This window comes from Leifsonia stereocauli (assembly GCF_038432415.1).
Classification (GTDB): Bacteria; Actinomycetota; Actinomycetes; order Actinomycetales; family Microbacteriaceae; genus Orlajensenia; species Orlajensenia stereocauli.
Genome location: NZ_JBCAUN010000001.1, coordinates 1,591,105 through 1,647,429, shown reverse-complemented (window position 1 = coordinate 1,647,429; position 56,325 = coordinate 1,591,105). Strand labels below are relative to the sequence as shown.

The following is a 56,325-nucleotide window of genomic DNA, read 5'->3' as shown; positions in this document are numbered from 1 at the left end:
GGTTGGGGGCGACGACGAACCAGCGGTCGGTGTCGATGGGCTTGCCGGGGCCGACGACCCCGTTCCACCAGCCGCTGGTGACGTGGCCGGCCGACGCCGATCCGAAGACGTGGCTGTCGCCGGTCAGTGCATGCAGTACCAGCACGGCGTTGTCGCGCGCGGGCGAGAGCGTGCCCCAGGTCTCGTAGGCGAGCCTGGCGAAGGGCAGTGAGCCGCCGCGCTCGAGCTCGAGGCTTCCGACGGGGACGAATCGGCGGTTCCCGAGATGGTCGCTCTCATGCCAGGCCCCGGTCACCGGGGGTTTCCCGGCGAGCGCGCGAGCCTGAGCCTCGGTGATGAGGCTCGCGGTCTCGAAGTCCGCCGGGGTCTGCCAGTCCATGCTCTCCAGTCTGCCCCGTGTGCGTAGGGTCGCCGGGTTTGTTACGGGCACTGAAAAGCGAGGAGCTTCTCGCCTGAACGGGCCGTCCTGAGCGTTCAGGGGCGGGTTCGGCGAGAAACTCCTCGCTTCCAGTAGTGGCGGCGTGCGGATGCGGCCTAGCGGTCGGCCGCGATCGACGCGACTGTCACGTTACGAGCCGCGGCGAGGCCGGTCTCGAGGTCGGCGATCAGGTCGGCCACGTTCTCGATGCCCACCGAGAGGCGCACCAGGCCCGGCGTGACGCCGGTGGTGAGCTGCTGCTCGGGGGTGAGCTGCGAGTGCGTCGTCGACGCGGGGTGGATGACCAGGGAGCGCACGTCGCCGATGTTGGCGAGGTGGCTGAACAGCTCGAGGTTGTCGACGAGGGCACGGCCGGCGTCGACGCCGCCCTTGAGCTCGAACGACAGCACCGCGCCGACGCCCTTGGGGGCGTACTTGTTGGCTGCCGCGTACCACGGGCTCGACGGCAGGCCCGAGTAGTTGACCGAGGCGATATCGGGGTGGTTGTCGAGCCACTCCGCGATCTCCTGGGCGTTCTGCACGTGGCGCTCGATGCGGAGCGACAGCGTCTCGATGCCCTGGATCAGCTGCCACGCGCTCGCCGGGGCGATGGCGGAGCCGAGGTCGCGCAACAGCTGCACGCGCGCCTTGATGATGTAGGCCAGACCGTCGCCGACCGCGGCCGTGTAGCTGGCGCCGTGGTACGACGGGTCGGGCTCGGTGAGGCCGGGGAACTTCTCGACGTTCTTCGACCACTCGAAGGTTCCGCCGTCGACGATGATGCCGCCGATGACGGTGCCGTGGCCGCCGAGGAACTTCGTGGCGGAGTGCACGATGATGTCCGCGCCGTGCTCGAACGGACGGATGAGGTACGGCGTCGCGATGGTGTTGTCGACGATGAGCGGGATGCCGGCCTCGTGGGCGATGTCGGAGACCAGCGAGATGTCGAGGATGTTGATCTTCGGGTTTCCGATGGTCTCGGCGAAGAACAGCTTGGTGTTCGGGCGAACCGCGCGGCGCCATTCCTCGGCATCGTCCTGGTTCTCGACGAAGGTCGTCTCGATGCCGAGACGGGCCAGCGTGTACTTGAACAGGTTGTAGGTGCCGCCGTAGATCGAGCTCGACGACACGATGTGGTCGCCGGCCTGCGCGATGTTCAGCACGGCGAAGGTCTCCGCCGCCTGGCCCGATGCCACGAGGAGGGCTCCGGTGCCCCCTTCGAGCGCGGCGAGGCGCTCCTCGACGACGGCCTGCGTCGGGTTCTGGATGCGGGTGTAGATGTTGCCGAACTCGGCCAGGGCGAAGAGGTTCTTCGCGTGCTCGGCGTTGTTGAAGACGTAGGAGGTGGTCTGGTAGATCGGGGTGGCGCGCGCGTTGGTGACGGGGTCTGGCGCTGCTCCAGAGTGCACCTGCTGCGTCTCGAATGCCCAGGCGGCCTTGTCGTTGCTCATCGGGTTTCTCCTTCGAGGCCGGTGGTCCATCCACCGCTCGTGGCGAGCCTAGGAGCGGCACCCACCAGCGGCAACGGCACCTGACACACGCGGTAACCGGATTGGCGGCATCCGTTCAGGAAGCAGGAGGGCCGGGCGGGGCGACCGGCGGGGGCAGGTGCAGGGTCTCCTTCGGCCCCGACGCCGGAGGAGTCTCCCGCCTGAACAGCCACGTGACCCGCGGCTCCACCAGCGGCCTGAACGCGCGCCTGATGAACCGTTGCGAGAGCAGCAGGGCTATCGCCAGGCACAGGACGATCATGCCGGGCAGCACCCACCACGGCTGGGGACCCTCGAGCACGCCGGTCTCGCGCAACGGGAAGAGGAGGAACGAGTGCAGCAGGTAGATGTACATGGTCGCCCCGCCGAGGGCGGTGAACCAGGTGGGCTTCCGCGGCAGCAGCATGAGGAACGCCATGGCCAGCACCATCGCGAAGACCATGAGGCCGAGACGGATGCCGCCGGCCCACCATTCCGGATAGCCGATGGTCGGATACGGCTCGTCGTAGAGCAGGAAGCGGCGCACCTTCAGGTCGCGGAGCGGCTCGATGAACACCACGATCGTCACGGCGAGACCGAGGAACAGGGCGAGGGCGCCGGCGCGCCAACGCCAGATGACCCGGGGCGGGAGGGAGAGCCAGCGACCGGTGATCTGGCGCTGGCGCAGGGCCCAGCCGAAGACGAAGAACGGCAGCAGCCCGATGGTGCGCGACAGGGCGAGCGTCGCGTCGATGGCGGCGAAGTAGCCGGCGAACACCGAGATGGCCATGGTGATGATGAGCGGGTAGCGGAGGACCGCGAGGTAGGGGAGCAGCACGCGCCAGAGGGCGAGGGCGATGAGGAACCAGAGGGTCCAGCTGGCTGTGGCGTAGTCGAGCACGAACTCGCCGCCGAGCATCCAGCGGATCGTCGTCCAGATGGTCTCGAAGATGATGTACGGAACCACGATGTCGGTGAGCAGGCGCTTGATCTGCCTGGTGCCCGGCGATGTCCCCTTGGCCATGTAGCCGCTCACGGCCACGAACACCGGCACGTGGAAGGAGTAGATGAAGAGGTAGACCGCGTAAGCGGCATCCGAATCGGCGATCAGGGGCAGGATGCCGTGACCGATGACGACCAACGCGATGGCGAGCCAGCGGGCGTTGTCCCACAGTGGAACACGGTGCGGAGCACGCGCCTTCCGGTTCGGGGGAGCAGTCACGGTCATCCGTTCATTCTTGCAGCGTGGGATGCCGCGCAGGGGGCGTCGATGCAGCTGTCAGAATATGAGCATGCAGATGAGGCGAGTGGTTGTCACCGGTGCGAGTTCGGGAATCGGAGCTGCGACGGTTCGCCAGTTCCGCGCCAACGGGTGGGAGGTCGTCGGCGTCGCCCGCCGCGCCGATCGGCTCGATGCGCTCGCCGCCGAGACCGGGGCTGCATACTTCGTCGCCGACCTCACGGAGCAGGCCGACGTCGACGCCCTCCGCGATCACCTCGCCGCCACCGGCCCCGTGCACGCTCTCGTCAACAACGCCGGCGGCGCCAAGGGCCTCGACTCGGTCGAGAACGCACGCCCGGACGACTGGGCCTGGATGTTCGAGATCAACGTGCTCGGCGTGCAGCGCGTGACCAGCGCCCTGCTCCCGCTGCTCCGTTCGACCGTGGCAGCCGAGGGCGGCGGGGCGACGATCCTCACGGTGACGTCCATCGCCGGACACGTGGCCTACGTGGGCGGCGGCGGCTACAACGCCGCCAAGTTCGCGGCGCACGCCATGACCGAGGTGCTGCGTCTCGAGCTGAACGGCGAGCCCATCCGGGTGATCGAGGTGGCGCCGGGCATGGTGAAGACCGACGAGTTCGCCCTGGTGCGCTTCGGCGGCGACCAGGAGCGAGCGGATGCCGTCTACGCCGGCGTCGAGAACCCGCTGAGCGCCGAGGACGTCGCCGAGACCATCGTCGGCGCCGTCGAGCGGCCGGCGCACGTCGACCTCGACCTCATAGTCATCAAGCCCGTCGCCCAGTCGGCACCCCACCTCGTGGCCCGCGGTCCGCTGAGCGTCCGCGAGGGCTGAGGGCCTGGCGCCGTCGTCGCAGAACGCGTTCAGGCACGGACTCAGAAGGAGTGCTTCAGGCCGCGGTTCTGGGCGACGGTGTTCGTGAACGTCATCCCCTTCGTCGTCGTGACCACCCCCTCATCGTCGGTCGCTAGTCTCGAGTGCATGACCTTCGATGCGGGCGACGCCGGAACCGACCAGATCGAGCGCGAGGTGCTCACGTGGCAAGCGTTCCACCTGGCATCACGCGGACTCGCCGAGGAGATCCTGCGGAGCGGCTTCCAGCCCGAGGTCGTGATCGCCATCGCCCGCGGCGGGCTGCTGCTGGCCGGCTCCATCTCCTACGCGCTCGGCACGAAGAACTGCGGATCGATCAACGTCGAGTTCTACACGGGCGTCGATGAGCGCCTGCCCGAGCCGGTCCTGTCCGGACCCATGCTCGATGCGCCGTCGCTCGCGGGCAAGCGCGTGCTGCTCGTCGACGACGTGTCGGACTCCGGACACACCCTCGCGAAGGTGGTCGGCATCCTGGAGGAGACCGGATGCGACCTCCGCACCGCTGCGCTGTACACGAAGCCTCGCACCGTGCTCGTGCCCGACTTCTCGTACAAGGCAACCGACCACTGGATCACGTTCCCGTGGTCGGCCGAGCCCCCGGTGACCGTCTAGCGGCGGAGTCTCCGCTCCATTCCTCACCGTCGAATCGAGTAGGGCCCGACCTCCTTCCGCTGATCGAGTAATGCCCGACGAAGTCGGACACGTATCGAGATCACGCGCACCTGCCGGGGTCTCCTCCACAGGCACGCTACGCAGTCTCTCCGTCCACAGCGTGTGCACAATAAATACCCGATCAACTGTGTATTCCGCGCGGTCGAGTGTCGGTGGGTGCTGGTTGAGTGGGGGTATGTCCAGCACCGCGACCCGAGCACTCGCGATCGACCTCGCGTCGCTCGATGCCGCATGGAACGACGCCCTTCCCACTCTCGGGATTCCGGACACCGACCCGCAGGCGCAGGTGGAATCGATGAGTGGCATTGGTCTGCTCACCGTGAATGATGTCCTCGCCCGGGCCGAACGCCATCTCGCCGCCGTACGGGTGCGGGTCGCCGGCGAGATCGCGAACCGCTCCACCCCTGAGCTCGGCCGTGAAGGGCTGGCGAAGCAGCAGGGCTATCGATCGGCAACAGCGCTCGTCGCTGCTGCATCCGGCGGGTCTACCGCGGAAGCGGCTCGCCTCATCGCTGTGGGTGCCGCGACAGCATCCCGGCAGGCGTTCTCCGGGCACCGGATGCCGCCACGACACCCGCACGTCGCCGTTGAAGTGGACGCCGGGCGACTCAGCGTTGATGCTGCCGCGGTGATCATCACCATGCTCGACCGGGTCACACCTCGTGCCGACCCCGACCACCTCCGCGCAACCGAACGCACCCTGGCCCGGCGCGCGCCGACCCTGACTCTGGAGCAGCTGCATCGGTTGGTCGCGCAAGCGGAGACGTACCTCGACACCGATGGTGTCGGGGAACGCGAAGACGCCCTGACCGCCGACCAGTCGGTGGGCATCCGGCAGGAACCCTCCGGCATGCTCCGTTTCACTGCCCGCCTGAACCCCGTCAACGGTGCCCTGCTGAAGACCGCGATCGAGACCCTCGTCACCGCACGCATCCGGAGCAACCGTGACGCCGACCCGACCGACTCAGCGCCGGTGAGCATCCCGCGAATGCAGGCCGACGCCCTCGTCGCGATCACCGAACACGCGTCGTCCTGCCGGGAGACGATCACCCCGCTGGACCTGGCCACGATCATCATCCGCATCAACCACACCGACCTCGTCACCGGTGTCGGGCCGGCGTTCATCGACGGCATCAACCAGCCCGTCAGTGCCGGTACGGTTCGCCGGATCGCCGGACAGGCCGGCATCATCCCGCTGGTCCTCGGCGGCCCCTCCGAAGTCCTCGACCTCGGCCGCACCCACCGCCTGTTCACCATCCCGCAACGCATCGCCCTCGCCGAACGCGACGGCGGCTGCGCCTTCTGCGGCACCGACGGCAGCTACGCCGAAGCCCACCACATCACCTGGTGGGACCGCGACACCGGGCCCACCGACCTGGACAACGGCGTCCTCCTCTGCCGCACCGACCACCAACGCATCCACCACGACGGCTGGACCATCACCAGCAACAACGGAAACGTGTGGTTCATCCCACCCGCCCGCATCGACCCCACCCGCACTCCGCGGCTCGGCGGGCGAGCCCGACACGACTACACCCCAGAACAGGACGACGGACCATGAGGGTGGCCGACGGCGGCGGATCGTGCCCTTGCGCGAGGATGTCTGCACACGCGCGAGCCGTCATGACGACCCCCGTCAGCGCAGCCACCCCGCCGTTAGGCTCGACGCATGAGTGTTCACCTGGTCGGCGGCGGTTGGTCGCCTGATTCCGCGCCCGAGGTCTATGGCGCCTTCATCATCGAAGCTCTCGAGCGCGGCCTCGGCAATGGACGCGAGCACCCGCGCATCGCGATCATCGCCGTGCGCACCGGCGACGCCGAGGAGCACGCCGACAAGCTCGTCTCCGTGCTGTCGGCCGGCGGCACCTTCGACGCGCACGTCACCGCCATCGCCGAGGGAGCCCAGCTTCCGGCCACGGCGCTCACCGACGTCGACGGCATCGTCATCGGCGGGGGACTGACGCCCGCCTACAACGCCGCCGTCGCTCCGCTCGCCGACGAGATCCGCCGCCAGGTGGCGGCCGGCGTTCCCTACCTCGGCTTCTCCGCCGGCTCCGCCATCGCTGCTGAGCGTGCACTCGTCGGCGGCTGGCGCATCGGCGACGTCGCCGTCTGCCCGGAAGACGCATCCGAAGACCTCGACGAGGTCACGGTGCAGCAGGGCATCGGGCTCATCGACGTCTCCATCGACGTGCATGCCGCCCAGTGGGGCAGCGTCTCCAGGCTCATCGCCGCCGCCGAGGCCGGACTGATCGACGCCGGACTCGCCATCGACGAGGACACTGTTCTCGTCGTGGGCGAGGGCGGACTCGTCGTCTCGGGTGCCGGCAGCGTCTGGCGCGCGATCCCGGCCGAGACCGGTGTCCTGGTGAGCACTCTCGGCGCGTGAGCCCGAGCCGAGCACGCTGCCAGCGCATGACCGACTCCGCTCTGACGCTCCCCGAACTCGCCGAGGCCGGGCTCATCGATGCCGGCTGGGCTGCAGCCCTCGCGCCCGTTGCAGACGATCTCGCCGGGCTCGGCGACTTCCTCCGTACCGAGACGGCGGAGGGCCGTGGCTACCTCCCGACGGGTGAGAACGTGCTCAGGGCGTTCCGCGCGCCACTGTCCGAGGTGAGGGTGCTCATCGTCGGCCAGGACCCGTACCCGACGCCGGGGCATCCGATCGGCCTGTCATTCGCGGTCGATCCGCACGTGCGTCCTCTGCCTCGCAGCCTCGGCAACATCTACACCGAGCTGCGCGACGACCTCGGCATGGCGACGCCGCCCCACGGAGACCTCTCGGCGTGGAGCGACCAGGGCGTGCTGCTGCTCAACAGGGTGCTCACGGTGCGCCCGGGTGAGGCCGGCTCGCATCGGGGTCGTGGCTGGGAGCGGGTGACGGATTGCGCCATCAGCGCGCTCGTGGCCCGGCGCAGCCCCCTCGTCGCCATCCTGTGGGGGAAGGATGCCGCGAGCCTCACCTCACTGCTCGCGGAGACGCCCGTCGTCGAGTCAGCGCATCCGAGCCCGCTCTCGGCCCGACGCGGATTCTTCGGATCGAAGCCGTTCAGCCGGGCGAACTCGCTTCTCCTCGAGCAGGGCGCGGAGCCCGTGGACTGGAGTCTGCCCGAGGCTGTGGCCGACGGCGGCGACACGGCGCTGTTCTGACTCTCCGGCGGTAGCCTGTCACCATGCTCGAAGAGGAATACCAGCCCCGGCGCACCCTCCCGCCGCACCTGCGCAAGCCGGCGTCCGACGAGCCGCCGTTCGAGTACTCCATGCGCGATGCGAAGCCGTCCGACCTTCCGCACATCCGCGAGATCTACAACTACTACGTGGCCAACAGCACGGTCACCTTCGACACCGAGGCGATGACGTTGCGGGCGTGGAAGACCAAGTACGCCTACCTCGCCAAGCTCGGCATGCCGTTCATCGTCGCCGAGTCGCCGCGCGGCATCATCCTCGGCTACGCCCTCGTGGCTCCGTGGAAGCAGAAGCGCGCGTACAGGTTCACCGTCGAGAACTCGATCTACCTGGGTCCGGCGGCCGCGGGCAAAGGGCTCGGGCAGGCCCTCCTGGCCGAGCTCATCGAGAAGTCGAGGGCGGCCGGTCTCAAGGAGATCATCGCCGTCATCGCAGACCAGGGCGCCGGCGCCTCGCTCCACCTGCACGAGAAGTTCGGCTTCAAGGAGATCGGCCGCATGGGCCGCGTCGGATACAAGTTCGACCGCTGGCTCGGAACCGTCATGATGCAGAAGAGCCTCAAGTAGCGAGCCGAGGAGGAGACTGGAGTGGTCATGCCTGATGCAGCGGACGACGGGACGGATGCAGTGACGGGTGCTGCGCCGGATGCCGCTCCCTCCAGCGCCGGTCGCGTGCTGCAGTTGCGCGTCGTGGTCGAGGCAGAGGACTTCGAGCAGGCGCTGGCGTTCTACCGCGACGCTCTCGGCATGCCGGAGCAGGAGGCCTACGAGGCGGACGGGGGAGCGCGCGTCGTCATCCTCGACGCAGGCCGCGCCACCCTCGAGATAGCGAACCCTGCTCAGAAGCAGATGATCGACGACGTCGAGGTCGGCCGTCAGGTGGCTCCGCACATCAGGCTGGCGTTCGAGGTGGCGGATGCAGCCACCGTGGCCGACGAGCTCGCCGAGGCGGGGGCATCCGTCGTCGCCCCGCTCGTCAGGACTCCGTGGCGCTCTCTCAACGCGCGCTTCGACGCCCCGGCGAGCCTGCACATCACGGTCTTCGAGGAGCCGGAGGGCTAAGCCCGGGGCTTCGGAGTCGTCGCACGCCCCAGCGCCGTCAGGAGGGAACGCTTCGGCACCAGTCCGACGAGCGAGGCACCGGCGGCGTTGCCGACACCGCTCACGATCGAGGGTGGGGTCGAGCGCGCGTCGAGCGCCCTGAAGGCGGTCTCGATGACCTGCTCGGCGGTCTGCGGGTTGCGGAAGAACAGGTCGCCGTTGCCAGCCACCTCGGTGAACTCGGTGGCCGTCGGGCCGGGGCAGAGCGCTGTGACCTTGAGGCCGGTGCCCTTCGCCTCGTACCAGAGCGCCTCGGTGAGGCTCAGCACGTAGGCCTTCGACGCCGCGTAGACGCCCATGAACGGCACGGGCTGGAACGCCACGACGCTCGCGATGTTGACGAGTGCGCCGTTGCCGGGCGAGGTGCGGCTGTGGGCGGTGAGCGGCCCCCAGAACGCGCGGGAGAGCTGGGTCAGCGCCGACACGTTCAGCTGCACCTCCTCGTCCAGTCGCCTGCGGTCGATGTCGCCGAAGCGGCCGTAGCTGGCGAACCCGGCGTTGTTGACGAGGCTGCCGACGCGGATGCCGCGGGACTCGATGTCGCGCACGAGCTCGTCGACGGCATCCGGAGCGGTCAGGTCGAGGGGAATGACGGTGGACGCGGTGCCGTAACGCTCCGCGAGGTCGACGGCGAGTGCCTCGAGCCGCTCCTGTCGGCGCGCGACGAGCACGAGGTCGGCGCCGCGTCGGGCGAACTCGTGCGCGAACTCCACCCCCAACCCGCTGCTCGCACCGGTGATGACGGCTGTGGTTCCCATGGGGTCGAAGTGCTGGCGTGCCATGCGTCGAGCCTACGGTGACCGTCGGGTGCGATGAGCCGGGGGGATGAGCTGGTAACCGGGTCCCCGGCCGTACGCTGGAGCCCTGGACCGTGAGTGCCCGCCGCACGAGCCCCAGTAGGCTCGCCGTGTGGGGGAACTGCATGAGTACACGGCAATCGGACAATGGACGCTGCTGCAGTCGGGGGAGACGTCGCCGACCGAGCTGGCCGCGCACTACCTCGAACGCATAGCGCGCATCGACGGGGAGATCGGCGCCTTCGTCACGGTCACTTCGGATGCAGCCCTCGAGCGTGCTCGTGCTCTCGAGGCATCAGATCGTCGCACCGCTCCCATCTGGGGCCTGCCGATCGGCGACAAGGACCTCTGGCAACGGGCCGGGGTGCCGACGGGGTTCGGCTCCAGGCTGTTCGCGAACCACGTGCCCGAGCAGTCGGATGCGGTGGTGCAGGCCATGGACGCAGCAGGCGGCGTGAGTCTGGGCAAGACCGCTAGCCCCGAGTTCGGGCTTCCCGCCTACACCGAGAGCCTGGCGGCGGGCGTCACCCGCAATCCCTGGAACACGGCCCTCGGCCCCGGCGGCTCCAGCGGTGGGGCCGCAGCCGCAGTCGCGGCCGGCCTGCTGCCGTTCGCCCCGGGTTCAGACGGCGGCGGCTCCATCCGCATCCCCGCGGCGGCCTGCGGCCTGGTCGGGCTCAAGCCCTCGAGGGGTCGAGTGCCCTCGCAGGGCGGCATCGACTCGCTCGGTGGACTGGTCGTCGCCGGGCCCATCGCCAGGACCGTGACGGATGCCGCCCTGCTGTTCGACGCCCTGGTGACGCCCGACGGCTCGAGCACGGCGCATCCGTTCGCCCTCCGTGCCCCGGAACCCGACGGGCCGTTCCTCGCCGCTGCCACGAGGGGCGAGGGCCGGTTCCAGCTCGGCGTCATGACAACCTCGGCGTGGGACACCGCCCACGACGTGCTCATCGAACCCGAGGCTCTCGCCGCCCTCGACCTGGCCGTCGCCACCCTCGCCGACATGGGGCACGGCATCGAGTCGACGGCACTGGAGCCCGACGAGAGCTATGCGCCGGCCTTCCGCACGCTCTGGCAGGCCGGTGCCGCCTCGATCCCGGCGGAGACTCCGGAGCAGCTCGCCCTGCTCGAGCCACTGACGCGGTGGCTGGTCGGCCGGGGCCGCTCCCTGCAGGCTCGCGAGCTGGCCGAGGCCCTCGCTGTGCTCACGACGTTCGAGCGGTCGCTCATCCGGCAGTTGGCGTCGTTCGATGCCGTGCTGACTCCGGCGCTCGCCATGACGCCGAGGCCCGTCGGCTGGTACGACGAATCCGATGGCGATCGCAACTTCGTGCAGCAGGTGCTGTACACCCCGTTCACGTCGATGATCAACGTGTCGGGTCTGCCGGCGATCGTGCTCCCCGTCCTCCAGACAGAGGACGGCCTGCCGATGGGGGTGCAGATCATCGGCCGCCCCGGGGGAGAGGCGACGCTCCTGGCGATCGGCACCCAGCTCGAGCGGCGGCTGCGCTGGCAGGATCGGCATCCGCCGGTCTGGTGAGGAATCGCTCGCTGAGCTCCCGGACGCAGTCCGCGGTCGAAGCTCGCTTCGGGCGGTCGCTGCGCTCGGCCCCCTTCAGGGCCGCTACGCGGTCCCTCAGTGCACCGCTCAGCGAGCGGCACCCGAGGTGTGTAAGACTTAGGTAATGCTTACCTCACAGAGCCAGGCCGAGGCGGTCGTCGAACCGCGACCCGCGTATCGCGTCTTCGCAGTCACCGTGAGCGGCATCCGTCGACTGAGCCAGCACTTCGTGCGCCTGACCTTCTCGGGAGACGACCTGGCCGACTTCGGCACAGCAGGCCTCGATCAGCGCGTGAAGATCGTGCTGCCGCTCGCCGAGTCCGGCTTCGCGCACTTCCCGCGCGAGTCCGACTGGTACGGCGCCTGGCGCGACCTGCCCGAGGAGAACCGCAACCCGTTCCGCACCTACACGGTGCGTGCAGTGCGACCCGAGCTGCGCGAGGTCGACGTCGACTTCGCGATGCACGGAGAGACCGGCCCGGCATCGGCCTGGGCGGCATCCGTGCAGCTCGGAGACGATTCGCTCATCGTCGGCCCTGACGAGCGCAGCCCCGGCCGAGCCCTCGGCATCGACTGGCGCCCCGGCGACGTGCGCAGAGTGCTGCTCGCGGGCGACGAAACGGCGGCTCCGGCCATCTGCGCCATCCTCGAGAGCCTGCCGGCCGACGCCCAGGGCTGCGCCATCATCGAGATCCCGACCCCGGGCGACGTGCTCCCAGTCGTCGCCCCCGCCGGAGTCAGCGTGCGCTGGCACCCGCGCGGCGGTGGCATCCCACAGGGCGGCGCACTCATCCCCGCTGTTCGTGACTGGACAGTGCGCACGGTGCAGGGTCACCCCGATGACGCTCCGGCGCCGCTCGACGATATCGACATCGACCGCGAGATGCTGTGGGACGTGCCGGAGGGCCACAGCCTCGACGGTGAGTTCTACGCGTGGATCGCGGGCGAGGCATCGGTCATCAAGACCGTGCGTCGCTTCTTGGTGAGCGAGGCCGGGCTCGACCGACGCTCCGTCGCCTTCATGGGGTACTGGCGCCTCGGTCGCGCCGAACTCGACTGACGTGACCACGACCATCGCCGCGGGGGCCGCTCCCGCCCTCACCGGCGCGCGCCGAAGACGAGCCATGCGCTGGCTCGTCTTCGCGGCATCCGTCGTCGTCCTCATCGGTGTCGTGGTGACCAGCCTCACCATCGGAACGAGGGCGGTCTCGCTGACGGATGTCTGGAACGCCCTGGTCGCCCCCGTCGCCGGCAACGTCGATCACCTCGTGATCCGCCAGCTGCGGGTTCCGCGCACGGTCATCGGCATCATGGCCGGAGCGGCGCTCGCCCTGGTCGGCGCCGTGATCCAGGGCGTCACCCGCAATCCGATCGCCGACCCCGGGCTGCTCGGCATCAACGCCGGCGCCTCCCTCGCTGTTGTGGTGGCCATCTCGGCCCTCGGCATCTCCAACCCCGACGGTTACATCTGGTTCGCCTTCATCGGCGCTGCCGTCGCTGCGGTCGTCGTGTTCGTCATCGGGTCGAGCGGACGCGACGGCGCGACCCCGGTGAAGCTCGCCCTCACGGGTGCCGCCGTGATGGCGACGGCGACTCCGCTCATCACGCTGCTCCTCATCTCGGATCTCGACACCCTGAACCAGTACAGGTTCTGGTCGGTCGGCTCGCTCGCGGGTCGGGAGCTGACCACCGCCGGCGCGCTCTGGCCGTTCCTCGTCGTCGGCCTCGTACTCGCACTGCTGCTGGGGCGCCGGCTCAACCTGCTGGCGCTCGGTGACGATGTGGCCCGGGGCCTCGGCGAGCGACCGGCCGTCACCCACGTGCTCGCGGCGCTGGCCGTCATCGTGCTCGCCGGAACGGCGACGGCGCTCGCCGGCCCCATCGCGCTCGTCGGCCTGGTCGTCCCTCACGTGGCCAGGCGCATCACCGGATCCGACTACCGCTGGATCCTCGCGTACTGCCTCACCCTCGGCCCCATCCTGCTGCTCGTTGCCGACGTGATCGGACGCGTCCTCGTCGCACCCGCCGAGCTCGAAGCCGGCATCGTCGTCGCCTTCATCGGCGCGCCCATGCTCATCGCCATCGTGCGCCGTGCGCGTCTGGCGGGCATGTGAGCGCCGTGACCGGCGTCGGCGCCGGAGTCATCGAGCGGGGGATCGCGCAGGTCGTCGGCGGGCGGATGCGTCGACGCCGCCGCACCGTCGTCGTCGGCGTCGCGCTGGCCGCCGTGGTGCTGCTCGGCGTCATCACGGCCCTCTCGCTCGGTGCGTCCGGACTCTCCCCGGCCGACATCATCGCCACCGTCTTCGGACAGGGCACCCGTGTGCAGGAGCTCATCGTATTCAGGCTGCGCCTGCCGAGGGTGACGACTGCCCTCGTCGCCGGCGTCGCGTTCGGGCTTGCCGGCGCGCTCTTCCAGACCACGCTGCGCAACACCCTGGCCAGCCCCGACATCCTGGGCGTCACCGGGGGCGCGAGCCTCGCGGCCGTCTTCACCCTGCTCGTGCTCGGGCAGAGCGGCGCTGCTCTGGGCATCGCGGCCTTCATCGGCGCCCTCGGCATCGCCGCCATCATGTGGGCGCTCGCCTGGCGCGGGGGACTGGTCGGCTACAGGTTCGTGCTCATCGGCGTCGGGCTGGCGGCGCTGGTGCAGGCAGCCCTCGGCTACCTGCTCACGCGCGCCGACGTGCGCGGCGCATCGGAGGCCCTGGTCTGGATGATCGGGGGCATCGGAGACACCAGCTGGCCCGAGGTCGGTGCCGCTGCGGCGAGCCTGGTCGTGCTGCTCGCCCTCGTGGTCGCCTTGTCGAGGCGGATGCCGGTCCTGCAGCTCGACGATGACACCGCTCGCGCCCTCGGCGTCGACAGCACCCGCTCCCGGGCGGTCATGATCGTGCTCGGCGTCGCACTCGTCGCCGTGGGCACCGCCATCGCCGGACCCGTCGCGTTCGTCGCCCTCGTCTCGTCGCCCATCGCCCGTTCACTGGTGCGGAACGGGGGAGCGGCCCTCGTCTCATCCGCCCTCGTCGGTGCCGCCGTGGTGGTGTTCGCAGACATCATCGGCCAGCACCTGCTCCCGGGCGGCCTGCGCGTGCCCGTCGGAATCATCACGGGGCTCATCGGCGCCCCCTATCTGCTCTGGCTCATCGCAGCCGGCAACCGGAAGGGAACCGACGGATGACGTCAGCACCCCAGACTCCCGACCCCCGCCTGCCCGGGCGGGCGGCATCAGCGCCAGCGCGTCGTGCCCACGAACTGAGCGCAGAGGTCGTCTCGCTCGGCTACGACGACCGGACAATCGTCGACGGTCTCAGCCTCGCGTTGCCCGACGGCGCCATCACGGTCATCGTCGGCCCGAACGCCTGCGGGAAGTCCACCCTGCTGCGCGGGTTCGCGCGTCTCCTGCGTCCGACCGCCGGCAGCTTCACCCTCGACGGCCGCGACCTCGGGGGCCTCTCGCCGCGCGACGTTGCGAAGGTGGTGTCGGTGCTGCCGCAGCAGCCTGTCGCCCCCGACGGAGTGCTCGTGTCGGACCTGGTCGCTCGAGGGCGGCATCCGCACCAGGGCTGGTTCCGCTCGCGCTCCAGCGACGACGACCGCATCGTGGCCGAGTCGTTGGCCGCGACGGCGACCCTCGAGCTGGCCGATCGCCGGGTGGAGGAACTCTCGGGCGGTCAGCGCCAGCGGGTGTGGATCGCCATGGCGCTCGCCCAGCGCAGCGACATCGTGCTGCTCGACGAGCCGACGACCTTCCTCGACGCGACGCACCAGCTCGAACTGCTCGACCTGCTGACCGATCTCAACCGCGATCGCGGCGCGACGGTCGTCATGGTGCTGCACGACCTGAACCTCGCCGCCCGCTACGCCGATCACCTCGTCGTGATGTCGGCGGGCAGCATCGTGGCGCAGGGAACGCCGACCGAGGTCATCACGGCCGACATCGTGCGGGCGGCTTTCGACCTCGACTGCGTCGTGACGACGGATCCCGTCGCCGGTTCCCCGCTCGTCATCCCCATCGGCCGGCATCACCGCGCCGAATGATTAGGGTAGGCTACCCTAAACACCCACCTTCTACCGGGAGACCTCCATGCCCTTCAGACCCCGCATCCGCCACGCGGCCCTCGCTGCAGCTGCAGCGACCGCCCTCGTCCTCTCCGGATGCGCCGCCTCCCCGTCGGGCTCCGACGAGACCACTGCAGCATCGGGTGATGCCTTCCCCGTGAGCTTCGAGTCGAACTTCGGCACTGCCGAGATCGAGGAAGCTCCCACCCGCGTCGCCACGTGGGGCTGGGGCAGCACCGAGGCCGCGCTGGCCGTCGGCGTCGTGCCCGTCGCGATGGCCCAGCAGAGCTACGGCGCCAACGCCGACGGCGTTCTGCCCTGGGTCGCGAAGAAGCTCGAGGAGCTGGGGGCGGAGACTCCCACGCTCCTCACCGATGACGGCGAGACCGTGCCGTACGAGGAGATCATCGAGGCCGAGCCCGACGTCATCCTGGCGCCGTACTCCGGCGTCACACAGGAGCAGTACGACACCCTGAGCGACATCGCTCCCGTCGTGGCCTACACCGGCGACGCCTGGACGACCCCGTGGCGCGACGTCATCTCGACCGTGGGGGAGGCCCTCGGCAAGTCCACCGAGGCCGCTGCCGTGCTCGCCGACCTCGACACCACGCTGGCAGACCAGGCCGAGGCCCACCCCGAGCTCGAGGGCAAGACCATCGCGGCCGTCTGGGATGTCGGCGGAACCTTCTACGTCTACAAGTCCGCCGACCCGCGCGTCGAGTTCCTGTCGGCCCTCGGCTTGAAGAACGCGCCGGCCGTCGACGAGCTCGACAACGGGGAAGCCCCGTTCTACTACACGCTGAGCTACGAGCAGCTCGACAAGCTCGACAGCGACATCATCCTGAGCTACTCCGACACCCAGGAGGAGGCCGACGCCTTCCTCACCACGCCGACGACGAAGGCTCTGCCGGCCGTCGGACGGGGAGCAGCAGCCCAGGTCGTCGGTACCGAGTTCATCGCGGCGGTCTCCCCGCCCACGGCGCTCTCGCTCACGTGGGGCCTCGACGACCTCGTGGCATCGCTGAGCGCGGCGGCCGCGAAGGCCTGATCCGCTTCGACAGAGCACAGTGCCCCGCCCGGAACACCGGGCGGGGCACTGCCTTTCCGGTCGCTGAGAACCGGGCGGAGCCCGCGTTCGAAGCGTCTGGCGGAGCGCTTCGGCCGCGACTCCGTCGGGCCTCAGCGAGCGGTGGCTCCCGCTAGCGCAGGTAGCCGCCCTTCTCGAGACCCGCCTCGATCTCGAAACGGTTCTTCAGCGGGTCGCGACCGGCGAACAGGTAGAGCACCGGCATGAGGAATCCGTAGCGCTGCCACTGCCGCTTGTGCACGGCTTCGTGCTCGAGGACGGCATCCGTCACGTTCTGGCCCGTCAGATAGCACCCGCCGACGCAGACGCCGCCCCGGCGAAAGGCCCAGTTCGGCAGCCCGCGGAACACCCAGAGCCCCTCGCGCTTCTCGACGCGCCCCGTGCTCCAGATGAAGCCCCAGGTGAACCCGACAGTGGTGCCGTAGAGGTAGCCCAGGCGGCTGAACCCGGAGTCGAAGAGGATGCGCTTCATGGCCTCAGCCTAGGCGCGGCCGCGGCTCGACCTCAGTCCTCGGCCGTGGGGCGGCCGTAGGCCTCGAGCAGGCGCAGCCACACCTCGCTCATGGTGGGGAAGGCCGGGACGGCGTGCCAGAGCCGTGCCATGGGCACCTCGCCGACGATGGCGATGGTGGCGGCGTGCAGCATCTCCGCGACGTCGGGGCCGAGCAGGGTCATGCCCACGAGAACCTCGCGATCGAGGTCCACGATGGCGCGCACCTGACCCGTGTAGCCGTCGGCGTGCAGGCCGGAACCCGACACGGTGCCGAGGTCGTAGTCGAGCACCTTCACGCGCAGGCCGGCCTTCTCGGCGGCATCCGCCGTGAGTCCGACCGATGCCACCTCGGGATCGGAGAACACCACAGACGGAACTGCCCGGTGATCGGCCGTCGCGGCGTGCACGCCCCACGTGCCGCCGTCCTGTGCCAGCCCCTTGGCCCGGGCGACGATGACGTCTCCGGCGGCCCGGCCCTGGTACTTGCCCTGGTGCGTGAGAAGCACACGGTGGTTGATGTCGCCGACGGCGTAGAGCCAACCGCCCTCGATCTGCGGATTGCCGTGGGTCAGCACCCGCAGGGTCTCATCGACGTCGAGCCAGCTGCCCGGCTTCAGTCCGATGGTCTCGAGGCCGAGGTCCTCGCTCCGCGGGGTGCGTCCCGTGGCCACCAGGAGTTCGTCGGCCACCAGTCCAGTGCCGTCGTCGAGGGTGTACTCCACCTCGCCGGCCTCGTTGCGGCTCGCGGAGGCGATGGATCGTCCGAGGTGAACCGATGCCCCGGCCTCGCGCAGCGCGGCCAGCACGGCCTCGCCGGCGAAGGGCTCGAGTCCGCCCAGCAGCCCGCTGCGGGCGATCAGCGTGACCTCGGTGCCGAACGACACGTAGGCCGTGGCCATCTCGGCCGCGACCACGCCGCCCCCGAGGATCGCGAGGCGCTTCGGAACCGTCTGCACGCCCGTGGCCTCGCGGCTGGTCCACGGTTCGATCTCGGCGAGTCCGGGCACATCGGGGATCAGCGCCGCAGAACCCGTGCTCACGACGACGGCATGGTGGGCGACGAGGGAGGTCGTCGATCCGTCGGGACCCGTCACCGACACCGCACGCGGACCCGTGATGCGGCCATGACCGCGCACCAGGTCGACGCCGACGCTCTGCAGCCACTCCACCTGGCCACTGTCGTCCCAATCGCTCACCCAGTAGTCGCGGCGCTTGAGCACGGCGGCCACGTCGATCGAACCCGTCACGGCCTCGGCCGCTCCTCCCACGCGCCTGGCGGCGGCGATGGCCGCGCCGGGACGCAGGATCGCCTTCGACGGGATGCAGGCCCAGTACGAGCACTCTCCGCCGATCAGCTCGGCCTCGACGATCACGACCGAGAGTCCGCCGGATGCCGCTCGGTCTGCCACGTTCTCGCCCACGGGCCCGGCTCCGATGATGATGAGGTCGTACGCACGAGTGGTCATGTCGGCAGCCTAACCGCCGCCCCGTGCGGCCGGGAGCGCTTGACAGGGCGCTCAGCCGCGGGTGAGCGACCCGATGATCCGCAGGATCGCGGGCAGGTCGTCCGCGGCATCCGTCGGCGTCGCGGGAGCGAACCCCGCGATGGTCGCTCCCACCAGCGTCGCCTGCGAGCGCACGGCACCGATCAGCGTGGTCAGGGTCTCGACGGAGAGGCCGAAGGGCTCGGGGTAGTCGAGCCCGCTGATGGCGGCAGGGTCGAGCACGTCGAGGTCGATGTGCACGTAGACGCGGCTCGCGCCCGTCGCCTGCAGCGCGGCGACGAGAGCATCCGGGGTCGACAACTCGTCGACGGTGAGCGAACGGATGCCGTTCCCAGCGATGTACAGCTCCTCGCCCAGGTCGACGTCGCGCACGCCGCCGAGCACGAGGCGATCGGCCAGCACACGGGAGCCCTCGGGTGGGACGAGCTCTGGCGCGCCGTCGCCCAGCAGGGTGCGCAGCACCATGCCGCCGAAGCCTCCGGACGGGCTCGACTCGGGAGTGTTGAGGTCTGGATGGGCGTCGAACCAGATGACAGCGAGGTCGTCTCCGGATGCCGCAGCCCGTTCGACCGCGGCGAGCGAGACCGCGCAGTCGCCGCCGATCACGACGGTCGGCCCCTCGAGTTCGGTCAGGGTCTCGCGCAGGCGATCACGCACCCTCAGCACGGAGGAGAACCGCGAGATGCCCGTCTCGAGCGCTTCACCGGCGCCGATCGGAACCTCGACGGAACGGGTCGCCGCCGACGGCAGGTCGCCGCGGATCGCGTCCGCTCCGTCGATGAGCCTCATGGCTCGGGCTGACACCGAGCCCTGCCACTGGGGAACCACTATGAACGTCGCCGGCACGATCCTCAGTATGCCCCTTCAGTGCAGCGACGACAGCACCGATGCACGCGCAGCCGTCGCGGCCACCGAGTACCGCGACTCGTCATCCTCGCCGGTGGCGCCTTCCGGGGCGCCGTCGCCGCAGGCCCGCGTCCCCGATCAGCGGGACGAACAGCACGGCTCCCAGGCTGCGGCGGATCAGGCTGCCGCCGTCGCCGACCGAGGCGACGATGAGCTCCTGGTGACCGGATGCCGCCTCGATGGGCAGGACGATCCGTCCGTGCGGCGCGAGCTGGGCCACCCAGGCGGGAGGGATGTCGGGTCCTGCTGCGGCGGCGATGATCGCGTCGAATGGGGCGTGCTCCGGCGCGCCGAGCGTGCCGTCGCCGACGAGCACCGTGATGCCGGCGTAGCCGAGGGACCGCAGGCGCCGGGCGGCGGCATCAGCGAGTTCGGGGATGCGCTCGATGGAGACGACGTGCATGGCCAGTTCGGCCGTGACGGCGGCGGCGTATCCGCTCCCGGTCCCGACGTCGAGCACCCTCGCTGTCGGCCCGAGCTCGGCGGCCTCGAGCATCCGCGCCACGATGTAGGGCTGCGAGATGGTCTGCTCTGCGCCGATGGGCAACGGGGTGTCGTCGTGGGCTCGGGCGATCAGTTCCTGCGGCACGAACAGTTCACGCGGCACCGTGCGCATGGCTGCGAGCACGGCGGGATCCCTGATGCCGCGAGCCTCGAGTTGTCGCGACACCATCTCGTCGGAAGATATGCGTCCGTCCACGATGCATCTACGTCGATTCTGCACCCGGACCGAGGCGGAAGACGAACAGGCAGGCGTGCCGGCTCGCGACGACCGGGGGAGATGACCGGGGAACGAGAGAACGCCCGATCCTGACGGATCGGGCGTCTCACGACAGTGCCCCCGGAGGGATTCGAACCCCCGACCTACGGTACCGGAAACCGACGCTCTATCCCCTGAGCTACGGAGGCGCACTCGAACGAGAATACCCCATGGCCGGGCCCGTCGACGCCGACCCCGCGGGGCGATCGTTCCGTCGCTACGGCAGGTTCGAGAGTGCCGGCGTGATGATGCCGACGGCATCGCCCGGCTCGAAGAACGCCGTCGAGCTGGCCACCAGCCAGTAGCCGGACTCGGTGAAGATCTGCACGGTGCCGGTGTCCTGCGACTGCGAGAAGAATCCGTCGACGGCCGGGGGAGTGCCGTAGGTGGGAACGGCGTTCATCGTGGCAGCGGCGTTCTGCTTCAGCGTCACGAGCTGGTCGGCGTCGGGCTGGGCCACGGCCACCTCGATCAGATCCCCGCTGCTCTGATTGCTCCAGCCGCAGGCGAGACCGTTGTCGGCGGCGACTGCGGCCACCACGGAGTCGGCCGTCGGGGTGTAGTCGGGTGCGGTCCCGTAATTCGGATTGAAGGCGTAGACGTCGTCGTTCGTCAGCAGTTCGTCGCAGCCGATGGTGATGGGCGTGCCGGCGGGAACGGTCGCGGTGGGGCTGGGGTCGGTCGAGGGCTCCTCCGAGGCGCCGCCTGTCGCCGAATCCGACGGGACGGATGCCGATGGGCTCGACGTTCCGGTGCCCGGCGTGCATCCGGCCAGCAGAGCGACCGCCAGCACGGCGGGAAGGAGAGCGACGATGGAGGCGCTGTGCAAACGGCTGGGCATGGGCAGAACCCTACCAACGCCGCTCTGCGCTGACGCTGAGCGAACCGCGGCCGACGGTAAGATCGGTGTTCGTGACTCCGCTCGAACTCTCCCAGGCCCTCTTCGACCAGGTGAACTCCCTGCTCGAACGACGACGCGCGGCGGGTTCCGACGCCGACGTGAGCGTCGAACTGTCGGATGTCACCCTGGAGCGCCCCAAGAACCGCGACCACGGCGACTGGGCGTCGAACATCGCCATGAAGCTCGCGAAGCGCCTCGGCATGAACCCCCGCGAGTTCGCGGCAGAACTCGCGTCGAGCATCAGCGACGTCGACGGGATCGCCTCGGTCGAGGTCGCCGGTCCGGGCTTCATCAACATCCGACTGGATGCCGCGGCGGCCGGCGCGCTCGCCAGGACCATCGTCGACGCCGGTGCGGCCTTCGGGCACAGCACCGCGCTTGCGGGTCCCGCCATCAACCTCGAGTTCGTCTCGGCGAACCCCACAGGTCCGCTGCACATCGGTCACACCCGCTGGGCGGCCCTCGGCGACTCGATCGGCCGGGTGCTCCGTGCTGCAGGAGCCTCGGTCTCCAACGAGTACTACATCAACGACGCCGGCAACCAGATGGACAACTTCGGTCTGTCCATCCTCGCCGCCGTCAAGGGCGAGCCGACGCCCGAGGGTGGCTACCCGGGCAGCTACATCGCCGACCTCGCCGCTCGTGTGCTCGAGCGCGAGCCGAAGCTGCTCGAGCTCGACGACGCCCGCGCGCTGCACGTGGCCCGCGAGATCGCCTACGAGCTGCAGCTCGGCGAGATCCGTGCGTCGCTCGAGCGCTTCAACGTGCACTTCGACGTGTTCACCAGCGAACGCCGCCTGCACGCCGTCGACGACGACGGACTGAGCGCGATCGACACCGCCGTCGAGCGCCTGCGGGCGCAGGGCCACGTCTTCGACGAGGACGGCGCCGTCTGGGTGCGCACCACAGACTTCGGCGACGACAAGGATCGCGTCATCCGTCGTGCAAACGGCGTGTACACCTACTTCGCCGCCGACGCCGCGTACTACCTCGACAAGGGCGATCGCGGCTTCGCGCACAAGATCTACCTGCTGGGTGCCGATCACCACGGCTACGTCCACCGTCTCAAGGCCCTCGCCGGCGCTGCCGGCGACGACCCCGAGAAGGACGTCGAGGTGCTCATCGGGCAGCTCGTGAGCATCAACGGGGCCAAGCTCTCCAAGCGTGCCGGCAACATCATCGAGCTCGACGACCTGCAGGCCTGGCTCGGAACGGATGCGCTCCGCTACACGCTGGCGCGCTACCCGGCCGACTCGCCCCTCACGATCGATCCCGAGATCCTCCAGCGCCGCACGAACGACAACCCCGTCTTCTACGTGCAGTACGCGCACGCCCGCACCGCGGCCGTGGGGCGCAACGCCGCGAGCTCGGGCGTCGACCGCAGCGTCTTCGCCCCCGAACTGCTGGAGCACGAGACCGAATCGGCTCTCCTCGGCGCTCTGCAGGAGTTCCCGCGCATCGTCGCCCAGTCGGCCGAGCTGCGCGAGCCGCACCGTGTCGCGCGCTACCTCGAGGAGGTCGCCGGGCTGTACCACCGCTGGTACGACAACTGCCGCGTCATTCCGCTCGGCGACGGCGCCGTCGAGGACGTGCACCGCACCAGGCTGTGGCTCAACGACGCGACGGGCATCGTGATCCGCAACGGCCTCGACCTTCTCGGCGTCTCGGCGCCGGACCGCATGTGACGTTCGACTCGAGACCGGGGGTCCTCAATGACAACAGCATCCGATGCACCGAAGGCACGCAGGCGATGGCCCCTGGTGCTCGCCATCGTGCTCGTCGTCCTGGTTGCCGCCCTCGTCGCCGCCTACCTCATCGCCGATTCGATCGCGCGCAGCACCGGTGAGCGGCTCGTCGCGGAGAAGTTCGCGGAGAAGCTGAGCTCCGAGGAGGGCACGACCGTCTCGCCCGACGACATCGACGTGACCATCGGCGGTGCGAGCGTCATAGCGCAGTACCTCGGCGGATCGTTCGAATCCGTGCACGTCGACGCCGACGGGATCGCCTTCGACGGCACCCCGCTCGACGTCACGATCCAGGCCGACGGCGTTCCGACCGACATGAGCAAGCCCGTGCACACTGTCACCGGCAGCGTGGCGTTCGACCAGGCGGGCCTCGACGGCCTGCTGCAGAGGAACGGCACCGACGCCGACATCACCCTCGGCGACGGAACCGTCACCTACACGGCATCGCAGACCTTCATCGGGATCCCGCTGACCTTCACGCTCACTGCTCAGCCGTCGACGACCACCGACTCCCTGGTCTTCACCCCGACGTCGGGCGAACTCGCCGCCGGGTCGACCTCGATCGACATCTCGGGCCTGATCGACGCCGTCCTCGCCGACAACACCGTGTCGTTCTGCATCGCCGACCAGATCCCGGCGGGGGTGGACCTCACCGGCGCCGAGGTCTCACCGGACTCCGTGACCGTCGGCTTCCAGGCCAGCGGCCTGGTCATCGCCGACCTGGCTCAGACGGGAACCTGCTCATAGGGAACGTAACGATTGCGGCACCGGCCGTCATCGATTCGTAGGCCGGGAAGGCGACTCGATAGACTCCTCGGGTATTGACGCCCTGCTCGATCGGGCGACTGCCGTCACGGCTTCAGGGACCAATCCGGGTTCGCTCGCCGCGCAGTGTCATCCGTCTGTCATCCCCACTGCGAGGATCCTTTAGTGGCCACCCGTCCCTCCGCCCCTGCGTGGCTCGACGTGCCCGCAGACGCGAACGCGCTCGCCGATGGCGTCTGGCCCGACTCGGCCGCGCGAGATGACGACGGGCGCCTCGTCATAGCCGGTGTCGACGCCGCGGAGCTCGCCGCGCGCTTCGGCACCCCCCTCTACGTGACCGATGAGGCGCAGGTGCGCGCTCGCGCCACCCGTGTGCTCGACGCCTTCGGCTCGGCGTTCGCCGCGGTGGGGGCATCCGTCGCCGTGTACTACGCCGGCAAGGCCTTCCTCTCCACCGAGATCGCCCGCTGGGTCGCCGAGGCCGGGCTCAACATCGACGTGTGCACGGGCGGAGAGCTGGCCGTCGCACTCGCCGCCGGCATCGACCCGGCGCGCCTCGGCTTCCACGGCAACAACAAGTCGCTCGCCGAGATCGAGCGGGCAGTCTCCGTCGGCGTCGGCACCATCGTCATCGACAGCCGCATCGAGATCGATCGGGTGGCGGATGCCGCAGCCCGCGCCGGCCGCGTGCAGGCCGTGCGGCTGCGCGTCAACAGCGGAGTGCACGCCCACACCCACGAGTTTCTCGCCACGGCCCACGAGGACCAGAAGTTCGGCGTCCCGCTCAGCGATGCGGCCGACCTCGTCGCCGTCATCCGCGACCGCGCCGAGCTCCGCTTCCTCGGGATGCACTGCCACATCGGCTCGCAGATCTTCGACACCGGCGGATTCGCCGAGTCGGCCTCCCGCCTCATCGCCATACACGCCGAGCTGCTCGCCGGCGGCGACGTGCCCGAGCTCAACCTCGGCGGCGGCTTCGGCATCGCCTACACGGCAGCCGACGAGCCGACGCCCATCGAACAGATCGCCGCCGGCATGGCCGAGGCCGTCGGTGCGGCCTGCGCGATCCGCGGCATCACGGTTCCCCGCATCGCCATCGAACCCGGACGCTACATCGTGGGACCAGCAGGCATCACCCTCTACGAGGTCGGAACCGTCAAGCCCGTCGAGGTCGACGGCGGCGTGCGCACCTACGTGAGCGTCGACGGCGGCATGAGCGACAACGCCCGCCCCGCGCTCTACGGAGCCGACTACACGGCGCGCATCGCGAGCCGGGTGACGGATGCCGCCCCCACCCTCGTGCGCGTCGCGGGCAAGCACTGCGAATCCGGCGATATCGTCGTCGACGCCGACTACCTGCCCGGAGACGTGCGACCAGGCGACCTCCTCGCCGTCGCGGCGACCGGCGCGTACTGCTGGTCGCTGGCGAGCAACTACAACCACCTCGGCCGCCCAGCCGTCGTCGCCGTGCGCGACGGGGCTGCACGCATCATCGTGCGCGGTGAGACCGAGGCCGATCTCCTCTCGCGCGACGCCGGCATCCCCGTGCCGACGTCGGCCGGGACGAACGCACTCGAGGGAGCCCGATGATCGCCTACCGTTCACTGCGCGTCGCCCTGCTCGGCGGAGGATCCGTCGGAGCGCAGGTGGCGCGGTCGCTGCTGGAGGACAGGGACGAGCTCGCGCACCGCGTGGGCGCCAGCCTCGACCTCATCGGCATCGCCGTGCGCGACGTCGACGCCAAGCGCAGCGTCGATCTGCCGCGCGAGCTGCTCACGACCGACGCCGAGAGGCTCATCCTCGGCGCCGACGTCGTGATCGAGCTCATGGGCGGCATCGAGCCGGCTCGCACCTACATCCTGCAGGCGCTGAACTCCGGCGCCGACGTCGTCACGGGCAACAAGGCCCTGCTGGCCACGCACGGACCGGAGCTCTTCGCCGCCGCCGAGCAGGTGGGAGCCCAGCTCTACTACGAGGCGGCCGTCGGCGGAGCCATCCCGATCATCCGTCCGCTGCGAGAGAGCCTCGCGGGCGACCGCGTCAAGCGCATCCTCGGCATCGTCAACGGCACCACGAACTACATCCTCGACCGCATGGACACCCAGGGCGACAGCCTCGAGGACGCCCTCGCCACCGCCCAGGAGCTCGGCCTCGCCGAGGCCAACCCGAGCGCCGACGTCGACGGCTACGACGCAGCGCAGAAGGCGGCCATCCTCGCCAGCCTCGCCTTCCACACCGAGGTGTCGGTCGACGACGTGCACCGTGAGGGCATCACCGCCGTCACCGCGGCCCAGATCGCCTCGGCCGCGCACTCCGGCCACGTGGTCAAGCTGCTCGCCATCTGCGAGCGCCTGATCGACCCCGACACCGGTGTCGAGGGCGTCTCGGTGCGGGTCTACCCGGCCATGGTGCCGCGCAGCCACCCGCTGGCCGCAGTGCACGGTGCCAACAACGCCGTGTTCGTCGAGGCTGAATCGGCTGGAGCCCTCATGTTCTACGGCGCCGGCGCCGGGGGAGTCGAGACCTCATCAGCCGTGCTCGGCGACCTCGTCTCGCTCGCCCGCCGCCACGTCGTCGGCGGGCCCGGCCTCACCGAATCGAAGCACGCCGGACTCCCAGTGCTCGAGATCGGCAAGGCCACGACGCGCTACGCCGTCACCCTCGACGTCATCGACGAGCCCGGGGTCCTGGCCACCATCGCCGGCGTCTTCGCCGAGCACGGCGTCTCGGTCGAGACCGTCGAGCAGTCCGTCGCCACGGCGGCCCCCGGCGGAGAGTCCACCGCCATCCTCGTCATCGGCACCCATGGAGCCCGGGAGGCCGCGCTCGCCGCGACCGTCGCGGACCTGGCTGCCAACCGCGTCGTCGCCCGCGTCGCATCCGTCCTCCGAGTTGAAGGAGCGTAATCCCCTCATGAGCACCACCCCGCAGATCCGCGAGTCCCGCCAGTGGCGCGGAGTCATCCGCGAGTACGCCGATCGTCTCGACGTGACGGATGCCACGCCCGTCGTCACGCTGGGCGAGGGCGGAACGCCGCTCCTGCCGGCACCGGCTCTCTCGGCCCGTACCGGCGCCAAGGTCTGGGTCAAGTTCGAGGGCATGAACCCCACGGGCTCCTTCAAGGACCGCGGCATGACCATGGCCGTCACGAAGGGCGTCGAGGCCGGCGCCAAGGCCATCATCTGCGCGTCGACGGGCAACACCTCGGCGTCGGCGGCCGCCTATGCAGCCCACGCCGGCATCACCGCTGCCGTGCTCGTGCCAGAGGGCAAGATCGCCATGGGCAAGCTCAGCCAGGCCATCGCCCACAACGGTCGCCTGCTGCAGGTGCGCGGCAACTTCGACGACTGCCTCGAGATCGCCCGCGAGCTCGCGGACAACTACCCGGTCCACCTCGTGAACTCGGTCAACAACGACCGCATCGAGGGTCAGAAGACCGCGGCGTTCGAGGTCGTCGAGGTGCTGCGCGAGGCGCCCGACTTCCACATCGTCCCCGTCGGCAACGCCGGCAACTACACGGCCTACCACCGCGGCTACACCGAGGAGCTGCAGCGCGGCGTCACGACCAAGATGCCGCGCATGTTCGGCTTCCAGGCCGCAGGCAGCGCTCCGATCGTGCTCGGCCACGTCGTGAAGAACCCCGACACCATCGCCAGCGCCATCCGCATCGGCAACCCGGCATCGTGGGAGCTCGCGATCGCGGCACGGGAGAACAGCGACGGCTACTTCGGTGCCATCGACGACGCGCGCATCCTCGAGGCCCAGCGCATCCTCTCCTCCGAGGTCGGCATCTTCGTCGAGCCGGCTTCAGCCATCAGTGTCGCCGGCTTGCTCGAGCAGGCCGAGGCCGGCGTCATCGGCCAGGGCGCCACCGTCGTGCTCACAGTCACCGGCCACGGCCTGAAGGACCCGCAGTGGGCCCTCCGCACGGCCGACGGCTCCGACATCCAGCCCGAGAGCGTCGCCGTCGACACCGCCGAGATCGCCGACGTCCTCGGCCTGGCGAAGGCATGACCGCCGCCGTGGCGCTGAACTCCCTCGCATCAGAGCTCGTCGGTCGTCGGGTCTCGGTGCAGGTGCCGGCCACGAGTGCGAACCTCGGCCCCGGATTCGACACCCTCGGACTCGCCCTCGCCCTCTACGACGAGCTCGTCGTCGAGGTGCTGCCTGCTCCTGGTGTCGACATCCACGTCGAGGGCGTCGGGGCCGGTGAGGTGCCGACGGACGAGTCGCACCTCGTCGTGCGCTCCATCGCCCATGTGCTGGCGCACTACGGGTACTCTCTGCCCGGCCTGCGTCTCGAGGCCCGCAACTCGATCCCGCACGGTAGGGGACTCGGGTCGTCCGGCGCTGCGATCGTCTCGGGCGTGATGGCTGCCAAGGGCATCCTCGAGGGCGTCGTCGAGATCTCCGACAATGACGCCCTGGCTCTCGCGACCGAGCTCGAGGGTCATCCGGACAACGTGGCGCCGGCCCTGTTCGGCGGCCTGACCATCGCGTGGACCACGCCCGAGGGCCCGCAGCACAAGAAGCTCATGGTGCACCGCGGCGTCTCACCCGTGGTGTTCGTGCCCGAGCACGTGATGTCGACAGCGCTCGCGCGCAGCCTGCAGCCCGAGTCCGTTCCTCACGAGGACGCCGTCTTCAACGTCTCGCGCTCGGCTCTGCTCGTCGCCGCCCTCATCCAGAGCCCCGAGCTGCTGCTCGCCGCCACCGAGGACAAGCTGCACCAGAACTACCGTGCTGCAGCCATGCCGGAGACCAACGCCCTCATCGTCGCCCTCCGTGCCGCCGGCTACCCGGCAGTGGTGTCGGGTGCCGGCCCGTCGATCCTCGTGCTCGCGAGCGACCCCGGGCAGCGCCTCGGCGCGGCCGACCTCGTCGCTGCGGTGTCCGAGACGCCGTGGCAGGCTCTGCACCTGGCCGTCGACTTCAAGGGCTCGGTCAACGCGTCGGCCTGAGGATCCCCTGATGACCCACGTTCGCGTGTCAGGGCATCATCCGGCACGGTGTTAGACTGAGCCAGTACCCGTCACGGTTCCGCACAGCAAAGCGAACCGACTGGACCGGTGCAATTCCCCGCAATTCATTTGCTCTCATCGCGCCACCAGCCTGTCGCGTTTCCATGTCGAAATCGCGACACGCAGCTCGGTGACAGCTCCCCTGGACGGATTCCCGCCAGGCGAAAGGACCAAAACTCCCGTGACTACTGGAAACGCCACCCAGACCGTGGCAACCCGCACCCAGCTGAACACCCTGCGCGTCGCCGAGCTCCAGGCTCTCGCGACCCAGCTCAGCATCCCCGGTGCCTCCAAGCTCCGCAAGGGCGAGCTCGTCGATGCCATCGTCGACGCCCAGCCCGCCGAGAGCGCCGCTGCAGCACCCGTTGCTGCCGAGACCGCCGCCCCGGCCGCGCCTGAGGCCTCGTCGACGACGACGGATGCCGCTGCAGAGCCCGCAGCTGTCCCCGCCGCCGAGCAGGCAGCGGACCCCACTGCCGAGCAGGCGCTCGTGGCCGCCGCCGAGGAGACCCCGGCCCAGGCCGCAGCCCTCACCGTGACCGGCGCCCCCGCCGTGACCCGCGGCCGCGGCTCGCGCCGCGCCACCTCGGCCTCGACGGCCGCCGGCGCCCACGTGAACACCGCAGGCGGAACGGGCCTCGACAGCCTCGTTCCGGCGCTCGACGCCGTCGCCGCCCGTAACAACAACCCCGAGAAGGCCCAGGACGGCGACGCCCCTCGCGGCCAGCGCCGCAAGCAGGTCAAGGTCGCCCCTCAGGCCACCGAGACCGTTGAGGCTACCGAGGCTCCCGCCGCCGTCGATTCCACCGAGGCTGCCGAGTCGACCGACGAGAAGCCGCAGGGCGAGCGTCAGGGCCGCAACCGCAACCGCAACCGCGGCGGCCGTGGCGAGAACGCCCAGAACGCCAACGCCCAGAACGCCAACCAGAACAACGGCCAGAACGGCAACGACCGGGGCAACCAGAACCAGCAGAAGCAGGGCAACCAGCCTGCAGAGCAGGGCCAGAAGCTCGACGTCGACGAGCGCCAGAACGGCAACGGGCAGCAGAGCCAGCGCGACAGCCAGCGTCAGGCGGCAGAGGGCGACGCCCGCTCCGGCCGCAGCCGTTACCGCGACCGCAAGCGTCGCGGCGGTGCTGCAGGCGACGAGTTCGAGCCCGAGCTGAACGACGACGACGTGCTCATCCCCGTCGCCGGCATCCTCGACGTCCTCGACAACTACGCGTTCGTGCGCACCAGCGGCTACCTGCCGGGCCCGAGCGACGTCTACGTCTCGCTCGGCCAGGTCAAGAAGTACAACCTGCGCAAGGGAGACGCCGTCGTCGGCGCCATCCGCCAGCCGCACGAGGGCGACGGCAACGGCCGCCAGAAGTACAACGCGATCGTCAAGGTCGACTCGATCAACGGCCAGTCCGTCGACGAGGCCGCTGCGCGCGTCGACTTCCAGAAGCTCACGCCGCTCTACCCGCAGGAGCGCCTGCGCCTCGAGACCGAGCCGACCAAGCTCACGCAGCGCATCATCGACCTGGTCTCGCCGATCGGCAAGGGCCAGCGCGGCCTCATCGTCGCACCGCCCAAGGCCGGCAAGACGATCGTGCTGCAGCAGATCGCCAACGCCATCGCGATCAACAACCCCGAGGTCCACCTCATGGTCGTTCTCGTCGACGAGCGTCCTGAAGAGGTCACCGACATGCAGCGCACGGTGAAGGGCGAGGTCATCGCCTCCACCTTCGACCGCCCGGCAGAGGACCACACCACCGTCGCCGAGCTCGCCATCGAGCGTGCGAAGCGCCTCGTCGAGCTGGGCCACGACGTCGTCGTGCTGCTCGACTCGATCACCCGCCTCGGCCGCGCCTACAACCTGGCGGCTCCGGCTTCCGGTCGCATCCTCTCCGGTGGTGTCGACGCGTCGGCGCTCTACCCGCCGAAGCGCTTCTTCGGTGCCGCTCGCAATATCGAGAACGGCGGATCGCTCACGATCCTCGCCACGGCGCTCATCGAGACCGGGTCCAAGATGGACGAGGTCATCTTCGAGGAGTTCAAGGGCACCGGAAACTCGGAGCTGCGCCTCTCGCGCCAGCTCGCGGACAAGCGCATCTTCCCGGCCGTCGACGTGAACGCCTCCGGCACCCGTCGCGAGGAGATGCTCATGAGCGCCGACGAGGTCAAGATCACCTGGAAGCTGCGTCGCGCCCTCGCCGGCCTCGACCAGCAGCAGGCGCTCGAGGCCGTTCTGGGTCGCCTCAAGGAGACCCAGTCCAACGTCGAGTTCCTCATGCAGGTCGGCAAGAACGGCACCAACGGACACACGGGCGAGCACTAGCGTCTTCAGAGGGTCCTGCGCATCGGAACGAGAGTGGCCGACGCGCAGGACCTTCGGCTTTTCCCCGACCACTTCCACTCTCGCGCAGGAAACAACAGGAGTCTCGAGATGTTCGATTCGGTGAAGGTACTGCTCGACGAGCACGCGGATCTGCAGGAGCAGCTGGCCGATCCGGCGCTGCACGCCGACGCCGCCCGTGCCAAGAAGGTCAACCGTCGCTACGCTGAGCTCTCGAAGATCGCCGCGGCCAACACTGCATGGATCCAGGCCGGCGAGGACCTCGCCGCCGCCCGGGAGCTCGCCCGTGAGGACGACGCATTCGCCGAGGAGATCCCCGCCCTCGAAGAGGAGCTCGCGACGACCCAGGAGAAGCTGCGTCGTCTCCTCATCCCGCGCGACCCCGACGACGGCCGCGACGTGATCATGGAGATCAAAGGCGGAGAGGGCGGAGCCGAGAGCGCCCTGTTCGCCGCCGACCTGCTGCGCATGTACATGCACTACGCGGAGTCCAAGGGCTGGAAGACCGAACTCCTCGAGCGCACCGAGAGCGATCTCGGCGGCTACAAGGACGTTCAGGTCGCCATCAAGTCCAACGCGACAGACCCGTCACAGGGTGTCTGGGCCCACCTCAAGTACGAGGGCGGCGTCCACCGGGTGCAGCGCGTTCCGGCCACAGAGTCGCAGGGACGCATCCACACCTCGACGACGGGTGTCCTCGTCTTCCCCGAGGTCGACGCCCCGGAAGAGGTCGACATCAACCAGAACGACCTCAAGATCGACGTGTACCGCTCGAGCGGCCCCGGTGGCCAGTCCGTCAACACCACGGACTCCGCCGTGCGCATCACGCACCTTCCGACGGGGATCGTCGTGGCGATGCAGAACGAGAAGAGCCAGTTGCAGAACCGCGAGGCCGGCATGCGCGTTCTGCGCGCCCGCATCCTCGCGCGCCGTCAGGAGGAGCAGGCCGAGCTCGACAGCGCTGCCCGCAAGACCCAGATCCGCACGATGGACCGCTCGGAGCGCATCCGCACCTACAACTTCCCCGAGAACCGCATCGCCGATCACCGCACGGGCTACAAGGCCTACAACCTGGACTCGGTCATGAACGGAGCGCTCGAGCCCATCATCGAGTCGGCCATCCAGGCCGATGAGGAGGCCAGGCTCGCCGACATCGGCGACCAGGCCTGATAACGCTGACGCGTATCGAGATCACCGATCCCGCGCGGCTCAGGCGTCGTAGACCACGCCGCGGGCCGACTCGGTGGCGTCGGGATCCGCCGGCCTGATGGTCGCCGGGATCCCGGTCAGCAGTGAGTTCGGCGGGGCGTCCTTGGTCACGACGGCGTTCGCGCCGACGGTCGACCAGGCTCCGAGCGTGATGTCGCCGAGCACCTTCGCGCCGGCGCCGACTGTCACGCCGTCCTCGAGCGTCGGATGCCGCTTCTCATCGCGCCGGTGGTGCCGGCTCTTCCCGCCCAGGGTCACGCCGTGGTACAGCATCACGTCGTCGCCGAGCACGGCGGTCGCCCCGATCACGACGCCCATGCCGTGGTCGATGAACAGCCTGCGCCCGATGGTGGCCGCCGGGTGGATCTCGACGCCGGTGAGGAAACGGAGCAGCTGCGAGAGCAGTCGGGCCGGCAGCCGGAAACCGGCGGTCCAGAGCAGGTGCGTCAGCCTGTGACCCCACACGGCGTGCAGGCCGGAGTAGGCGAGGAACACCTCGATGCTGCTGCGCGCAGCCGGATCGTGCGAGCGAGCCGTCGCGACATCCTCACGAAGCGCGGCGAAGAATCCCATGGCACCAGCCTACGGCCGCCGAAGGATGTCCGATGTCGACCCGCTCAGTCGACGAGACCCTCGAACAACACGGTCGACAGGTAGCGCTCACCGTAGCTGGCGACGATCACGACGATGGTCTTGCCGGCGTTCTCGGGTCGCTTCGCCAGCTCGAGAGCGGCGTGCACCGTGGCTCCCGAGCTGATGCCGCCCAGGATGCCCTCCTCCACCGCGAGGCGGCGGGCCATGGCCACGGACTGGGCGATGTTCACGTCGATGATCTCGTCGTAGACCTCGCGATCGAGGATCTCCGGGATGAAGTTCGGGCCGATGCCCTGGATCTTGTGCGGGCCGGCGCTCCCGCCGGTGAGCAGCGCCGACTCCTCGGGCTCGACGCCGACGACCTGCACCGTGGGCTTCCGCTCCTTGAGCACCTGGCCGGTACCGGTGATCGTGCCGCCGGTCCCGATGCCCGACACGAAGATGTCGACCTCCCCGTCGGTGTCGTCCCAGATCTCGACCGCCGTCGTGCGGCGGTGGATCTCGGGATTCGCCTCGTTCTCGAACTGGCGGGCGAGGACCGCGCCGGGGATGCCGGCGGCGATCTCCTCGGACTTGGCGACGGCACCGCGAATGCCCTCGGAGCCCGGGGTCAGGACGAGTTCGGCTCCGTACGCGCGGAGCAGCGCGCGGCGCTCGGTGCTCATGGTCTCGGGCATCGTGAGGATCACGGTGTATCCGCGTGCGGCACCGACCATCGCGAGGGCGATGCCGGTGTTTCCACTCGTGGCCTCGACGATGGTGCCGCCGGCCGCCAGTTCACCCGATGCCTCGGCTGCATCGACGATGGCGACTCCCAGGCGGTCCTTGACGCTGGCCGACGGATTGTAGAACTCGAGCTTGGCCAGCACGGTGGCGCCAGCGCCCTCGGTGATGCGGTTCAGGCGAACGAGCGGCGTGCGCCCGACGACGTCGGTGATGCTCGAGTATATCTGCGACATGGGGTGACCTTTCACTGGCGACACTGGCGGCACTGGCGCATCGGCGGCGCCGAAGGAACGAAGCGCGGCTTCGTTCAGACTACGGTCGCCGGTCGCGCTCAGGCGAGTGCGTTACATTCCTTCACGTGAATATGACGAAAAGCGACGAGGGACTTCCCCTGGGCGAACTGCTCGATGAGTCCGTCGCCACGCTCGAAGCGGCAGGCGTCATCTCGCCCGAGATCGACGCGCAGCTTCTGCTCGGTCACGTGCTGGAGCTCAGCCGCGGCGGTCTGCAGGCCCGTCTCATCCTGGGCGGCACGGTGTCGGCGACGGATGCCGCCAGCATCCGCTCGCTCATCGCTCGCCGGGCCACCCGGGAACCCCTGCAGCACATCACCGGCCTGGCGCCGTTCCGGGCCCTCGAGCTGCACGTCGGACCCGGAGTCTTCATTCCGCGCCCCGAGACGGAGATGGTCGCGCAACTCGCCATCGACGCCCTGCGGGCCGACGCTGCCCCTGCACCGATCGCCGTCGATCTCGGAACCGGCAGCGGCGCGATCGCCCTCGCCATGGCGACGGAGGTGCCGAACGCCAGGGTCTACGCCGTCGAACGCTCCGCCGAGGCCCGCGTCTGGGCCGCGCGCAACATCCGGGACTTCGGCGCTGACAACACGACGCTGGTGGCCGCTGACCTGATCGACGCCCTGCCCGAGCTCGACGGCACGGTGAGCGTCGTCGCGTCGAATCCGCCCTACGTCCCCGAGAGCCTGCGCCCCGCCGATCCCGAGGTCGCCTTCCACGATCCCGACGAGGCGCTCTACGGCGGCGACGACGGACTCTCGGTCATCCCGGCGCTGTCGCGCACGGGGCTGCGCCTGCTCAGGTCCGGGGGAGTGCTGGTGATCGAGCACGCCGAGCACCAGTCGGCCGCCATCGCCGCCATCCTGGCCGGCGACGGCTGGCGCTGCGTCATCCATCACCGCGACCTGACCTTCCGCGACCGCGCGACGACGGCGCTGCGCTAACCGCTCGGGGCCGCGGGATCCGTTGTCGCCAGCCTCGATCGGCATCCGCCGTTGCTAGCCTCGACACCATGCCTGCACCCTCTCACTGGATCGAGCACCGCCGCGGCGACAGGGAACTGCTCGGCTGGATGCGCCCGGACGGCGACGGCTTCGTCGTGATCGACCTGCTCGGTCGCGTCGTGACCGGTGCCGTCGACTGGCTCACCGCCGAGGAGACGCTCGAGTCGACGGGCCTCGGCTACCTCGCCGATCCGTTCGAACTGCTGCTCGACGACGACGACGACAGTGGCGACGGCGCCAGCGACGACGCCCACTGGCTGCGCGTGCGCATAGTCGAGGTGTCCACCGAGCGGGTCCTGGTCAAGAAGGAGGACTGGGGCGACGTCACGGCGACGGCCGTGTACTACAGCGCCCCGTTCCCCGTCGCCGACAGGCTGCGCCCGCTCCAGGGCGATGCCCACGTCCTCCCGGGCCCGGACTCGCTCGCGGGCTAGCCGCTCGTGAGGATGACGAGCCGCTGGGTGGCGCGGGTCATCGCCACGTAGCGGTCGACGGCGCCATCGATGCCCGTGCCGAAGGTGTGGGGGTCGACGAGCACCACCAGGTCGAACTCGAGGCCCTTGGCCAGCTCCGGCGTCAGGGAACGGATGCGGGGTGTCGGCCTGACGGCGGCCTCGTCGATGTCGCGGGTGATGATGCAGGCGATTCCGTCGCCTCGCTCGGCGAGCCAGGCATCGAGGATCGCGTCGAGGTCCGAGAGCGCGCCGTGCTCCACGGGGATGCCGGTGCTGCGCACGGACGTCGGGACGTTCGCGTCCGGCAGCGCGGCCCTGATGACGGGCTCGGCCTCGGCCATGACCTCCTCGGGCGTGCGGTAGTTGATGCTCAGCGAGGCCATCGTGACCTGGCCGATGCCGACGCGTTCCAGCCGCTGCCGCCACGACTCGGTGAATCCGTGCCTGGCCTGGGCGCGGTCGCCGACGATGGTGAAGCTGCGCGACGGGCACCGGGCGAGCAGCATCTGCCACTCGGCATCAGTCAGCTCCTGGGCCTCGTCCACGACGATGTGCGCGAAGGGACCAGCGAGCAGGTCGGGATCCGTGCTCGGGAGCGAGGACTCGTCTACCAGGCTGTTCTGCGCGTCCTGTTCGCGCAGCATCATCATGAGCTTCAGCTCGGAGTCGTCGGCCGCGATCAGGTCGTCGATGACCCTGTCGCGGTACTCGCGTTCCGAGGCGAGGGCGACGTCGCGGCGATGCCGACGCCGCGATGCCTCCGGGTCGCCGATGCGGCGCCTGGCAGCGTCGAGGAACGGGAGGTCGGATGCCGTCCACGCCCTCGCCTCGGGTCGCTGAAGCGCGCCGACCTCGGCGGAGGTGAGCCACGGGGCGCACGCGTGCAGGTACGCCGGAACGCTCCAGAGGTCGCCGATGACACCGGCAGGATCGAGCAGCGGCCAGGCCGCGTTGAACGCTCCGCGCAGCCCGCTGTTCTGCTCGAGCGCGCGGCGCACGAGGTGGGGGGCGATCTCGTCGTCGCCGTGGCTGTCGGTGAGGATGCCCAGGAGCTCCTCCCAGACCTGATCGCGCGCGTCGTTGTGCGAGGTGCCGGCCTCGGATGCTGCGAAGGCCTCGGCCCAGTCCTCGGGAGCGAGGTGGATGTCGGCCCACGGCGTCTCGACGATCATGGCCCGCGTCGGTGGCCGCTCGTAGTGGCCGATGGCAGCCTCGACGGCCCGCAGCAGCGTTGCCGAGGCCTTGAGTGCTGCCACCCGGGAATCGTCATCGATGCCCACGCCCGCCCCTTCGGGCACGAGGCTGCGCAGGGTGCAGGTCTCGACGCCGTCCTCGCCCAGGCCGGGGAGAACATCGGCCACGTAGTCGAGGTAGGGCAGGCTCGGACCGACGAACAGCACGCCGCCGTGGTGGTGGGCCAGCCTCGGATCCGAGTAGAGGAGGTACGCCGATCGGTGCAGAGCGACGACGGTCTTCCCGGTGCCCGGTCCGCCGTCGACGACGAGGGCGCCGCGCGAACCGGCACGGATGATGGCGTCCTGGTCGGCCTGGATGGTGCCGAGCACGTCGCGCATGCGGCTCGATCGGTCGCTGCCGAGGCTGGCGATGAACGCCGACTGGTCGTCGAGGGCGGCGCGGCCGACCAGTCCCTCCGGCGTGAACACCTCGTCCCAGTAGTCGCCGATCCGGCCGTTCGTCCAGCGGTACCGGCGCCGGCTGGCGAGTCCCATCGGTGTGGCGTGGGTGGCGCCGAAGAACGGCTCGGCCGCCGGCGATCGCCAGTCGACGAGCAGGCGGCGACCGTCGGCATCCGTGAGCCCGACCCGACCGATGTAGACAGGTTCCGGATGCGCCGCGGAGACGATGCGCCCCAGGCACAGGTCGAGCCCGAACCGGCGCAGAGTGCGCAGCCGCGCTGTGATGCGGTGGATCTCGAGGTCGCGTTCCAGCGCGGCCTCGCCGCCGCCTCCCGGGCGCAGCCTGGTCTCGTCGAGCTTGACGGACAGCTCGGCGATCGACTGCTCCAGGGTCTGGGCGATGGCCGCGAACTGCCGCTCGTCGTCGGCGATGAGGGCTGGATCGGCCTTCGCGGTGAGGTGGTCGGGGAGGGAGAAGACGGGGTGGGTGGTCGCGCTCAGGGCTGCTCCAGGTTCGGATGGACTCGCGTTCGGTCGACCAGTATGCGCCGTTGGTGGGCCCTTGCGGCAAGGCCCCATGCCCCGTATATCCTGAAAGTGGAGAGCGGTTCTGTCGCTCTCCTTCTCCATGCCACGGTGCCGGTGAACGGATGCCGCCAGCTGGGGCATCGGCGGTCTAGGCCCTGGCCGCCCGCTCCCGCGCCCGCTTGATCTCCTCACGCTCCCGCTTCTTCGCCTCGCGCACCCTCGCCTCGGCCTCCCGACGCGCCTTCGCCGCCTCGCGCACGGCCTTGTCACGTGGGATCTCGAGGCCGTCGAGAGACGGAGTGCCACCGGAGCCCGCGGGCGGGGCGTCGGTGTTCTCCACGTGGTACTCGATGCCGTCGAGGATGCGCTCGAGACCGAACGTGAAGTCGTCGGCGACACCGGGCACCGGCGCGCCGGTGTAGCCGCCGCCGGCCACGATGCGACTGAGGTCGGGGAAGCGTTCAGGGGTGACGAGGGCCGTGAGGGCCGCCTGCATGCCGGCGGTCTCGGCGATGCCGGCTGCGGTCGCCTCCGTGAGGTCGGCCTCCAGCGCTGCCGTCGCTCGCACGTAACTGGTCAGGAGCAGCAGGCTCGACATCTTCTCGGAATCGTCGAGGGGGAGCGGGCGGAGCTCCCGCAGCAGCCAGTCGGCCGCGAGCAGGTTGTTGGGCGTCATCGGCGCCCCGCGCACCGGAACCCGCGCGATCCAGGGGTGGTCGCGGTACACGCCGCGCACGGCGAGGACCCAGCGTCGCACGCCGTCCCGCCATGGCAGCGTGTCGTCCTCGGCCGGGATCGGCATCTCCGACGCCGTGTCCTCCATGAGCACGAGCAGGTCGTCCTTGCTGGTCACGTAGCGGTACAGCGACATCGTCGTGAAGCCGAGGGTGGTCGCGACGCGGCTCATCGAGACGGCGCCGAGCCCCTCGGCATCCGCGATCTCGATGGCCGTCTCGACGATGCGCTCGATCGAGAGCTCGCGCTTGGGTCCGCGCTGCGGATTCTCCGCCACGCCCCAGGTGAGCGCGATCCCGCGCGGGAGCGCTTCTTCGACATCGGCCACGATGCGCCGCCTTTCGACTCGAGGGTTGACACTCATCCTAGAACTGTGTATCACTTAAACAAACGTGTACGCCATACACACAAATGTATTTAGTACACGACAGTTTATCCACTACACGGAAAGGTTGTGAACTATGAGTGCACCAGCCATCGAGGTGCGTGGCCTGCGCAAGAGCTACGGCACCGCCACTGTGCTCGACGGCGTCGACCTGAGCATCGAGACGGGCAGCATCGTCGCCCTCCTCGGGCCGAACGGCGCCGGCAAGACCACCCTCATCAACGTCCTGGCGACCCTCACCGGGGCCGACTCGGGCACAGTCGTCGTGGCCGGCGCCGATCTGGCCTCAGATCCCGAAGCCGTGCGCGAGGCCATCAGCCTGACGGGCCAGTATGCGGCCGTCGACCAGGTGCTGACCGGAGAGGAGAACCTGCGCATGCTCGCCAGGCTCTCCGGATTCACCTCGGCCGGCGCCAGGCAGCGTGCGCGAGAAATGCTTGACCGCTTCGAGCTGACGGACGCCGCACGCAAACGCGTCGGAAGCTACTCGGGCGGCATGCGCCGACGGCTCGACCTGGCCCTCGGCCTGGTCGCCGACCCGCCGGTGGTGTTCCTCGACGAGCCGACGACCGGGCTCGACACCCGGAGCAGGCAGGAACTGTGGCGGATGATCGCCGAACTCGCCGAGCGCGGCACCACGATCCTGTTGACCACGCAGTACCTCGAGGAGGCCGACGCCCTGGCCGACCGCATCCTCGTTCTCGACGGCGGGAGCATCGTGGCAGAGGGAACCCCGACCGAGCTCAAGGCGCGCGTCGGGGGAGAGGTCGTCGAGCTGCGCGATCTCGATGACTCCCTGCTGCTGGAGATCCCGACGGACGGCACCGTCGCAGGACTCGAGGCCGCCCTCGCCGTGATCGCGGCCGATCCGGCGACCGCGACACTGCGAGTCGTCGTGCGGAAGCCCAGCATGGACGACGTCTTCCTCGCCCTCACCGGGCACAGGGTGGCGACTGATGCCGAGGATCCGACGAGCGCCGACGCGAGAACTGACAACCGAGAGGAGGTGGCGGCATGAGCACCGCGACCATCACCAGGACGACGGGGCAGCAGGGTCCCGTGCGAGCGGGGCGTCGACCGTCGGCATCCGTCACCACCACGACCATGATCGGGCGCAGCCTGCGCCACACCATGCGCAACATCGACGCGCTCATCATGGCGATAGTCCTGCCGACGATCCTGATGCTGCTGTTCACCTTCGTGTTCGGCAACGCCATCGAGCCCGATGGCGGCTACGTGAACTACGTCGTGCCGGGCATCATCCTGCTCTGTGCGGGATTCGGGGCGTCGTCGACGGCCGTCGACGTGGCGAACGACATGACCAACGGCATAATCGACAGGTTCAGGGCCATGCCGTTGCGAGCCATCAGCGTGCTCACGGGTCATGTCGTCGCGAGCCTGGCCCGCAACCTCCTCGCCACGGCCGTCGTCATCGGCGTCGCGTTGGCCCTCGGGTTCCGTCCGACGGCGAACGTGCTCGAGTGGATCGCGGCCGTCGGAGTGATCGCTCTGTTCATCCTCGCCATCACCTGGCTGTACGCGGCGATCGGACTGGCGGCGGGAAACGTCGAGGCGGCCAGCGGCTACGGATTCGCGCTGCTGTTCCTGCCGTACCTGTCGAGTGCATTCGTGCCGACCGACACGATGCCGGAGTGGCTGCAGTGGATCGCCGAGAACCAGCCGATCACGCCGATCATCGAGACCATCCGCGGCCTGCTCATGGGCACTGATCTCGGCACGGCCCCGTGGTGGGCTCTCGGATGGTGCGCCGTCATCATCGCGGGATCGTACGTCTGGGGCACCTGGCTGTTCACTCGGAGGGCGCGCCGGCACTGATCGGCCAGCCCCCCGACGACCTCGCGGTCGCGCTTCGAGATCTCTCGGATCGCGGCCGCGAGTTCGTCGGGGAGCGTCGGGTCGGCACCCTTCAGCGTCACGTCCTAGAATCAGTGCCAAATGCCTGAACGTGTCTTCGACTGCTCCGTCGACTCAGAACTGCTCACCGGAATGCGCCTCGCGCGCGCTGCCATCGGTCGCGGCGGTCTCGTCGTCATCCCCACCGACACCGTCTACGGCATCGCGGCGGACGCCTTCGATCCGAAGGCCGTGCAGAAGCTCCTCGATGCGAAGGGGCGCGATCGCACCTCGCCTCCGCCCGTGCTGATCCCCGGCATCCCCACCCTCGATGCTCTCGCCGCCGACGTCCCCGAGGAGGTGCGCGCGCTCGTCGAGGCGTTCTGGCCCGGCGGACTCACGGTCATCCTCACCGCCCAGCCCTCGCTGAACTGGGACCTCGGAGAGACGAGGGGCACCGTCGCGCTTCGGATGCCGGCCAACACCATCGCGCTCGAACTGCTGAGCGAGACCGGTCCGCTGGCCGTGTCTTCAGCCAACCGCACGGGTGAGCCCTCGGCGCTCGACGCGGCCACGGCATCCGCGTCCCTCGGGGACTCCATCGACGTCTACCTGGACGGCGGCGCTGCAGGCACCGCCTATGGCACCGAGGGGGTCGCGACAGCGGCAGCCGGTTCGACCATCGTCGATGCGACGGCACTGCAGCGCGGCGGAAAGCTGCACATCGTGCGCGAGGGCGTGATCTCGCGGATGGCCGTGCAGTCGATCGTCGGCGACGCGCTGGCCGAGGCAGCCACCGCCCCCGATTCTCCAGGGCCGGAGTCTGTTCCCGCCCACGACGAGCCGGCGGAGTAGACCGTGACCCTGTTCATCGTGCTGTCGCTCGTGGCGGCCATCGTCACGTTCGCCCTCTCGATCGTGGTCTACAGGCTGAGCCACAAATACAGGCTGTACCCGAAGATCCGCGAACGCGACGTGCACACCAGGCCGACGCCCAGGCTCGGCGGCGTGGCGATGTTCATCGGCATCGTCGCTGCATTCGGTGCGGCCTGGCTGGTCTCCGCCCGGTTCCCGACGCTCAGGATCGTGTTCGCGAATCCTGAGCAGATCCTCGCGATCCTGGGTGCAGCGCTCCTCATCGTGCTCATCGGCGTTGCCGACGACATCTGGGACCTCGACTGGATGACCAAACTCGCCGGGCAGTTCATCGCGGCCGGACTCGTCGCCTGGAAGGGCGTGCAGATCTACTCCCTGCCCATCGGGGGCGGAATCACCGTCGGCTCCAGCTGGATGAGCGTCATCATCACGATCTTCGCCATCGTGCTGGTCATGAACGCCATCAACTTCATCGACGGGCTCGACGGCCTCGTCGCAGGCGTCGCCCTCATCGCCAACGGCGTCTTCTTCCTCTACTCCTACCTGCTCGTGCAGCAGACATCGCCGCTCAACTACTTCAACCTCGCCTCACTCATCGCCGTGCTGGTCGTCGGCGTCTGCGCCGGATTCCTCCCGCTGAACTGGCATCCAGCCAGGCTCTTCATGGGCGATGCCGGCGCGCTCCTCGTCGGGCTCCTGATGGCGACATCGGCCGTCGCCGTCACGGGGCAGATCGACCCGGCCCAGCTCGGCAGCGCCCAGCTGCTGCCGGCCTTCATCCCGATCATCCTGCCGTTCGCCGTGCTGATCATCCCGCTGCTCGACTTCGGGCTCGCGGTCATCCGCAGGCTCAGGGCCGGGAAGTCGCCGTTCAGCGCCGACCGCAAGCACCTGCACCACCGCCTGCTCGACATGGGGCACTCGCACCTGCACGCCGTGCTGATCTTCTACAGCTGGACCGCTGTCGCCTCGATCAGCTGCCTGCTGTACTTCGTGCTGCCGACCTTCTTCGGGCTCTCAACCCTCTGGGCGACGATGTTCCTCATCATCGGCTTCTTCGCCTGCACGTTGTTCACCCTGGCCCCGCTCAGCCGCCGCAAGGCCATCGAGGCCGCCAGTCAGTCCGCCGAGGCCGACACCCCCGAGGCCGAGGAGCTCGCGCCTCAGGATCCGCTCGACGAAGCGGCGGAGGGCGCAGTGCCCGCCGAGCTCGACGGTGCATCCGTCCGTACTCCGACAGCCTCCTCCTGAGGCTCGGCCCCGGTTCTCACGCCGAGGGACGCCCAGGAACCCGCCGGTACACTGGACCGACCCCCGATTCCCCCGAGGATGCCATGAGTGATTCAACGCCCGCGCCCGCTTTCGTCTCGCCGACGCCGAACTCCGTGCTCCGCCGCGCGCTGGTCTGGGGGGTGGCCGTCGCGGCCACGGTTGCGGTGGTCGGGGCCATCATCTCCGGCCTGATCTTCGGTCCGATCGGAGTGTGGAGCGCGATCCTCGGAGGGGTCCTGGCGCTCCTGCTGATGGGCATCACGATCGTCACGATCCTGGTCGCGAACCGCTACGCCTCGGCCCCAGACCTCATCGGTCTCTACTTCGGCATCGTGATGGGCGGATGGATGGTGAAGTTCGTCACCTTCCTGGTCCTGGTCTACTCGCTCCGCACGCAGCCGTGGCTGGAGCCGGTCACCCTCGCGTTCTGCCTCATCGCCGGTGTGCTCGGGTCGCTGATCGTCGACGTCGTCGTGTTCGTGCGCGGTCGCATCCCCTACGTCGGAGAAGCCGAACTCCGGCGCTGAACAGCGGTCCCATCGGGCCGAGCGGTTCGAGGGATCGCCGAAGTATTGCTAGAGTAGAGAACGGTTCCGCTTCTCGTCGCTCCTTTCGCCTGCATGGCACCGGAGTCGTTCGGAACCACCCCCATCATTCGTCGTCGCGAGAGCCGAGCTCCACGCCCCGAAACAGGAGATAGCGCTGCTAGTTACCGCTGTGAACCTGCTGGTTCCGTCAGCCACCGACGATGGTGGATTCCACGGTCCGTCATTGGACGAGTTCTTCCCGCCCGGCTTCCTGTTCGTGGGAACGCCATTCGAGATCAACCGGATCATGGCGATCCGCATTCTCGTCACGATCGTGATCCTCGTGCTGTTCTGGCTCGGGACTCGCAAGATGACCGTCGTTCCCCGGCGTGGCCAGAGCATCGTGGAGATGCTCCTGGGCTTCATCAGGGTCAACATCGCGGAAGACCTGCTGGGCAAGAAGGATGGCACTCGCTTCCTCCCCCTGCTCACGGCGATGTTCATCACGATCGTCGCCATGAACTTCACGGGCATCGTGCCCGGCCTCAACATGGCCGGAACCGGCGTGATCGGGCTGCCGTTCCTTCTGGCGCTCGTCGCCTACGTCGCGTTCATCTACGCCGGCGTGAAGAAGCACCCTGCGTCGTTCTTCAAGAACTCGCTCTTCCCGCCCGGAGTGCCGTGGCCGATCTACGCCGTGGTGACGCCGATCGAGTTCATCTCGACCTTCATCCTCCGGCCCGTCACGCTGGCTCTCCGACTCCTGATGAACATGATCGCCGGGCACATGCTGCTCGTGCTCTGCTTCTCGGCGACGTCGTTCTTCCTCTTCACCGCGGGCGGCTGGTACAGCCTGTTCAGTGTTGGAACCTTCGCGTTCGGTTTCGCCTTCACGATCTTCGAACTCTTCGTCGGTGTGCTGCAGGCCTACGTCTTCACGCTTCTCACCGCCGTCTACATCCAGCTCGCTCTGGCTGAAGAGCACTAACCGAAGCCGACACCCGTCGACTTCTCCACTCCCGGAAGGAACTCCACACATGGACCCCGTATCCATCCTCGCCGACATCAACGGCAGCATCGCCCCGATCGCCTTCGGTCTCGCGTCCATCGGCTCGGCCATCGGTGTGGGTCTCGTCGTCGGCAAGACGATCGAGTCCGTCGCGCGCCAGCCTGAGCTCCAGGGTCGCCTCAGCACCCTCATGTTCCTCGGCATCGCGTTCACCGAGGCGCTCGCCTTCATCGCCATCGCCGTCGCGTTCATTCCGTTCCCGGCGTAATCCCCTTAATCGAAACGGAGTCAGGAATGCACTCGCTGCTCCTGCGCGCTGCTGAAGAAGGCGAAACGGTCAACCCGTTCATCCCCGAGCTGTACGACATCGTGTGGTCGGCCGTCTGCTTCGCGATCATCCTGGTGTTCTTCTGGGTGAAGATCCTCCCCACCGTCAAGAAGATTCTCGACGAGCGTGGCGAGGCCATCGAGGGCAACATCGCCAAGGCCGACGAGGCTCAGCGACAGGCCGAGGCTGCTCTCGAGCAGTACACGGCCCAGCTCGCCGACGCCCGTGCCGAGGCAGGCAAGATCCGCGAGTCCGCTCGTGAGGACGGCAAGAAGATCGTGGCCGAGGCGAAGGACATCGCAACGGTCGAGGCGACGCGCATCACCACCACGGCTCAGGCACAGATCGAGGCCGAGCGTCAGGCTGCCGTCGTGTCGCTGCGCACCGAGGTCGGCACGCTCGCGATCGACCTCGCCTCCGGCGTCATCGGCGAGAGCCTGACCGACGACACCAAGGCCAGCGCCGTCGTCGACCGCTTCCTCGCGGACCTCGAGGCCAGCGAGTCCGCCTCGGCAGGAAAGAAGTAGTCCCATGGGATCAGCGACCAGAGAGGCCCTCGTCTCGGCGAGGGCTGCCCTGACCGCTCAGGGCGGTACTGCCGACCTGGCGACGGGGGAGGCGCTTCTTGCGGCCGCCCGCGTCATCGGCTCATCACCGCAGCTGCTCACGGCCCTCTCCGACAACGGAGCGGAGCCCGAGGCGAAGAAGGCGCTCGTCTCGAGCGTCTTCTCCTCCACCGTGACGCCGGCAGCCCTCGCCCTCCTGGGCGAGATCGCCTCTGCTCGCTGGTCGGATGCCGACGACGTGCTCGAGGGCATCGAAGACCTCGGTCTGCGCGTCGTCGCCGCATCGAGCCCTGAGGGAAGCAACGTCGACGACGAGCTGTTCTCGTTCGGGCGCTCAGTCTCCTCCAACGCCGAACTCGAGTTGGCTCTCAGCTCGAAGCTCGGCTCCAACGAGGCCAAGGCGGCCCTGGTCGACACCCTGCTCGCGGGCAAGGCGTCGAAGCAGGCCGTCGTGATCCTCTCGCACCTCGTGCAGCAGCCGCGCGGCCGTCGGATCGGCGAACTCGTTCGCTATGCGGCATCCGTCGTCGCAGCCGAATCCGGCTACGCGGTGGCCACCGTCACCTCGGCAGCCATCATCAGCGACGCGCAGGTCGAGCGGCTCGCCGCCGGCCTGTCGGCGAAGTACGGCAAGAACCTGCGCATCAACCAGGTCGTCGACCCGAGCGTCATCGGAGGCCTGCGCGTGCAGGTCGGCGACGACGTCATCGACGGCAGCGTCGCCAAGCGTCTCGACGACGTGCGACTCCAGCTTGCCGGCTAGCCCTCGGGCCGGTCGGGGAACAACAGAACAACGACGCTCTCTCCTCAGAACGTCGAACAGTCAAGAACCTGTACGCCTCGTGCAGAAAAGGGAAGATCATGGCAGAACTCACCATCAGCCCCGATGAGATCCGTGACGCGCTCAAGGACTTCGTCAAGGCCTACGAGCCCGGCGCTGCTGCAGCGACCGAGGTCGGCCACGTGACGGATGCCGCAGACGGCATCGCACACGTCGAGGGCCTCCCGAGCGTCATGGCCAACGAGCTCATCCGCTTCGCGGACGGCACACTGGGCCTCGCGCTCAACCTCGACGAAGACGAGATCGGCGTCGTCGTGCTCGGCGAGTTCTCCGGTATCGAGGAGGGCATGGAGGTCACCCGCACGGGTGAGGTCCTCTCCGCCCCCGTCGGCGACAACTTCCTGGGTCGCGTCGTCGACCCTCTCGGCAACCCGATCGACGGTCTCGGCGACATCGAGGCCGAGGGCCGTCGTGCACTCGAGCTGCAGGCGCCCGGCGTCATGCAGCGCAAGAGCGTGCACGAGCCGCTGCAGACCGGCATCAAGGCGATCGACGCCATGATCCCCGTCGGCCGTGGCCAGCGCCAGCTCATCATCGGCGACCGCCAGACCGGTAAGACGGCCATCGCGATCGACACGATCATCAACCAGAAGGCCAACTGGGAGTCGGGCGACGTCAACAAGCAGGTTCGCTGCATCTACGTCGCCATCGGCCAGAAGGGCTCGACCATCGCCTCGGTGAAGGGCGCCCTCGAAGACGCCGGGGCCATGGAGTACACCACGATCGTGGCCGCTCCGGCTTCCGACCCCGCCGGCTTCAAGTACCTCGCCCCTTACACCGGTTCGGCCATCGGCCAGCACTGGATGTACGGCGGCAAGCACGTCCTCATCATCTTCGACGACCTGTCCAAGCAGGCTGAGGCCTACCGCGCCGTGTCCCTGCTCCTCCGTCGTCCGCCGGGACGCGAGGCCTACCCGGGTGACGTGTTCTACCTGCACTCTCGTCTGCTCGAGCGTTGCGCCAAGCTCTCCGACGAGCTGGGTGCCGGCTCGATGACCGGCCTGCCGATCATCGAGACCAAGGCCAACGACGTCTCGGCCTACATCCCGACCAACGTGATCTCGATCACCGACGGCCAGATCTTCCTGCAGTCCGACCTCTTCAACGCCAACCAGCGCCCCGCGGTCGACGTCGGAATCTCGGTGTCGCGTGTCGGTGGTGACGCCCAGGTCAAGTCCATCAAGAAGGTCTCCGGAACGCTCAAGCTCGAGCTCGCGCAGTACCGCTCGCTCGAAGCCTTCGCGATGTTCGCATCGGACCTCGACGCGACCAGCCGCCGTCAGCTCGCCCGTGGCGCCCGCCTCACCGAGCTCCTCAAGCAGCCGCAGTACTCGCCGTACCCCGTCGAGGACCAGGTCGTGTCGATCTGGGCCGGCACCAACGGCAAGCTCGACGAGGTCCCGGTCGAGGACATCCTGCGCTTCGAGCGCGAGCTCCTCGACTACCTCGGCCGCAACACCGAGGTGCTCTCGACGCTCCGCGACACGAACGTGCTGTCCGACGACACCACTGCCGCCCTCGAAGCCGCTGTCGACGCCTTCAAGCTCGAGTTCCAGACCGGTGAGGGCAAGCCCCTCGCCTCGGTCGGGAGCGAGAAGTTCGAGGCCGCCGCCGAGGAAGACGTCAACCAGGAGAAGATCGTGAAGGTCAAGCGGTAACGCTGACCCTCCATCCGACCGACTGACGAACCCTAGAAACCAGGAGAGACATGGGAGCGCAACTTCGGGTCTACCGGCAGAAGATCAAGTCTGCCCAGACGACCAAGAAGATCACCCGTGCGATGGAGCTGATCAGCGCATCACGCATCCAGAAGGCACAGGCGCGCGTCGCTGCATCGACGCCGTACTCGCGGGCGATCACTCGCGCGGTCTCCGCCGTGGCGACCCACTCGAACGTGGACCACGTGCTGACGACGGAACCCGAGAAGATCGAGCGCGCAGCGGTCGTCATCTTCTCGAGCGACCGCGGCCTCGCCGGCGCGTTCAACTCGCAGGTGCTCCGTGAGGCGGAGCAGCTCTCAGAGTTGCTCCGCAGCCAGGGCAAGGAGGTCTCGTACTTCCTCATCGGACGTAAGGCCGTCGGCTACTTCGCCTTCCGCCGCCGCTCGTTCGAGCAGCAGTGGATCGGTGGAACCGACAACCCCCAGGTCGAGGTGGCCCAGGAGATCGGCGAGGCTCTGCTCGAGGCCTTCCTCCGGGATGCCGAGGATGGCGGGGTCGACGAGATCCACGTCGTCTACAACCGCTTCGTCAGCATGATCAGCCAGGTCCCGCAGATCGTGCGACTCCTTCCGCTCGAGGTCGTCGAGGGTGTAGAGGAGCCGGATGACGGCGTCGTCCTGCCCCTGTACGAGTTCGAGCCCGACGCCGCCACAGTGCTGGACTCGCTGCTCCCGGTGTACATCGAGAGCCGCATCTTCAACGCGATGCTGCAGTCCTCCGCGGCCAAGCACGCCGCGACGCAGAAGGCCATGAAGGCCGCGAGTGACAACGCCGACACCCTGATCACGGACTACACGCGGCTCGCCAACGAGGCACGCCAGTCCGAGATCACCCAGCAGATCGCCGAAATCGTGGGTGGAGCCGACGCGCTCTCCTCGAAGTAACGCATCCCACACGACTCTCACTACACGCATCCAGAAGGAAGAGAACAATGACTGACACCGCTACCGCGCCAGTCCAGGCAGAGGCCACGGGCGGCGCCGTCGGGCGCATCGCCCGCGTCACCGGCCCCGTGGTCGACATCGAGTTCCCGCACGACTCGATCCCCTCGGTCTACAACGCCTTGCAGACCACCATCACTCTCGACGGCGAGACCACGACGCTCACGCTCGAGGTCGCTCAGCACCTCGGCGACGACGTCGTGCGCGCCATCGCCCTGAAGCCCACCGACGGCCTCGTCCGCGGCCAGGAGGTCACCGACACCGGAGCGGCAATCTCGGTTCCCGTCGGCGACGTCACCAAGGGCAAGGTCTTCAACGTCATCGGCGAGGTGCTCAACGGCGAGCCCGGCGAGACCATCGAGATCACCGAGCGCTGGCCCATCCACCGCAAGCCCCCGCGCTTCGACCAGCTCGAGAGCAAGACCCAGCTGTTCGAGACCGGCATCAAGGTCATCGACCTCCTCACCCCGTACGTGCAGGGTGGAAAGATCGGCCTCTTCGGTGGAGCCGGTGTCGGCAAGACCGTGCTCATCCAGGAGATGATCCAGCGCGTCGCGCAGGACCACGGTGGTGTGTCGGTGTTCGCCGGTGTCGGTGAGCGCACCCGTGAGGGCAACGACCTCATCCACGAGATGGAGGAAGCCGGCGTCTTCGACAAGACGGCCCTTGTCTTCGGCCAGATGGACGAGCCGCCGGGAACGCGTCTGCGCGTCGCCCTCTCCGCGCTGACGATGGCGGAGTACTTCCGCGACGTGCAGAAGCAGGATGTGCTGCTCTTCATCGACAACATCTTCCGCTTCACGCAGGCCGGTTCCGAGGTCTCGACGCTGCTCGGCCGCATGCCCTCCGCCGTGGGCTACCAGCCGAACCTCGCCGACGAGATGGGTGTGCTCCAGGAGCGCATCACCTCGACCCGTGGACACTCGATCACCTCGCTCCAGGCGATCTACGTTCCCGCCGACGACTACACCGACCCGGCTCCCGCGACCACGTTCGCGCACCTCGACGCCACCACCGAGCTCTCCCGCGCCATCGCGTCGAAGGGTCTCTACCCGGCCGTCGACCCGCTGACCTCGACCTCGCGCATCCTCGACCCCCGTTACCTGGGCGAGGACCACTACCGCGTGGCCACCACGGTCAAGCAGATCCTGCAGAAGAACAAGGAACTGCAGGAGATCATCGCCATCCTCGGTGTCGACGAGCTCTCCGAGGAAGACAAGATCACGGTCTCGCGCGCACGTCGCATCGAGCAGTTCCTCTCGCAGAACACCTACATGGCGAAGAAGTTCACCGGTGTCGAGGGTTCGACGGTTCCGCTCAAGGACACCATCGAGTCGTTCGACGCCATCGCCAAGGGCGAGTTCGACCACGTGGCCGAGCAGGCGTTCTTCAACGTCGGTTCGATCTCCGACGTCGAAGAGAAGTGGGCTCAGATCCAGAAGGACAACGGCTGACCATGGCTGTCCTCAACGTCAGTCTCGTCTCGGCGGACCAGGAAGTCTGGTCCGGCGAGGCGAGCATGGTGGTCGCGAAGACCGTCGAGGGCGAGATCGGCATCCTCCCGGGTCACGAGCCGCTGCTCGCGATCCTCTCCACCGGCGAAGTCCGTCTGACCCTCCCGGGCGGCGAGAAGCTCGTCGCCGACGCCTCTGACGGATTCCTCTCGGTCGAGGGCAACGCCGTCCAGGTCGTCGCCCGGCGCGCCGCGCTCGTCTAGGTCGTAGAGCTCCAGGGGGAGAGACGGTGTCAGACCGCCAGTTCGGCGACCTCAGCGTCGCGCAGCTCGTCGTGATGGCCGGGCTTCCGGGTTCCGGCAAGTCCACCATCGCCGAGATCATCGGCGCGCGTATCGGTGCGACGGTGGTCTCGGTCGATCCGATCGAGTCCGCCATCCTCTCCGCGGGCATCGACGCCGACCAGCCGACAGGCCTCGCGGCATACCTCGTGGCCGAGGCCATCGCCGAGTCCGTGCTCGTCGCCGGTCGCAGCGTCATCATCGATGCCGTCAACGCGGTCGAGCCGGCACGGATGCAGTGGCGAGACCTCGCCGCCCGCACCGAGGCCGTGCTGCGGGTCATCGAGGTCGTGTGCTCCGACGAGGAGCTGCACAGAGAGCGTCTCGCCAAGCGGGTGCGCAACCTCCCGCACGTCGAGGAGCTCACCTGGCGGGCCGTCGAGCAGAGCGTCGAGGGCTACGAGTCCTGGACCGGGCACAGCGCCGCCATGCCGCGTGTGACCGTCGACAGCGTCCAGTCGCTGGGCTCGAACGTCGACGCTGCAGTGGCGTTCATCCACGGCTGACCCCGGGTGCTGATCCTCCTTCCCCCGTCGGAGACCAAACGCGACGGCGGTACCGGCGCGCCCCTCGACGTGACGTCCCTCGCCTTCCCCAGGCTCGCGCCGCAGCGGCGGGCGCTCATCCGGGCTCTCAAGGCCCTCGCCCGAGACACCGATGCGAGTGTCGCCGCCCTCAAGCTCGGGCGCACGCAGCTCGGAGAGGTCGCCCGCAACCGCGCCATCACGACCTCGGCGACGATGCCGGTGATCGACCGCTACACGGGAGTGGTGTACGACGCCTTCGACGCGCCGAGCCTGACCGAGGCCGAGCGTGCCTTCGCGCACGAACACCTCGTCGTGCACTCCGCCCTCCTCGGCCCCGTGGCCGCCCTCGACGGCGTTCCGGCCTACCGGATGTCGCACGACTCGCGCCTGCCGGAGCTCTCGCTCAAGAAGCACTGGGGCGTCGCCATCGCCCGAGCGCTGAAGCCCGTCGGTGGCCTGATCCTCGACCTGCGCAGTGAGGGCTATGCGGCTCTCGGCCCTGCTCCGGCCCGTGCCGATTCGGTGTACCTGCGGGTGCTCGCCGATGGCGCCGACGGACGGCGCCGCGCTCTCAACCACTTCAACAAGCACGCCAAGGGTGCCTTCACCCGGGCCGTGATCCAGGCGGGGAGAGACTTCGCGACGGTCGACGAGCTGCAGGAGTGGGCGGGTGGCGCCGGCTGGCGGCTCGAATCCATCGACGGCAGGCCCGGCGAACTCGCCCTGATCGTCTAGAAGCGCCGCTCGCTGAGGGCCGCGCGAAACGCTCGACCGAAGCGCCTCAGGCAGCCCGGAAGCAGCCGGCGATGTGGTCGTCGACCATGCCCGTCGACTGCATGAGGGCGTACATCGTCGTCGGACCGACGAACCTGTAGCCGCGGCGGCGCAACTCCTTGCTCATCGCCGTCGACTCGGCGGTGACGGCAGGCACGTCGCTCCAGGACTGCGGGCGCCGTCGGCCGGCCGCATCCGGGGCGAACCCCCACATCAGCTCGGACAGGCTCTCGCCGAGCGCTAGCGTGGCGCGGGCGTTGCCGATGGTGGCCTGGATCTTGCCGCGGTGACGGATGATGCCGGCATTCTGCAGCAGGCGCTCGATGTCGGGTTCGCCCATCGCCGCGACCTTCTCGGTGTCGAAGTCGGAGAAGGCCGCGCGGAACGCCGGACGCTTCCGCAGGATGGTGATCCATGACAGTCCGGCTTGGAAGCCCTCGAGGCAGAGTTTCTCGAACAGCCGCTGCTCGTCGTGGACGGGGACGCCCCACTCCTCGTCGTGGTAACGGCGATACTCAGCGTCGTTCGCCCCCCAGGAGCAGCGAGCGAGGCCGTCGTCACCGACCACGACCGTGGGCGGCACGACGGGCACGGGCGAGACGCCCAAGCTCACGATGCCACCGCCGATGCCGTCGCGGTGGGCTCCGGAACGGTGGTCAGGGCGATCGGCTCGGTTCCGGGCAGTGGCGCTGGGGCCCCGGCCACCTCGGTGTGGCCGATGCTCTCGTGGTCGAGCAGCCACACCTTCGTGGGAATGCCCTCTCCGGCGCTGAAGCCCGTGATCCGCCCGGTGCTGGAGAGCACCCGGTGGCAGCCGACGATGATGGGCACGGGGTTGGCGCCGACGGCACCGCCGATGGCGCGACCGGATCCCGGACGCCCGATGGCCGCCCCGATCTCGCCGTAGGAGGTGAACTGCCCGAAGTCGAGCCGCTGGAGCTCGGCCCACACGGCCCGCTGGAACTCCGTTCCGGCCAGGCGCACGGGGAGGTCGAACTCGGTGCGGTCACCGGCGAAGTACTCGCCGAGCTGGCGGGCGGCCTCGGTGAGGACGGCGGTGGACTCCGCGTCCTCGAGGTCGTGGGGGAGCCTGCCGTCGCGCTCGATGGAGAGCGACGTGATCTGCTCGCCGTCGCTCGTGATCTCGATGCGGCCGATGGGGCTCTCGACGCGCTCGATGTAGAGGGTGTCTGTGGTCATGAGACGAATCTACCCGCGGCATCCGTGCCTCTCTCGCGGGAAACGGACACGGCGGGGAGAGTGATCCCGGGCGTCGTGCCGGGGGAGGAGCGCCGCCCAGGACGCGGACGGGTGCGCCGCCATCGGCGCGGGGTCGGAACGGGTCCGTAGGATCGAGCCATGCCCTCTTGGAACGAGATCGCCGACGGACTGCTCGTCGCCCGCTACGAGCCCCTCGACATCTCGGTGACGCTCGTACGCGGCAGCGACGGCCTGCTGCTGGTCGACACCCGCTGCAATCCTCGGGAGGCGGCCGAGGTCGCGGCCGACGTGGCAGCACTCGGAATCGGCGACATCCGCTGGGTGGTCGACACCCACGCGCACTACGACCACAGCTTCGGCAACCAGGTGTTCGCCGGCACCGCGACGATCATCGGGCACCACAGGATCCCCGCCCACTTCGCCGAGTTCGAGGCCCCGCGGCTGGCCGCCTGGACGGCGGACCCGTCGGCATCCCCGCAGTACGACTGGACCGACGTCGAGCTCACTCCGCCGCACGTCCTCGTCACCGACGAGCACACCCTCGATCTCGGCGGAAGGCCGGTGCGGATCATCGCTCTCGCACCGGGCCACACCGACACCGATGTCGTCGTTCACGTCCCGGATGCCGGCGCCTGGATCGTCGGCGACGTCGTCGAGGAGTCCGGTCCGCCGATGTACGGGTCCGGATCGTTCCCTCTCGGCTGGCCGCGCGTGCTCGCAGACCTGATCGAGCACATGGGGGAGTCCGACCTCGTCGTCCCCGGCCACGGCGGCGTCGTCGACCGCGCCTTCGTGCACGAGCAGGCGCACAGGCTGCAGGCCGTCGCCGACGCCATCAGCGTGGGCTTCGCACATCGGGAGCCCGTCGAGTACGTGGCCGAGCGTGCCGCCGGTGCCTCGCGGATGCCGCTCGAGATGGTGGAGCCCGCCGTCATCCGCGGCTACACGCAGCTCGCGGCATCCTGACGCCCCCGCATCCCGAAGCGGTGACGACCTCGGCACCCCGCCCGTCCGGGGGACGGCGCCGCCTAGGCTGGGGGCATGGCGTCGATCGAACACCGCACCCTCGGACCCTCCGGCCTCGTCGTCTCGACCGTCGGCCTCGGCTGCAACAACTTCGGGCGCACCGGGACGGCCAGCGAGGACCAGGCCGGAACCTCCGCCGTCATCGACGCCGCCATCGATGCCGGGGTGACGCTCTTCGACACCGCAGACATCTACGGCGCGGAGCGCGGACTGAGCGAGACCCTGATGGGACAGGCGCTGCGGGGAGGCAAGCGCGAGAAGATCGTGCTCGCCACCAAGTTCGGCATGGACATGGGCGGCCTGAACGGACCCGACTGGAACGCGCGCGGTTCGCGGCGCTACATCCGCCTCGCCGTCGAAGCGAGCCTCCGCCGCCTGCAGACCGATTGGATCGACCTCTACCAACTGCACCAGCCAGACCCGAGCACGCCCATCGAGGAGACCCTCTCCGCCCTCGACGACCTCGTGACGGCCGGGAAGGTCCGCTACATCGGATCGTCGAACCTCAGCGGCTGGCAGATCGCGGAAGCGGAGTTCACGGCGCGGATGGGGTCGCATCCGCGATTCATCTCGAGCCAGAACGAATACAGCCTGCTCGAGAGGACGGCCGAGGCCGAGGTCATCCCGGCCGCCGAGAACTTCGGACTGGGCTTCCTGCCCTGGTTCCCGCTCTACAACGGCCTGCTGACGGGTAAGTTCAGCCGCGCCGGCGGCCCCGAGGACAGCCGCATCATGCGCATCCGCAAGCACCTCGCGGACTCCGCCCCCTGGGGGACCATGGACAGGTACCAGGAGTTCTGCTCAGAGCGCGGCATCACGATGCTGGAGGCCACCTTCGGCTGGATGCTGGCGCAGCCGGCGCTCACGAGCGTGATAGCCGGAGCGACCAGGCCCGAGCAGGTCGTGCAGAACGCCGAGGCCGCGACATCGTGGAAGCCGACGGCCGACGACCTCGCGCAGATCTCGGCGCTGTTCGATCCGGCGGCTCTGCAGGCCTGAACGACCCGCAGTCCGACTCGGCACCTCCGCAGGGCCGGTCATCCAACGGCCTGCCCGGCTCTGTTCGCCCAGAGCGAACGGCTGGGTTCCTCCCCTTTCAGAGGATCGTTCGGCGTTCTCCACAGCACGACAGGCGCCGCGTCAGCGGCGCCGGCATCGGGCGATGCTCGACGCATGCCCACAGTGATCAAGGCCGACGCCGGCCAGGACTTCCTCGCCCTCCTCCCACGACTCACTGGATACCAGCCCCGCAACAGCGTCGTGCTGGTCGCCTTCCGTGGCAGGCGCACCTGCGGCGCCATCCGGTTCGACCTTCCCGATGCTGCCCCGCTGGCGGTGCTCAGACGTTTCGCGACCTCGATGATCGGCATGCTCTGCAAGATCCCCGATGTCGACGCCGTCGTTCCCGTCGCCTATACCGACGAGTGCTTCGGGGCGACGGATGCCGTTCCGCAGGCCCTCTTCATGGACGTCCTCGTGCACAGGGCCGAGATCAGCGGCTTCCACGTGCGCGATTCGCTGTGTGTGGCCGCCGACGGCTGGGCGTCCTTCCTCGATCCCGACGTGCCTGCCGGCGGGCATCCGCTGAGGCAGATCACTGCATCGCCCGTGAACGGCCTCGCCGACGTCGAGGGCATGGGCGTGCGCGCCGACGTGCGGGGTGAGACCGAGCTGCCCGCGGTCGACCTCGCCCGGACCGAGCAGGTGGCGCGCCGCCTGCGACGGCTGCACGACGACCCGGCCAGTGCGGGTGCCGGCGCCGCCGGTGCGTGCGAGCTGGCCGACCTCGCGCTCCCGGAGTTCCTCGAGCACCTGCTGGCGAGTCCGCCCGATGAGCTCTCGCCCGAGATCGTCGCAGCGACCCTCTGGGTGCTGGAGCGGCCGCTGTTCCGTGATGTCGCCGTCATCCAGTGGGCCTTCAGTGCAGAGATGGGGTTGCAGGCGCTCGATGACCAGCTGAGCTGGCTCGAGGAGGGGCCGACAGACGAGACCGAGACCGGTCTGCTGTTGTGGGGAGAGGGGCCGCGACCGGATCCCGAGCGCATCGATGCCGCGATCGGTTTGCTTCTCGAACTCGCGGCCTGTGCCCCGCGCTCGGCCAGGGTGGCGCCTGTCACCATGCTCGCCTGGCTGAGTTGGGCCCTCGGCCAGAGCTCGCGGGCCGCGGAGTTCGTGCAGAAGGCGCTGGAGCTCGACCCGGAGTACGGCCTCGCCTCGCTGGTCGGAGCGATGGTCAACGGTGGCCGGTTGCCGGAATGGGCCTTCGACGTGCCTCCCGTCGACGAGTCGACGGTGCACCATGTCACGCCGCGTCGGCCCCGCGACCACCTGCCGAGAGCCGTCAGTGGCCGGTGAGCGGAGCGATGAGCCTGGCTGCCAGCGATGGGCGCCTGGTCGTGCGCTGCTCGATGTCGGCGACCTCCATGCCCAGCAGGCCCAGGTTCGCTCCCACGAACCGCAGGGGCTCCGGCTCCCAGAGCGGCGAGCGGTGGTTGACCCACGGCAGGCCGGTGAGTTCGGTCGTCTCCTCGCGGATGAGGTCGCTGAGGGTTCGGCCGGCGAGGTTCGTCGTCGA

At 69.1% G+C, this 56,325-nt stretch carries 57 protein-coding genes and 1 tRNA gene (2 of these 58 cut by a window edge); 41 read left to right on the top strand and 17 right to left on the bottom strand.

Annotation, left to right across the window (positions count from 1 at the left end):
* The 3 genes from metX to AADV74_RS07970 all read right to left on the bottom strand — a co-directional run.
* Positions 1-379, bottom strand: partial view of a homoserine O-acetyltransferase MetX gene (metX, locus tag AADV74_RS07980; protein WP_342112919.1) — the beginning only. It extends 836 nt beyond the left edge of the window; 379 of the gene's 1,215 nt are visible here — the first part of the coding sequence; its start codon is at positions 377-379; its stop codon lies beyond the left edge, outside the window.
* A 155-nt stretch (positions 380-534) separates the two neighbouring features.
* A complete protein-coding gene (locus AADV74_RS07975; RefSeq protein WP_342112918.1) occupies positions 535-1,869 on the bottom strand; it encodes a bifunctional o-acetylhomoserine/o-acetylserine sulfhydrylase in 1,335 nt (444 codons plus the stop codon).
* A gap of 115 nt (positions 1,870-1,984) precedes the next feature.
* Positions 1,985-3,115, bottom strand: coding sequence for an acyltransferase family protein (locus AADV74_RS07970; protein ID WP_342112917.1), 1,131 nt, complete (start codon positions 3,113-3,115; stop codon positions 1,985-1,987).
* A gap of 64 nt (positions 3,116-3,179) precedes the next feature.
* On the opposite strand from AADV74_RS07970, the gene AADV74_RS07965 reads away from it, so the two are divergent.
* From AADV74_RS07965 to AADV74_RS07935, 7 genes are all read left to right on the top strand, one after another.
* Positions 3,180-3,962 (top strand): SDR family NAD(P)-dependent oxidoreductase, encoded by a 783-nt coding sequence (locus AADV74_RS07965; RefSeq protein WP_342112916.1) that lies wholly within the window; start codon positions 3,180-3,182, stop codon positions 3,960-3,962.
* A 147-nt stretch (positions 3,963-4,109) separates the two neighbouring features.
* Positions 4,110-4,613, top strand: a complete 504-nt coding sequence (locus AADV74_RS07960) for a phosphoribosyltransferase (protein WP_342112915.1) — start codon at positions 4,110-4,112, stop codon at positions 4,611-4,613.
* 235 nt (positions 4,614-4,848) lie between these two features.
* Entirely contained in the window at positions 4,849-6,234 is a 1,386-nt protein-coding gene (locus AADV74_RS07955; protein WP_342112914.1) for an HNH endonuclease signature motif containing protein, read from the top strand.
* Positions 6,235-6,342: 108 nt separating this feature from the next.
* Positions 6,343-7,062 (top strand): Type 1 glutamine amidotransferase-like domain-containing protein, encoded by a 720-nt coding sequence (locus AADV74_RS07950; protein ID WP_342112913.1) that lies wholly within the window; start codon positions 6,343-6,345, stop codon positions 7,060-7,062.
* Positions 7,063-7,088: 26 nt separating this feature from the next.
* Entirely contained in the window at positions 7,089-7,823 is a 735-nt protein-coding gene (locus AADV74_RS07945) for a uracil-DNA glycosylase (protein ID WP_342112912.1), read from the top strand.
* Between the two features lie 23 nt (positions 7,824-7,846).
* Positions 7,847-8,425, top strand: coding sequence for a GNAT family N-acetyltransferase (locus AADV74_RS07940; RefSeq protein ID WP_342112911.1), 579 nt, complete (start codon positions 7,847-7,849; stop codon positions 8,423-8,425).
* Positions 8,426-8,452: 27 nt separating this feature from the next.
* Entirely contained in the window at positions 8,453-8,920 is a 468-nt protein-coding gene (locus AADV74_RS07935; protein ID WP_342112910.1) for a VOC family protein, read from the top strand.
* On the opposite strand, the gene AADV74_RS07930 is transcribed toward AADV74_RS07935, so the two are convergent.
* Positions 8,917-9,741 carry an SDR family NAD(P)-dependent oxidoreductase gene (locus tag AADV74_RS07930; protein ID WP_342112909.1) on the bottom strand — a complete coding sequence of 275 codons (825 nt, stop codon included), beginning with the start codon at positions 9,739-9,741 and terminating at the stop codon, positions 8,917-8,919. The genes AADV74_RS07935 and AADV74_RS07930 overlap by 4 nt on opposite strands.
* Before the next feature lie 127 nt (positions 9,742-9,868).
* On the opposite strand from AADV74_RS07930, the gene AADV74_RS07925 reads away from it, so the two are divergent.
* The 6 genes from AADV74_RS07925 (at position 9,869) to AADV74_RS07900 (ending at position 16,427) form a co-directional block, all read left to right on the top strand.
* Positions 9,869-11,296: an amidase gene (locus AADV74_RS07925; protein WP_342112908.1), complete on the top strand. Its 1,428-nt coding sequence runs from the start codon at positions 9,869-9,871 to the stop codon at positions 11,294-11,296.
* A gap of 145 nt (positions 11,297-11,441) precedes the next feature.
* On the top strand, positions 11,442-12,377 hold the full coding sequence (locus AADV74_RS07920; RefSeq protein WP_342112907.1) for a siderophore-interacting protein: 936 nt from the start codon (positions 11,442-11,444) through the stop codon (positions 12,375-12,377).
* A gap of 1 nt (position 12,378) precedes the next feature.
* Entirely contained in the window at positions 12,379-13,431 is a 1,053-nt protein-coding gene (locus AADV74_RS07915; RefSeq protein WP_342112906.1) for a FecCD family ABC transporter permease, read from the top strand.
* The gene (locus AADV74_RS07910; protein WP_342112905.1) at positions 13,428-14,498 is read left to right on the top strand and encodes a FecCD family ABC transporter permease; all 1,071 of its coding nucleotides are present in this window, start codon (positions 13,428-13,430) and stop codon (positions 14,496-14,498) included. Before AADV74_RS07915 ends, AADV74_RS07910 begins: the two co-directional genes overlap by 4 nt.
* Positions 14,495-15,358 (top strand): ABC transporter ATP-binding protein, encoded by an 864-nt coding sequence (locus tag AADV74_RS07905; RefSeq protein WP_342112904.1) that lies wholly within the window; start codon positions 14,495-14,497, stop codon positions 15,356-15,358. Before AADV74_RS07910 ends, AADV74_RS07905 begins: the two co-directional genes overlap by 4 nt.
* 46 nt (positions 15,359-15,404) lie before the next feature.
* Positions 15,405-16,427: an iron-siderophore ABC transporter substrate-binding protein gene (locus AADV74_RS07900; RefSeq protein ID WP_342112903.1), complete on the top strand. Its 1,023-nt coding sequence runs from the start codon at positions 15,405-15,407 to the stop codon at positions 16,425-16,427.
* Positions 16,428-16,578: 151 nt separating this feature from the next.
* Here the strand turns inward: AADV74_RS07900 and AADV74_RS07895 are convergent, their stop codons facing one another.
* The 6 genes from AADV74_RS07895 to AADV74_RS07870 form a co-directional block, all read right to left on the bottom strand.
* The gene (locus tag AADV74_RS07895; RefSeq protein ID WP_342112902.1) at positions 16,579-16,938 is read right to left on the bottom strand and encodes a Fe-S oxidoreductase; all 360 of its coding nucleotides are present in this window, start codon (positions 16,936-16,938) and stop codon (positions 16,579-16,581) included.
* A gap of 32 nt (positions 16,939-16,970) precedes the next feature.
* Entirely contained in the window at positions 16,971-18,425 is a 1,455-nt protein-coding gene (locus AADV74_RS07890) for a dihydrolipoyl dehydrogenase family protein (RefSeq protein ID WP_342112901.1), read from the bottom strand.
* A 51-nt stretch (positions 18,426-18,476) separates the two neighbouring features.
* Positions 18,477-19,310, bottom strand: coding sequence for an arginase family protein (locus AADV74_RS07885; RefSeq protein WP_342112900.1), 834 nt, complete (start codon positions 19,308-19,310; stop codon positions 18,477-18,479).
* 82 nt (positions 19,311-19,392) lie between these two features.
* A complete protein-coding gene (locus AADV74_RS07880) occupies positions 19,393-20,070 on the bottom strand; it encodes a protein-L-isoaspartate(D-aspartate) O-methyltransferase (RefSeq protein ID WP_342112899.1) in 678 nt (225 codons plus the stop codon).
* Between the two features lie 136 nt (positions 20,071-20,206).
* Positions 20,207-20,279, bottom strand: a tRNA-Arg gene (locus AADV74_RS07875).
* A gap of 68 nt (positions 20,280-20,347) precedes the next feature.
* Entirely contained in the window at positions 20,348-20,971 is a 624-nt protein-coding gene (locus tag AADV74_RS07870; protein ID WP_342112898.1) for an iron ABC transporter ATP-binding protein, read from the bottom strand.
* A gap of 71 nt (positions 20,972-21,042) precedes the next feature.
* On the opposite strand from AADV74_RS07870, the gene AADV74_RS07865 reads away from it, so the two are divergent.
* The 8 genes from AADV74_RS07865 (at position 21,043) to prfA (ending at position 32,073) form a co-directional block, all read left to right on the top strand.
* Entirely contained in the window at positions 21,043-22,716 is a 1,674-nt protein-coding gene (locus AADV74_RS07865; protein ID WP_342112897.1) for an arginine--tRNA ligase, read from the top strand.
* 27 nt (positions 22,717-22,743) lie between these two features.
* On the top strand, positions 22,744-23,523 hold the full coding sequence (locus AADV74_RS07860; RefSeq protein ID WP_342112896.1) for an LmeA family phospholipid-binding protein: 780 nt from the start codon (positions 22,744-22,746) through the stop codon (positions 23,521-23,523).
* Positions 23,524-23,706: 183 nt separating this feature from the next.
* On the top strand, positions 23,707-25,131 hold the full coding sequence (gene lysA / locus AADV74_RS07855; RefSeq protein ID WP_342112895.1) for a diaminopimelate decarboxylase: 1,425 nt from the start codon (positions 23,707-23,709) through the stop codon (positions 25,129-25,131).
* Positions 25,128-26,447, top strand: a complete 1,320-nt coding sequence (locus tag AADV74_RS07850; RefSeq protein WP_342112894.1) for a homoserine dehydrogenase — start codon at positions 25,128-25,130, stop codon at positions 26,445-26,447. Before lysA ends, AADV74_RS07850 begins: the two co-directional genes overlap by 4 nt.
* A 7-nt stretch (positions 26,448-26,454) precedes the next feature.
* A complete protein-coding gene (gene thrC, locus AADV74_RS07845; RefSeq protein WP_342112893.1) occupies positions 26,455-27,555 on the top strand; it encodes a threonine synthase in 1,101 nt (366 codons plus the stop codon).
* Complete coding sequence (gene thrB / locus AADV74_RS07840; protein ID WP_342112892.1) at positions 27,552-28,502, top strand: homoserine kinase; 951 nt, start codon at positions 27,552-27,554, stop codon at positions 28,500-28,502. The genes thrC and thrB overlap by 4 nt, the downstream gene beginning before the upstream one ends.
* A 241-nt stretch (positions 28,503-28,743) precedes the next feature.
* Positions 28,744-30,885: a transcription termination factor Rho gene (rho, locus tag AADV74_RS07835; protein ID WP_342112891.1), complete on the top strand. Its 2,142-nt coding sequence runs from the start codon at positions 28,744-28,746 to the stop codon at positions 30,883-30,885.
* A gap of 108 nt (positions 30,886-30,993) precedes the next feature.
* Positions 30,994-32,073: a peptide chain release factor 1 gene (gene prfA, locus AADV74_RS07830; RefSeq protein ID WP_342112890.1), complete on the top strand. Its 1,080-nt coding sequence runs from the start codon at positions 30,994-30,996 to the stop codon at positions 32,071-32,073.
* A 39-nt stretch (positions 32,074-32,112) separates the two neighbouring features.
* On the opposite strand, the gene epsC is transcribed toward prfA, so the two are convergent.
* A complete protein-coding gene (epsC, locus tag AADV74_RS07825; RefSeq protein ID WP_342112889.1) occupies positions 32,113-32,685 on the bottom strand; it encodes a serine O-acetyltransferase EpsC in 573 nt (190 codons plus the stop codon).
* A 44-nt stretch (positions 32,686-32,729) separates the two neighbouring features.
* Complete coding sequence (gene cysK / locus AADV74_RS07820) at positions 32,730-33,665, bottom strand: cysteine synthase A (RefSeq protein ID WP_342112888.1); 936 nt, start codon at positions 33,663-33,665, stop codon at positions 32,730-32,732.
* A gap of 131 nt (positions 33,666-33,796) precedes the next feature.
* Here cysK and prmC point away from each other — a divergent pair, with 131 nt between their 5' ends.
* Complete coding sequence (gene prmC / locus AADV74_RS07815; protein WP_342113116.1) at positions 33,797-34,672, top strand: peptide chain release factor N(5)-glutamine methyltransferase; 876 nt, start codon at positions 33,797-33,799, stop codon at positions 34,670-34,672.
* Between the two features lie 68 nt (positions 34,673-34,740).
* Positions 34,741-35,166 carry a hypothetical protein gene (locus AADV74_RS07810; protein ID WP_342112887.1) on the top strand — a complete coding sequence of 142 codons (426 nt, stop codon included), beginning with the start codon at positions 34,741-34,743 and terminating at the stop codon, positions 35,164-35,166.
* Here the strand turns inward: AADV74_RS07810 and helR are convergent.
* Together helR and AADV74_RS07800 are read right to left on the bottom strand one after the other, a co-directional pair.
* Positions 35,163-37,325, bottom strand: coding sequence for an RNA polymerase recycling motor ATPase HelR (helR, locus tag AADV74_RS07805; RefSeq protein WP_425287278.1), 2,163 nt, complete (start codon positions 37,323-37,325; stop codon positions 35,163-35,165). The genes AADV74_RS07810 and helR overlap by 4 nt on opposite strands.
* 175 nt (positions 37,326-37,500) lie before the next feature.
* Entirely contained in the window at positions 37,501-38,415 is a 915-nt protein-coding gene (locus AADV74_RS07800; protein ID WP_342112885.1) for a TetR/AcrR family transcriptional regulator, read from the bottom strand.
* 133 nt (positions 38,416-38,548) lie between these two features.
* On the opposite strand from AADV74_RS07800, the gene AADV74_RS07795 reads away from it, so the two are divergent.
* The 15 genes from AADV74_RS07795 to AADV74_RS07725 all read left to right on the top strand — a co-directional run bounded on the left by AADV74_RS07795 (position 38,549) and on the right by AADV74_RS07725 (position 51,464).
* Positions 38,549-39,490 (top strand): ABC transporter ATP-binding protein, encoded by a 942-nt coding sequence (locus tag AADV74_RS07795; protein WP_342112884.1) that lies wholly within the window; start codon positions 38,549-38,551, stop codon positions 39,488-39,490.
* Entirely contained in the window at positions 39,487-40,308 is an 822-nt protein-coding gene (locus tag AADV74_RS07790; RefSeq protein WP_342112883.1) for an ABC transporter permease, read from the top strand. Before AADV74_RS07795 ends, AADV74_RS07790 begins: the two co-directional genes overlap by 4 nt.
* A 120-nt stretch (positions 40,309-40,428) precedes the next feature.
* A complete protein-coding gene (locus AADV74_RS07785; RefSeq protein WP_342112882.1) occupies positions 40,429-41,181 on the top strand; it encodes an L-threonylcarbamoyladenylate synthase in 753 nt (250 codons plus the stop codon).
* 3 nt (positions 41,182-41,184) lie between these two features.
* Complete coding sequence (locus AADV74_RS07780; protein ID WP_342112881.1) at positions 41,185-42,453, top strand: MraY family glycosyltransferase; 1,269 nt, start codon at positions 41,185-41,187, stop codon at positions 42,451-42,453.
* An 83-nt stretch (positions 42,454-42,536) separates the two neighbouring features.
* Positions 42,537-43,001 (top strand): Cg1360 family ATP-synthase-associated protein, encoded by a 465-nt coding sequence (locus AADV74_RS07775; protein WP_342112880.1) that lies wholly within the window; start codon positions 42,537-42,539, stop codon positions 42,999-43,001.
* Positions 43,002-43,191: 190 nt separating this feature from the next.
* A complete protein-coding gene (gene atpB, locus AADV74_RS07770) occupies positions 43,192-43,989 on the top strand; it encodes a F0F1 ATP synthase subunit A (protein WP_342112879.1) in 798 nt (265 codons plus the stop codon).
* 49 nt (positions 43,990-44,038) lie between these two features.
* The gene (gene atpE, locus AADV74_RS07765) at positions 44,039-44,278 is read left to right on the top strand and encodes a F0F1 ATP synthase subunit C (protein ID WP_056164241.1); all 240 of its coding nucleotides are present in this window, start codon (positions 44,039-44,041) and stop codon (positions 44,276-44,278) included.
* Between the two features lie 26 nt (positions 44,279-44,304).
* Positions 44,305-44,865, top strand: a complete 561-nt coding sequence (locus tag AADV74_RS07760; protein ID WP_342112878.1) for a F0F1 ATP synthase subunit B — start codon at positions 44,305-44,307, stop codon at positions 44,863-44,865.
* A 4-nt stretch (positions 44,866-44,869) separates the two neighbouring features.
* Positions 44,870-45,667, top strand: coding sequence for a F0F1 ATP synthase subunit delta (locus AADV74_RS07755; protein WP_342112877.1), 798 nt, complete (start codon positions 44,870-44,872; stop codon positions 45,665-45,667).
* Positions 45,668-45,765: 98 nt separating this feature from the next.
* Positions 45,766-47,403, top strand: a complete 1,638-nt coding sequence (atpA, locus tag AADV74_RS07750) for a F0F1 ATP synthase subunit alpha (protein WP_342112876.1) — start codon at positions 45,766-45,768, stop codon at positions 47,401-47,403.
* Between the two features lie 50 nt (positions 47,404-47,453).
* Positions 47,454-48,350: a F0F1 ATP synthase subunit gamma gene (locus tag AADV74_RS07745; RefSeq protein ID WP_342112875.1), complete on the top strand. Its 897-nt coding sequence runs from the start codon at positions 47,454-47,456 to the stop codon at positions 48,348-48,350.
* A 47-nt stretch (positions 48,351-48,397) separates the two neighbouring features.
* On the top strand, positions 48,398-49,861 hold the full coding sequence (gene atpD / locus AADV74_RS07740) for a F0F1 ATP synthase subunit beta (RefSeq protein ID WP_056164228.1): 1,464 nt from the start codon (positions 48,398-48,400) through the stop codon (positions 49,859-49,861).
* Positions 49,862-49,863: 2 nt separating this feature from the next.
* Entirely contained in the window at positions 49,864-50,124 is a 261-nt protein-coding gene (locus AADV74_RS07735; RefSeq protein ID WP_342112874.1) for a F0F1 ATP synthase subunit epsilon, read from the top strand.
* Between the two features lie 26 nt (positions 50,125-50,150).
* On the top strand, positions 50,151-50,708 hold the full coding sequence (locus AADV74_RS07730; RefSeq protein WP_235483182.1) for a P-loop nucleotide/nucleoside kinase family protein: 558 nt from the start codon (positions 50,151-50,153) through the stop codon (positions 50,706-50,708).
* 6 nt (positions 50,709-50,714) lie between these two features.
* Positions 50,715-51,464 carry a YaaA family protein gene (locus tag AADV74_RS07725; protein WP_342112873.1) on the top strand — a complete coding sequence of 250 codons (750 nt, stop codon included), beginning with the start codon at positions 50,715-50,717 and terminating at the stop codon, positions 51,462-51,464.
* A gap of 46 nt (positions 51,465-51,510) precedes the next feature.
* Here AADV74_RS07725 and AADV74_RS07720 read toward each other — a convergent pair whose 3' ends face one another.
* Together AADV74_RS07720 and AADV74_RS07715 are read right to left on the bottom strand one after the other, a co-directional pair.
* On the bottom strand, positions 51,511-52,116 hold the full coding sequence (locus AADV74_RS07720) for a DNA-3-methyladenine glycosylase I (protein ID WP_342112872.1): 606 nt from the start codon (positions 52,114-52,116) through the stop codon (positions 51,511-51,513).
* Positions 52,113-52,703: a methylated-DNA--[protein]-cysteine S-methyltransferase gene (locus AADV74_RS07715; protein ID WP_342112871.1), complete on the bottom strand. Its 591-nt coding sequence runs from the start codon at positions 52,701-52,703 to the stop codon at positions 52,113-52,115. The genes AADV74_RS07720 and AADV74_RS07715 overlap by 4 nt, the downstream gene beginning before the upstream one ends.
* A 159-nt stretch (positions 52,704-52,862) precedes the next feature.
* On the opposite strand from AADV74_RS07715, the gene AADV74_RS07710 reads away from it, so the two are divergent.
* The 3 genes from AADV74_RS07710 (at position 52,863) to AADV74_RS07700 (ending at position 56,105) form a co-directional block, all read left to right on the top strand.
* Entirely contained in the window at positions 52,863-53,690 is an 828-nt protein-coding gene (locus AADV74_RS07710) for an MBL fold metallo-hydrolase (RefSeq protein ID WP_342112870.1), read from the top strand.
* Positions 53,691-53,765: 75 nt separating this feature from the next.
* Positions 53,766-54,749, top strand: coding sequence for an aldo/keto reductase (locus AADV74_RS07705; protein WP_342112869.1), 984 nt, complete (start codon positions 53,766-53,768; stop codon positions 54,747-54,749).
* 174 nt (positions 54,750-54,923) lie between these two features.
* Entirely contained in the window at positions 54,924-56,105 is a 1,182-nt protein-coding gene (locus tag AADV74_RS07700; protein WP_342112868.1) for a DUF4192 family protein, read from the top strand.
* On the opposite strand, the gene AADV74_RS07695 is transcribed toward AADV74_RS07700, so the two are convergent.
* A protein-coding gene (locus AADV74_RS07695) for an NAD(P)/FAD-dependent oxidoreductase (protein WP_342112867.1) crosses the window boundary here: on the bottom strand, positions 56,092-56,325 show its 3' portion. 1,212 nt of this gene lie beyond the right edge of the window; only the last 234 of its 1,446 coding nucleotides appear in the window; the start codon falls outside the window, past its right edge; its stop codon occupies positions 56,092-56,094. The genes AADV74_RS07700 and AADV74_RS07695 overlap by 14 nt on opposite strands.

Coding starts and splice junctions, on each gene's coding strand:
- AADV74_RS07975 (WP_342112918.1), bottom strand. CDS start 1,869: ATGAGCAACGACAAGGCCGCCTGGGCATTCGAGACGCAGCAGGTGCAC.
- AADV74_RS07970 (WP_342112917.1), bottom strand. CDS start 3,115: ATGACCGTGACTGCTCCCCCGAACCGGAAGGCGCGTGCTCCGCACCGT.
- AADV74_RS07965 (WP_342112916.1), top strand. CDS start 3,180: ATGCAGATGAGGCGAGTGGTTGTCACCGGTGCGAGTTCGGGAATCGGA.
- AADV74_RS07960 (WP_342112915.1), top strand. CDS start 4,110: ATGACCTTCGATGCGGGCGACGCCGGAACCGACCAGATCGAGCGCGAG.
- AADV74_RS07955 (WP_342112914.1), top strand. CDS start 4,849: ATGTCCAGCACCGCGACCCGAGCACTCGCGATCGACCTCGCGTCGCTC.
- AADV74_RS07950 (WP_342112913.1), top strand. CDS start 6,343: ATGAGTGTTCACCTGGTCGGCGGCGGTTGGTCGCCTGATTCCGCGCCC.
- AADV74_RS07945 (WP_342112912.1), top strand. CDS start 7,089: ATGACCGACTCCGCTCTGACGCTCCCCGAACTCGCCGAGGCCGGGCTC.
- AADV74_RS07940 (WP_342112911.1), top strand. CDS start 7,847: ATGCTCGAAGAGGAATACCAGCCCCGGCGCACCCTCCCGCCGCACCTG.
- AADV74_RS07935 (WP_342112910.1), top strand. CDS start 8,453: ATGCCTGATGCAGCGGACGACGGGACGGATGCAGTGACGGGTGCTGCG.
- AADV74_RS07930 (WP_342112909.1), bottom strand. CDS start 9,741: ATGGCACGCCAGCACTTCGACCCCATGGGAACCACAGCCGTCATCACC.
- AADV74_RS07920 (WP_342112907.1), top strand. CDS start 11,442: ATGCTTACCTCACAGAGCCAGGCCGAGGCGGTCGTCGAACCGCGACCC.
- AADV74_RS07905 (WP_342112904.1), top strand. CDS start 14,495: ATGACGTCAGCACCCCAGACTCCCGACCCCCGCCTGCCCGGGCGGGCG.
- AADV74_RS07900 (WP_342112903.1), top strand. CDS start 15,405: ATGCCCTTCAGACCCCGCATCCGCCACGCGGCCCTCGCTGCAGCTGCA.
- AADV74_RS07895 (WP_342112902.1), bottom strand. CDS start 16,938: ATGAAGCGCATCCTCTTCGACTCCGGGTTCAGCCGCCTGGGCTACCTC.
- AADV74_RS07890 (WP_342112901.1), bottom strand. CDS start 18,425: ATGACCACTCGTGCGTACGACCTCATCATCATCGGAGCCGGGCCCGTG.
- AADV74_RS07870 (WP_342112898.1), bottom strand. CDS start 20,971: ATGCCCAGCCGTTTGCACAGCGCCTCCATCGTCGCTCTCCTTCCCGCC.
- AADV74_RS07860 (WP_342112896.1), top strand. CDS start 22,744: ATGACAACAGCATCCGATGCACCGAAGGCACGCAGGCGATGGCCCCTG.
- AADV74_RS07850 (WP_342112894.1), top strand. CDS start 25,128: ATGATCGCCTACCGTTCACTGCGCGTCGCCCTGCTCGGCGGAGGATCC.
- thrC (WP_342112893.1), top strand. CDS start 26,455: ATGAGCACCACCCCGCAGATCCGCGAGTCCCGCCAGTGGCGCGGAGTC.
- thrB (WP_342112892.1), top strand. CDS start 27,552: ATGACCGCCGCCGTGGCGCTGAACTCCCTCGCATCAGAGCTCGTCGGT.
- prfA (WP_342112890.1), top strand. CDS start 30,994: ATGTTCGATTCGGTGAAGGTACTGCTCGACGAGCACGCGGATCTGCAG.
- epsC (WP_342112889.1), bottom strand. CDS start 32,685: ATGGGATTCTTCGCCGCGCTTCGTGAGGATGTCGCGACGGCTCGCTCG.
- cysK (WP_342112888.1), bottom strand. CDS start 33,665: ATGTCGCAGATATACTCGAGCATCACCGACGTCGTCGGGCGCACGCCG.
- prmC (WP_342113116.1), top strand. CDS start 33,797: ATGACGAAAAGCGACGAGGGACTTCCCCTGGGCGAACTGCTCGATGAG.
- AADV74_RS07810 (WP_342112887.1), top strand. CDS start 34,741: ATGCCTGCACCCTCTCACTGGATCGAGCACCGCCGCGGCGACAGGGAA.
- AADV74_RS07795 (WP_342112884.1), top strand. CDS start 38,549: ATGAGTGCACCAGCCATCGAGGTGCGTGGCCTGCGCAAGAGCTACGGC.
- AADV74_RS07790 (WP_342112883.1), top strand. CDS start 39,487: ATGAGCACCGCGACCATCACCAGGACGACGGGGCAGCAGGGTCCCGTG.
- AADV74_RS07785 (WP_342112882.1), top strand. CDS start 40,429: ATGCCTGAACGTGTCTTCGACTGCTCCGTCGACTCAGAACTGCTCACC.
- AADV74_RS07775 (WP_342112880.1), top strand. CDS start 42,537: ATGAGTGATTCAACGCCCGCGCCCGCTTTCGTCTCGCCGACGCCGAAC.
- atpE (WP_056164241.1), top strand. CDS start 44,039: ATGGACCCCGTATCCATCCTCGCCGACATCAACGGCAGCATCGCCCCG.
- AADV74_RS07760 (WP_342112878.1), top strand. CDS start 44,305: ATGCACTCGCTGCTCCTGCGCGCTGCTGAAGAAGGCGAAACGGTCAAC.
- AADV74_RS07755 (WP_342112877.1), top strand. CDS start 44,870: ATGGGATCAGCGACCAGAGAGGCCCTCGTCTCGGCGAGGGCTGCCCTG.
- atpA (WP_342112876.1), top strand. CDS start 45,766: ATGGCAGAACTCACCATCAGCCCCGATGAGATCCGTGACGCGCTCAAG.
- AADV74_RS07745 (WP_342112875.1), top strand. CDS start 47,454: ATGGGAGCGCAACTTCGGGTCTACCGGCAGAAGATCAAGTCTGCCCAG.
- atpD (WP_056164228.1), top strand. CDS start 48,398: ATGACTGACACCGCTACCGCGCCAGTCCAGGCAGAGGCCACGGGCGGC.
- AADV74_RS07735 (WP_342112874.1), top strand. CDS start 49,864: ATGGCTGTCCTCAACGTCAGTCTCGTCTCGGCGGACCAGGAAGTCTGG.
- AADV74_RS07715 (WP_342112871.1), bottom strand. CDS start 52,703: ATGACCACAGACACCCTCTACATCGAGCGCGTCGAGAGCCCCATCGGC.
- AADV74_RS07710 (WP_342112870.1), top strand. CDS start 52,863: ATGCCCTCTTGGAACGAGATCGCCGACGGACTGCTCGTCGCCCGCTAC.
- AADV74_RS07705 (WP_342112869.1), top strand. CDS start 53,766: ATGGCGTCGATCGAACACCGCACCCTCGGACCCTCCGGCCTCGTCGTC.
- AADV74_RS07700 (WP_342112868.1), top strand. CDS start 54,924: ATGCCCACAGTGATCAAGGCCGACGCCGGCCAGGACTTCCTCGCCCTC.